Source organism: Leptothrix discophora (assembly GCF_030705305.1).
In the GTDB taxonomy this organism is placed as follows: domain Bacteria; phylum Pseudomonadota; class Gammaproteobacteria; order Burkholderiales; family Burkholderiaceae_C; genus Sphaerotilus; species Sphaerotilus discophorus.
Genome location: NZ_JAUZEE010000017.1, coordinates 1 through 54,896 on the forward strand (window position 1 = coordinate 1; position 54,896 = coordinate 54,896).

Here is a 54,896-nt window from a genome sequence, read left to right on the forward strand (position 1 = left end):
CTCAAGACCTCTTCGGGTGAACACCCGCAACAACCTATTGAACCTTCACACCTAGACCGTGAACTCGGCGAGCAGGGGCGCACCCATGAGCGCGTGCCGATCGCGGTCAACGCCGACAGCCTGGCCACCTGGGTGCTGCCGGCGCTGCAGCCGCTGGTCGACGAGGGCGTGTCGCTGGAACTCGTCGTCGACGACCAGGACTTCACCCATGAATGGCTGCGGCAAGGCCAGGTGCTGGGCTGCGTGACGACGCTGGACGAGGCCCTGCGCGCCTGCCGCGTCAGCCCGCTGTGCGTGATGCACTACGTCGCCGTCGCCAGCCCGGCCTTCCTGGCCCGCCACCTGAGCGGCGGGTTGCACCGAGGCAATTTCGCCCAGGTGCCCTTCGTGGTCTTCAACCGCAAGGACGACGTGCAGGCGCAGTGGGTCGCCAAGGCCTTCGGCCTGCGCCAGCCCCGGCTGATCCAGCGCCATGTGCCGTCGGCCGAGGCCTATGTGCGCGCGGTCGCCTCGGGCTGGGGCGTCGGTGTGGCGGCCTGGCCGCTGGTGCGCGAGGCCGTCGAACAGGGCGCACTGCGGCTGCTGCATCCGCAGGTCAGCATCGAGATCGCGCTGCACTGGCACCAGTGGAAGCTGCTGGGCGATGACGGTGGCACCGCCGGATCGGCCCGCCCTTCCCTGCTGGACCGCATCGGCGCGGCGCTCGCGCAGGGCGCGCCGCGTGACGGAAGACCGCCGGCCGAGGCCGTGCAGGCCGGCAGAGCCTGAGCTTGACCCGCGTCGGCGCCGGCAGGCCGTCCAGCCCCTAGCATCGTCGGCTGCATGCATGCCTCCCGCCGTTCGACCTTGCAACGCCTGTCCGCGCTGGCCCTGATGCTGGCCGCCGGACGGCTGCGTTCGAGCGAGGCGGCCGCGCCGCGCCTGCCGCACTGGCGGCCACGCTTCGAGCACGACCCGTTCACGCTGGGCATTGCCAGCGGCCAGCCGCGGCCGGACTCGGTCGTGCTCTGGACCCGGCTTGCGCCACAGCCGCATGCGCCGGGCGGCGGACTGCCGCCGCTGCCGATCCGCTTGCGCTGGGAGGTCGCCGACGACGATCGCTTCGCCCGCGTCGTCCGCCGTGGCGAGGTGATCGCCAAGCCTGAGCTCGGCCACAGCGTGCGGGTGCGGGTGCAGGGTCTCGCGCCGGGCCGCATCTACCACTACCGATTCCTGCTGGATGCGGTCGCCAGCCCCGTCGGACGCACCCGCACCGCGCCGGCACCGGATGCCCGGCCCGACCGGCTGACAATCGCGCTGGCGTCGTGCCAGCACTACGAGCAGGGCCGCTACGTCGCCCACCGCGAGATCGCCGCCAGCGACGTCGACCTGGTGCTGTTTGTCGGCGACTACATCTACGACTCCAGCAACCCGGCCTTCCTGCTGCGTCCGCACGAGGGCCCGCCGCCGCAGACGCTGGACGAGTACCGCGCGCGCCACGCCACCTACAAGCTCGATGCCGACCTGCAGGCCGCCCATGCCGCGCACCCCTGGCTGCTGTGCTGGGATGACCACGAGGTCCGCAACGACTACGCCGGCGAGCGCGGCAGCGACCCCGACGAGGCCGGTCGCTTCCTGGCGATCCGGCAGGCGGCCTACCAGGCCTATTTCGAGCACCTGCCGCTGGCGCTGGACCAGCTGCCTGGCGCGGCTGGCATGCGCATGCACGACCACTGGACCTGGGGCCAGCTGGCCGAGCTGTGGACGCTGGACGGCCGCCAGCACCGCAGCGAGCAGGTCGGCGTCGACCCCGATGCCGTCGGCGGACGGCTGATCAGCGAACAGCAGGTGGCCCGCGCCGACCCGCGCCGCACCCTGCTGGGCGTCGCCCAGGAACGCTGGCTGCACGACGGCCTGGCGGCCAGCCAGCGCCGCTGGAAGCTGATCGGCCAGGGCACGCAGATGAGCCCGTCCGGCATCGAGTTGATGGGCCGGCGGCTGGTCTCCAGCGATGGCTGGGACGGCTATCCCGCCGCGCGCGAGCGGCTGCTCGGGCACATCGCCGAACGGCGTCTCGAGGACGTCGTCATGCTGGGCGGCGACGTGCACCGCCACGTCGCCGCGAACCTGCGCCTGCGCCCCAACGACCCGCGTTCACCGCCCGTCGCCAGCGAGTTCGTCACGACCTCGATCACCAGTCGCGGCCTGGCCACGCCACTCAACGACCTGATTCGTGAAAGCAACACTGACATCCTGCACGCGCGCAGCGACAGCCGGGGTTATGCGCGCATCGAGGTCGGTAACCGCTGGCTACACTTCGTTGCAAGAGAGACGGCATTCCCCGCACGCGATCAGGCGACACTGAAGACTCAGGTCCGGTTCACAATTGAAACGGGCCGGGCGGGACCCCAGAAGGACAGCTCGGAAGAGCCCACTTCTCCGGCCTGAAGCGTGCGCCGTGCCGTCCTCCAGCCAGCCCGGTCGCGCAAGACAACGACCGAGATCGTGTTCCGTGAGGCTCGACGCACAGGGCCAGGGAGATCGTCATGAGCGCATGGATGGCCTGGACCCGTTGGTTCAAGCGCAAGGGCAGCGTCACGACCGCCAGCGGTCGCAAGCGTCGCGTGCCCGATTTCGCCGACTACGGCACCGCCTTCGGGCTCGACATGAGCCTGACGCCGGAGGTGCCGCCGGTGGCGCGCAGCGCGGCGGTCGAGGGGGTCAAGCCACCCGTCGTGACGCCGGTGACGATGCCGGCTCGCTGAGTCGGCCCGTCCCCGGAACAAACAAGGCCCGCGATCAGCGGGCCTTGTCGCATCGGGAGATGCAATCGATTCAGCGAAAGATCAGCGAACGATCAGAAGAGGCACCTTGCAGCCGGCCAGGACGCGCGTCGTCACCGAGCCCATCACCAGCCCGGCCAGTTCGGAATGGCCGTGCGAACCCATCATCACCAGGTCGAACTTGCCTTCCTCGGCGGTGCTGGAAATGACGTCGGCGACATGGCCGGTCTTGCTCAGGAACGTCGCCTGGATGCGCTGACCGTCCAGGAAGGTGCGCAGCGGCTTGAAGACCTTCTCGCCCTCGTCGGCGTAGTAGGCATGCAGCAACTCGCGGTCCAGCACGGCGGCGGCGCGCGGCGGGATGGTCGGAACCACCGTCAGGACGGTGAAATCGTGGCTGGCACCCAGCCATTCCTCGTGGGCGGTCCAGTACGCCACCATGCGCCGGGTGAACTCGCTGCCATCGACGGCGACCAGAATCTTCATGAACGTGCTCCTAGGCTGGGAATGTGTGCCAGTTTGGCACCCAGGGTTGTCGATCGCATGATGATCGTCAAGATCAGGTGCTGCTTCGGATCCGTGGAACCCACACTGGCGCACACGATCAGGCACCGTCCTTGCCGTGACATTGCTTGAACTTGCGACCGCTCCCACAGGGGCAGGGGTCGTTGCGGCCGACCTTGGGCTGGTCGCGCCGGACCGTCTCGACCTTCACGCGGGCGGCACGCGCCAGGTCGGCCAGCTCGACGACGTTGCCGACGAGGTCGTCGATCGCCGCGTCCAGCGAGGTCAGCGGATGCTCCTGGTCCAGCGCCTGCGACTCGGCGCGTTCATCCTCGCTCTGCTCGGGCAGGTGCCGCCACAGGCAGGCCAGCAGGTCGGGCAGTTCGGGCGCGTCGAGCGACTCGAGGTCCTGGAAATGCTCCAGCGCATGCTCGAAGCCGATCACCCAGGGTGCGAGCGCGGCGGTCATCGCCTCCTTGCCCTTGAGCGGCTGGCCGTCGTCATCCAGCGGCTGCATGACCAGCGGATCGAACCAGCCGTCGATCAGGCCCTGGGCCAGCGCGGCATGGCGGCGCATCACCAGCGCCAGCAGGCGCTCGTGCTTGGCGCTGTGCCAGCCGGGTGTGTCGGGCGTCAGCACGGTGCCGGCGGGCGCATCGGCCGCAGCGGCTTCGGCCGCGCCGAGCAAGTTCCAGTCGAAGGCCGGCGGCTGCCACTGCGCCGGGTCGATCACGCGGGGCTGGGCCAGCACGCCACACAGGTAGCCATCGAGCATGACCACGTCCAGCGCCTCGAGGGGCTCGGGAATCGCGGCCAGCAGGTCATCGAGTTCGCCGATCTCGGCGTCGGTCAGGTCGGCAATCGCGGCCATGTGGTGCTCTCCAGCTCTCCAGAAAACGGGCATTGTGCCGGCGCTACGATCGCGCCCCATGGGACACCGACTCACACAGATCAGCACCCGCACCGGCGACGATGGCAGCACCGGTCTGGGCGACGGCCAACGCGTGCCGAAGAACCACCTGCGCATCGCCGCGATGGGCGATGTCGACGAGCTGAACTCGCAGCTCGGCGTGCTGCTGGCCGAACCCTTGCCGGCCGACGTGCGCGAGCTGCTGGTGGTGATCCAGCATGAACTCTTCAACCTTGGCGGCGAGCTGTCGATCCCCGGCTACACGCTGCTGAAGGTCGAGGCCGTCCTCCGGCTGGACGAGGCCCTGGCGCTCTACAACGGCCAGTTGCCGCGGCTGCAGGAGTTCATCCTGCCGGCCGGCACCCGCAGCGCGGCGCTGGCCCACGTCGCCCGCACGATCGCGCGCCGGGCCGAACGTGCGGTCGTCGCGCTGGCCAGCGTCGAGGCCGTCAACGAGGCGCCGCGGCACTACCTCAACCGGCTCTCGGACCTGCTGTTCGTGCTGGCCCGCGTGCTCAACCGCGCCAACCTGGATGGGCTGGGCGGCGACGACGTCTACTGGCGCAGCGAACGCATCGCGCGCGCCGATGCCGAGTCTCAGTAACTGACCTTGCCGGCCGCGACGTCCACCCGGACGCTCTCCCGGCCGGACGCGGCCACCGCCGCGCGGGCGTACTGGGCCGCCCAGGCCGAGTCGGCGAACTGCGCCGGCCCACCGGTGGCGGCCAGCGCCAGCAGCTTGTCGGCCACCAGCACCTTGCCCGAGGCCCGCAGGGGCTCGCAATCCAGCGCGATGAACTGCTCGTCGAGCCAGCGGCGCGCATCCAGCGCGTCGAGGCCGGCTTCGGCCTGCAGGCTCAGTTGCTCGCGCTCCGACCAGCTGACGGTGACATGGGGCATGGCGGTGACTCCGTGATCTTGTGGGGGGTGGCGTCGATGCTAGCGGGGCCGCATCGACGCCTCCAAGCGGAAGATCAAGCGGCGCTCAGCCGCGCTGCGCCTTCACCGCGTCGGCCAGCGTCGCCAGCACGGCGGCAGAGTCGTCCCAGCCGATGCAGGCGTCGGTGATGCTCTGGCCGTAGGCGAGCGCGGCCGGGTTGTCCTGGCCCGGATTGAACTTCTGCGCACCGCCGACGAGGTGGCTCTCGACCATCACGCCGAAGATCGAGCGGCTGCCACCGGCCATCTGCGCGGCGATGTCGCGGGCCACGTCGATCTGGCGCTGGTGCTGCTTGCTGCTGTTGGCATGGCTGCAGTCGACCATCAGGCGCTGTTCGAGCTTGGATGCCGCCAGGTCGGCGCAGGCGGTGGCCACGCTGGCCGCGTCGTAGTTCGGCGCCTTGCCACCGCGCAGGATGACGTGGCAGTCGGCGTTGCCGCGGGTCTCGACGATCGAGACCTGGCCGTTCTTGTGCACCGACAAGAAATGGTGCGGACGGGCCGCCGCCTGGATCGCATCGGTGGCGATCTTGATGTTGCCGTCGGTGCCGTTCTTGAAGCCGATCGGCGCCGACAGGCCCGAGGCCAGCTCGCGGTGGACCTGGCTCTCGGTCGTGCGCGCGCCGATCGCGCCCCAGCTGATCAGGTCGCCGATGTACTGCGGGCTGATGGTGTCGAGGAACTCGCTGCCGGCCGGCATGCCCATCCGGTTGATGTCCACCAGCAGCTGGCGCGCGATGCGCAGGCCCTCGTCGATGCGGAAGCTGCCATCCAGGTAAGGGTCGTTGATCAGGCCCTTCCAGCCGACCGTCGTGCGCGGCTTCTCGAAGTACACGCGCATGACGATCTCGAGCGTGTCGGCATATTGCTCGCGCAGCGGCAGCAGGCGACGGGCGTATTCCAGCGCGGCGGCCGGGTCATGGATCGAGCAGGGGCCGATGACCACGAGCAGGCGGTCGTCGCGGCCATGCAGGATGTCGCGGATCTTCTGGCGCGTGCCCGAGATCAGCGATTCCACGGCCGTGCCGCGGATCGGGAAGAAGCGGATCAGGTGCTCGGGCGGCGGCAGCGGGGTCACGTCAACAATCCTTTCGTCATCGGTCTGCGAGGTCTTGTCGATCGGGGCCTGCCAGCGGTTGGCGGCTGGTTCGTGCGGAGCGGTCATGGTCTGGGTCCTGTGATGACGGGTGAACGTGGAGAGATCGGGAAGGGCAAAAAAAAACCGCCGGGGCATCCGGCGGTCTTTGATCGGTCTGTCGCTGCGGTTTGCGTGCGTTCAGGCCTCTCCTCCGCCGGTGCGGTGCGAGAACCAAAAGTACGCAAAGAAGAACGGGTACCGAGACATGCGAAAGACTTTAGCACGCAGATCCTGACGACCTGCCTACGTGATCACCCGAAGGTGGCGTGAAAGCCGCAAGGCGGCGGAACCCCGACATGCCCGCGAAGGCCGATGAACACGGGCGTAACGGGCCCTGCCTGGCTTGCCGGGCGGGACTCAGCCCGTGCCGCCGACGGTGATGCCGTCGATGCGCAGCGTCGGCTGGCCGACGCCCACCGGCACGCTCTGGCCTTCCTTGCCGCAGGTGCCCACGCCGGGGTCGAGGGCGAGGTCGTTGCCGATCATCGAGACGCGGTTCATCGCGTCCGGACCATTGCCGATCAGCGTCGCGCCCTTGACCGGGTAGAGCAGCTTGCCCTTCTCGACCCACCAGGCCTCGCTGGCCGAGAACACGAACTTGCCGCTGGTGATGTCGACCTGGCCACCGCCGAAGTTGCTGGCGTAGAGGCCGCGGTCGATGCTGGCGATGATCTCCTCGGGCGTCTTGTCGCCCGGCAGCATGTAGGTATTGGTCATGCGCGGCATCGGCACGTGGGCATAGCTCTCGCGCCGGCCGTTGCCGGTCGGGGCGACCTTCATCAGGCGCGCGTTGGTGGCGTCCTGGATGTAGCCCTTGAGGATGCCGTCCTCGATCAGCACGTTGCGCTGCGAGGCATGGCCCTCGTCGTCGATGTTGAGCGAGCCGCGACGGTCGGCGAGCGTGCCGTCGTCGAGCACGGTCACGCCCTTGGCGGCGACACGCTGGCCGATGCGGCCCGAGAACGTGCTCGAACCCTTGCGGTTGAAGTCGCCTTCCAGCCCGTGGCCGACCGCCTCGTGCAGCAGGATGCCGGGCCAGCCCGAACCGAGCACGACCGTCATCTCGCCGGCCGGCGCGGCCTGGCTGTCGAGGTTGGTCAGCGCGGCGTGAACGGCCTGGTCGACGTAGCGCGAGATCACATCGTCCTGGAAGTGGCCCATGCCGTAGCGCCCGCCGCCGCCGGCCGAGCCGATCTCGCGGCGGCCGTTCTGCTCGGCGATCACGGTGACCGACAGGCGCACCAGCGGGCGCACGTCGGCAGCCAGCGTGCCGTCGGCACGGGCGACCAGCACGACGTCGTACTCGCCGGCCAGTCCGGCCATGACCTGCACCACGCGCGGGTCCTTCGCGCGGGCCAGGCGTTCGACCCGTTCGAGCAGCGCGACCTTCGCGGCGCTGTCAAGCGTGGCGATCGGGTCCATGCCCGGATAGAGGCTGCGGCTGGCCGCGACCTGCTGCGGCGTGTCGACCTTGATGCGCCGGCTCTGGCCGGCCGCCGCGATGCTGCGCACCGTGCGCGCCGCGTCGAGCAGGGCGGCCTCGGAGATGTCGTCCGAATACGCGAAGGCGGTCTTCTCGCCGGCCACCGCGCGCACGCCCACGCCCTGGTCGATGCTGAAGCTGCCGCTCTTGACGATGCCTTCCTCAAGGCTCCAGCCCTCGCTGCGGGTGTACTGGAAGTAGAGGTCGGCATCGTCGACCTTGTGCGCCGCGATCGTGTTGAGCGCCTGCCGCAGGCTCGCGTCGCTCAGGCCATAGGGCTCGAGCAGCAGTTGACGGGCGATGACGAGGCGTTCGAGGGTGGGTTCGCGGGAGATCATGGGTCGATTCTAGGCAGCGAGGGCGTTTCGACTGCGCAAAGAAAAACCCCACGGCGGGGCCGTGGGGTTCGCGGGTCTGAATGCTGGTGTGGGATCAGCTTTCGCGGCTGATGCGAATCAGCTTGATCGTCACGCCGTCTGGTTGAAGGACACCTTTAGCCTCGACACGGGCACCGGCCCACTCGGTCAGGGTCAGCGCCAGCGTAGCCGCGCCGCGCCGAATCGAGACTGCAGAAGGATCCGAGATGTCGAAGGCTTTGCCGCCCACAGTCAGCGTGTTGCCACTGACCGTGAACGTGCCGGTGATCTCGATCTCAAGCTCGTTCTCATCTTCGAGGGAAATCTTCGTGGCCACCAAGACCCCATCCGTCCCGATGCGGCCTTCGACCTCGACGGTCTGGTTGCCGATCTGACCAGCGATCACGTCAAGGACGGCTTGGCTCACATTGGCCTTGATGATCTTGACCGAGGTCGTGCCAACCTTGAAGGTCACTTCGGTCGGGGTGGCGACCAGGTTGGTCACGATGCCCTTGACCTCACCTTCACGTCCCGCGTATTTAGTCATGTCGCGCTCCGCCGAGCGGATGCGGTCGGCGACGTATTGAGCCCCCGGGAGCGTCGGCGTGGCTTGAGAGTTGATCCGCACCCGGACCCGCGTGTTGAGCACGGTGCCACGGACATCAGAACCGGATCCAACTTCCAGATTGATGCCCCCGACCGTTGCGGAACCCGCCGTCGTGTTCGTCGGCGCCACATAGGCGGTCAGGTTGCCGGCGAACCGGAACTGCCCCGTGTACGAAGCGACGTTCCGAGCCTTCACTTCGATCAAAGTGGCGCTCAACTTATTGGTTGCGCTGTTGTACCGACCGTGCACCTCAACGACCTGCCCGGCGGCGAGCGCTGCCTTGGTCGTGATCGAGTCACCGCCAATGAAGAGCGTTGCGGGGGTCACCAGCACGTCTTGTCCGAGGATCGAGAAACTGCCGGTGGCCGGATTGCCGACGATCGGACCCTTGTACTCGGTCCCCCAGGAGATGGAGGAGGCATTGGCACGGCAGACCGAGGTACCGGTAGCGGTGGAGCAGGAGATGTCTCCCGACTCGATCTCCACTTCCATGCCCAGCTTGATGCCACGGTTCACATCGCTGCGGTCACCCTGGACATCGTCGTCACCCGAGACGCTGGTCGTCGAGTCCAGATCGTAGTGAACACCATTCACGATGATCGAGCCAAAACCACTCACGGTGCCCGACGCGGTTGCACCCGTCCCGCCCGCCCCCACGCCGCCACCGCCGCATGCGGCGATCACCGCAGCAGACAGCCCGGCGAGGGTCAGTTGCAGGATGCGACGCGACGGGGCGACGCTGGCGCGGGTGTTCGGTGAGGACATGGTCAGACTCCTGGGTGGATGCGGTGCGGGTCTTGGCACCCTTCGGCGCCTTCGATGTGGGAAATCATCCCATCTTTTCAATCGAGCTGCAAGCCACCTCTTGTAAGTCAAACTATTCAAGCTGAACGCCTGCCTGGCGCAACAAACGTGACATCTGCCCTGCCCGACCGGCTCATCGCCCACCTCGACATGGACGCGTTCTATGCCTCCGTGGAACTGGCGCGCCGTCCGGGCTTGCGCGGCCAGGCGGTCGTCGTCGGTGGCCGTCGATCGGCGCCGGCCGATGCGCCCGAGGGCGCGCCGCTGACCGGCTACGTCGGCCGCGGCGTCGTCACCACCGCGACCTACGAGGCGCGGGCCTTCGGGGTGCATTCCGGCATGGGGCTGATGAAGGCCGCCGTGCTCGCGCCCCACGCCGTCCTCCTGCCGGCCGACTTCGACGAGTACCGGCGCGTCTCGCGGCTGTTCAAGGCGGCGGTGGCCGAGCTGGCGCCGGCCATCGAGGACCGCGGCATCGACGAGATCTACATCGACCTCAGCGACGTGCCCGGCGCACGCGATCCCGTCGGCCACGATCCGCTGGGAGGTTTGCGCTCACTCGCGCAGGAACTCAAGAACAACGTGCATGCGGCGACCGGGCTGAGCTGCTCGATCGGCGTGTCGCCGAACAAGCTGCTGTCCAAGATCGCCAGCGACCTGGACAAGCCGGACGGCCTGACCGTGGTGATGCCAGAGGACATCCCGACGCGCATCTGGCCGCTGCCGGTCGGGCGCATCCACGGCGTCGGGCCCAAGGCGAGCGCGCGCCTGGTCGAGCTGGGCGTGCGCACCATCGGCGACCTGGCGCGCCAGCCACTGGACTGGCTGGTCGAGCAGTTCGGCGCCCACCACGGCCTGTGGCTGCAGGAGGCGGCGCATGGCCGCGACGACCGGCCGGTGGTGCGCGAGAGCGAGCCGGTCTCGATGAGCCGCGAGACCACCTTCGAGCACGACCTGCACCCGCGCAACGACCGCGCCCGGCTGGGTGAGATCTTCACGACGCTGTGCCAGCGGGTCGGCGACGACCTGGCGCGCAAGGGCTACGTCGGCCGCACGGTGGGCATCAAGCTGCGCTTTGACGATTTCCGCACCGTCACGCGCGACCTGACGATTCCCGCGCCGACCGACGACGGCGCGGAGATCCGCGCGGCGGCGGGGCAGTGCCTCAAGCGCATCACGCTGTCGCGCCGCATCCGGCTGTTGGGCGTGCGGGTGGGCAACCTGAGCCGCCCGGGCGCGGCGGTGGCCGAACCGGCGTTGACGCCGCGCGACGCGGGACGCGGCAAGGTCGCCGCCAGCGCACGGCCAACCGGGTCACCGCCCCGTCCAGGCAACACGACCGGCGCGCCCCGCCGCGCGGCCATCAGCGACCTTCAGACCTTGTCGCTGTTCGACGACGAGGGCCTCACGCCGGGGCCTGCAGGCACCTGATCGTCCGTGTGGAGGTCGGTCAGCGGCGCCGTCGGCAGCCGCCACATCCAGATCAGGACGAGCGAACAGCACAGCGCGGGCAGCCAGGGCACCACCGGCAGGCGGCTCCAGGCCCAGGCGCTGCCGGCGGCCATCATCACGGCGGCGAGTTGCTTGGCGCGCAAGGGGATGGCGCGGTCACGGCGCCAGTTGCGCACCATCGGCCCGAAACGCGGATGGGCCAGCAGCCAGGTTTCCCAGCGTTCGCTGCCGCGCGACCAGCAGGCGGCGGCCAGCAACACGAAGGGCGTCGTCGGCAGCAGCGGCACGACGATCCCCACGATGCCAACGACCAGGCTGAGCGCACCGGCCAGCATCCAGAGTTGTCGCTTCATGGCGGACGTGGGAAACGCGAAGTAGTGGGGGATCGACGCAGCAGTGGTGCCGGCTGTCCGAATCGAACGGACGACCTTCCGCTTACAAGGCGGGTGCTCTACCAGCTGAGCTAAGCCGGCTGCGTCGTGCAGACGAGGAACGAAGCAGAAACGAGGCGCGATTGTAGGTCGCGCCTCATGGGGTCCGGACCGTCGGTCGGTCCGGGAACTGGCTCTACTTGACCCGCTTGAGCGAGGGTCGCGGGCCACCGCCTGGACCCGGCGGCGGTTCGTCGTCACGGCCTCGGTCGCCGTCGGCCGGCGCATCGGCCGGACCGGACTCGGCGGCCGGCGCGCTGGCCAGCCGCAGGCCGAAGGGCGATGCGACCGCGCCGGCAACATCCTGCGCCTGGGCGCCGTCGGCCGGACCGCCGACCTGGTCACCGCCGACCACCGGGGTGGCTTCGGTGGGCACCGGGAAGGCCATGCCCTGGCCGTTCTCGCGGGCGTAGATCGCGATGACATGGTCGATGGGCACGATGATGTCGCGGGCGACACCACCGAAACGCGCCTTGAACTCGACGTACTCGTTGCCGAGGCTCAGGCCGTTGGTCGCGTCGATGCCCACGTTCAGAACGATCTCGTGGTTCTTCACGTACTCCATCGGAACCTGCACGCTGGCATCGACGTACACGGCGATGTAGGGCGTGTAGCCGTTGTCGGTGCACCAGTCGTGCAGCGCACGGATCAGGTAGGGCCGGGTCGAGGAAGCCTGGGCGTCAGGCGCGGTCGGGATGGGCATCGTCGCGGCGCCTGCTTACTTGCGCATCACCTTCTCGGACGGCGTCAGTGCCTCGATGTAGGCCGGGCGCGAGAAGATGCGCTCGGCGTACTTCAGCAGCGGTGCCGCGTTCTTCGACAGGTCGATGCCGTAGTAGTCGAGGCGCCACAGCAGCGGCGCGATCGCCACGTCCAGCATCGAGAAGTCGTCGCCGAGCATGAACTTGTTCTTGAGGAAGATCGGGGCGAGCTGGGTCAGGCGGTCACGGATCTGCGACCGGGCCTTCTCGAGCTGCTTGTCGTTGCCCTTGGGCACGCCGCGGCCTTCCAGCACGTTCACATGGGCGAACAGTTCCTTCTCGAAGTTGAAGAGGAACAGGCGCACGCGGGCCCGCGCGACCGGGTCACCCGGCATCAGCTGCGGATGCGGGAACCGCTCGTCGATGTACTCGTTGATGATGTGCGATTCGTACAGGATCAGTTCGCGCTCGACCAGGATCGGAACCTCGTTGTACGGGTTCATCAGCGCGATGTCCTCGGGCTTGGCGAACAGGTCGACATCGCGGATCTCGAAGTCCATGCCCTTCTCGAACAGGACGAAGCGGCAGCGGTGCGAATAGGGGCAGGTGGTGCCGGAGTAGAGGACCATCATGGCTGGAGTCGCTCCCAAGAGGACGCACAAAAGAGGCGGGACACAAAAACAAAATCGCGCAGCAACGGTTGCCCGCCACTGCGCGCCGACGCCGAGGGCCTCTGGAGGGCCCCTGGCGCTCAGGCCATCACTTCACGTCTTTCCAGAACGCCGCGTTCAGGCGCCAGGCGATGAGCGTGAAGATCGTCAGGAACAGCAGGACCCAGACACCCAGCTTCACGCGGGTCGTCTGGGCCGGCTCGCCCATCCATTGCAGGTAGGCGACCAGGTCGGCCACCGTGCTGTCGTATTCGCCGTTGCTCAGCTTGCCAGGCGAGACCTGCTCGAAGCCCTTGAAGACGTGGACCTTCTTGGCATGGTCGTGCGGGTCGGTCTGCTCTTCGTAGACCGCGCGGCGCACGCCCTGCAGTTCCCACAGCACGTGGGGCATGCCCACGCTCGGGAAGGCCAGGTTGTTCCAGCCCGTCGCCTTGGTGTCGTCGGCGTAGTAGGTCCGCAGGTAGGTGTACAGGTAGTCGGCACCCGAGCCGCCAGCACCTGCGCGCGAACGCGCGATGACCGTCAGGTCAGGCGGGGTGGCGCCGAACCACTCCTTGGCCTGGCGCGGATCCAGGTTGACCTTCATGACGTCACCCACCTTCTCGGTGGCAAACATCAGGTTGGTCTTGATCTGCTCTTCGGTCAGGCCGATGTCGCGCATGCGGTTGTAGCGCATGTAGGCAGCGGAGTGACAGTTCAGGCAGTAGTTGACGAACACCTTCGCGCCGCGCTGGAGGGCGGCGGTGTCGTGCAGTTTTTCAACGGGGAACTTGTCCCACTCCATCCCGCCGGTGTTGGCGTGGGCAGCCGGCGCCAGCAGGGCGGCGCAGGCGACCAGGGATGCGAGCAAGGCGGCAATACGCTTGATCATGATCGTGATGGCTCCGTGTGCCGACTCAGTGGGCTTCGAACGTGACGCGGTCCGGGACCGGCTTGAACTCGCCGATCTGGCTCCACCACGGCATCAGCAGGAAGAAGCCGAAATAGAACAGCGTGCCGACCTGGGCGACCAGGGTGCCGATGTCCGAAGGCGGCTGGATACCGAGGTAGCCCAGCACCAGGAAGAACACCACGAACACGCCGTACAGATAGCTGTGCCAGCTCGGGCGGTAGCGGATGGACTTCACCGGGCTGTGGTCCAGCCAGGGCAGGAAGAACAGGATGACCACGGCACCGCCCATCACCACCACGCCCCAGAACTTCGCGTCGAAGGTCTTGAGCAGCACGATGGCGACCAGGCCGCCGATCAGCACCAGGCCCTTGGCCTTGCCCGACAGGCCGCCCTTGAGCACCGTCAGCACGGCGCCCAGCGCGACGATCACGCTCAGCACGTTGACCATCACGTCGGTGGTCGCACGCAGCATCGAGTAGAACGGCGTGAAGTACCAGACCGGCGCGATGTGCGCAGGCGTCTTCAGCGGGTCGGCCGGGATGAAGTTGTTGTACTCCAGGAAGTAGCCGCCCAGCTCGGGGCCGAAGAACACGATGGCGGTGAAGATCATCAGGAAGCCGCCCACACCCATGATGTCGTGCACCGAGTAGTAGGGGTGGAAGGGGATGCCGTCCAGCGGGATGCCGCGCTCGTCCTTCTTGGCCTTGATCTCGACGCCGTCGGGGTTGTTCGAACCCACTTCGTGCAGCGCGATGATGTGCGCCACCACCAGGCCCAGCAGCACCAGCGGGACCGCGATCACGTGGAAGCTGAAGAAGCGGTTGAGCGTCGCGTCGCTGACCACGTAGTCGCCGCGGATCAGCAGCGCCAAGTCCTGGCCAACGAAGGGCACGGCGGCGAACAGGTTCACGATCACCTGCGCGCCCCAGTAGGACATCTGGCCCCAGGGCAGCAGATAGCCCATGAAGGCTTCGGCCATCAGGCACAGGAAGATCGCGCAACCGAAGATCCAGACCAGCTCGCGCGGCTTGCGGTAGCTGCCGTAGATCAGGCCGCGGTACATGTGCAGGTAGACCACGACGAAGAACGCCGAGGCGCCGGTCGAGTGCATGTAGCGCACCAGCCAGCCCCAGGGGACGTCGCGCATGATGTATTCGACCGAGGCGAATGCCAGCGCCGCGTCGGGCTTGTAGTGCATCACCAGGAAGATGCCGGTGACGATCTGGATGACCAGGACCAGCAGCGCGAGCGAGCCGAAGAAGTACCAGAAGTTGAAGTTCTTCGGTGCGTAGTACTCCGACAGGTGTTCCTTGTAGAGCTTGGACGCCGGGAAGCGGTTGTCCACCCAGGTCAGGAGCTTGGTCGCCGCCGAAGCGTCGGCAGGAGCCTCTTTGAATTCAGCCATGATGTCCTCGATTCCTCGTCAGGCCTTCTTGTCTTCGCCAATCAGCAGCTTGGTCTCGGACAGGTACATGTGCGGCGGCACCTCGAGGTTGTCCGGCGCGGGCTTGTTCTTGAACACGCGGCCGGCCAGGTCGAAGGTCGAACCGTGGCAGGGGCACAGGAAGCCGCCGTTCCAGTCGTCGGGCAACGAGGGCTGGGGACCGGCCTGGAACTTGTCGCTGGGCGAGCAACCCAGGTGCGAGCAGATGCCGACGACCACGAGGTACTCGGGCTTGATCGAACGGGCTGCGTTCTTGGCGTACTCGGGGGTGGGGTAGGCCTTGCGATCCGAGTTCGGATCGGCGAGCTGGACATCCAGCTTGGGCAGTGCGGCCAGTTGCTCGGGCGTGCGGCGCACGATCCAGACCGGCTTGCCGCGCCATTCGACCGTGAGCTTCTCACCGGGCTGCAGGGCACCGATCTCGACCTCGACGGCAGCGCCGGCCGCCTTGGCGCGCTCGGACGGAGCAAATGTGCTGACGAAGGGCACCGCAACGGCCGCGCCGCCGATCGCACCTGCGCAGCTCGACGCAATCAGCCATGTCCGCTTGGCCTGGTCGACTTGCTGGTCACTCATGTGAGTCCTCGTGGAAAAGTAAACCGGTCTGTTATGGGAGCAACCCGCGATTCTAGTCCACGCCCTGCGGGATTCCCTGACAGGGGCTGCCCCGCCGCTGTGCCGGCGCGCCGGGCGGCTGTCAAAAAACGACAGCCCGACACCCTCAGGCCGGCCCGGTTGACAGCCCGAGCACCCCGGGAATACTGCACGGCTCGCTGGTACCCAAGCGGTATCGATTCCGACCTGAACAAACAAGGAGCGCCCCATGAGCGTGATGAGCGAATTCAAGGACTTTGCCGTCAAGGGCAACGTGGTCGACCTGGCGGTCGGCGTGATCATCGGCGGCGCGTTCGGCAAGATCGTCGACTCGCTGGTCGGCGACGTCATCATGCCCATCGTCGGCAAGATCTTTGGCGGGCTGGACTTCAGCAACCACTTCATCCCGCTGGCCGGCCAGACCGCCACGACGCTGGTCGAGGCCAAGAAGGCCGGCGCGGTGCTCGCCTACGGCAGCTTCATCACGGTGGCGCTGAACTTCGTGATCCTCGCCTTCATCATCTTCATGATGATCAAGCAGATCAACCGCCTGAAGGCCGAGCCCGCAGCGGCGCCCGCCGCCCCGGCCGAGCCGCCGCCGCCCGCCGAGGACATCGTGCTGCTGCGCGAGATCCGCGACGCCCTGAAGCGCTGAACGGGATGCCCGTGGCCAGCGCGCCACGGGGCAGCAACCCGATACACACCTGACGCGCACGCACCACACCGCGGCGGGGGCCACTCCTAAGATGCATCGCACCCTGTCGGCGCTGCAACAACGCCGGCTCCCGGCCAGCCGACACATCCACGGGCCAGGGGCCGCAAGGACCTCGATTGGCCCCGACCCTGCCCTCCGGCCTGCGTGCCGCACTGCCCTTCGATCCGGCGCTGGTCTGCATCGCCGGGCAGTGGCGTCGGCCGCAAGGTCTGCACACGCTGCCCCTGATCGATCCGTCGACCGGCGTCGAACTGGGCCGCGTCGCCCGTGCAGGCGCACCGGAGATCGATGCAGCGGTGCAAGCCGCCCGCTGCGCCCTGCGCCCCGATGAACCCGGCAGCTGGGCCCAGGCCAGCCCGCACGAGCGCGGCCTGTGCCTGCAGCGCATCGCCGCGCTGGTGCGCGAGCGGGTCGACGAGCTGGCCCGGCTCGAAGCGCTCGACGCCGGCCTGCCGCTGTCGCGTGGCCGGGCCGACGCGATGGCGCTGGCCCGTCGCCTCGAAGGCTGGGCCGCGACGGTCGGCCTGACCGGCAGCAGCGCCCATCCCGCCATGCCAGGCCAGACGCTGCTGAGCTGGCGCGAGCCGCTGGGCGTCATCGGCCTGATGCTGCCGACGCAGGGCAGCCTGACGCTGCTGGGCGACTGCGTCGGCGCGGCGCTGGCCGCCGGCAATGCCTGCATCGTCAAGCCGGCCGAGACGGTGGTGCTGAGCGTGCTCGCCTTTGCCCACATCTGTCATGAGGCCGGTCTGCCCGCCGGCACGCTCAACGTCGTGCCCGGCCTCAGCCAGGAAGCGGGTGCCGCACTGGTCGAGCACCCAGGCGTCGCCCAGGTCACGGTCGCCGGATCGGCTCAGACCGCGGCGGCCGTGCGCGCGCTGGCCGGTCGGCATGGCAAGGACATCACCGTGCTGCAGGTCGGCAGCCTGCCGCAGCTGGTGTTCGAGGACGCCGACCTGGACCGCGCCGTGCCCGAGCTGGTCGCCGCTGGCGTACACCGTTCCGGCCAGAGCCTGATGCGACCCACCTGCATCCTGGCGCGGCGCGAGATCCACGCCGAGCTGCTCGAACGCATGGCCCTGCGATACCGCCAGCTGCGTGTGGGCACCGCCTTGGCGGACCGCGACCTCGGCCCGATGGCCTCGCCGCACCGCCGCGACCAGGTCGAGAGCCAGATCGCCTTCGCGGCCGAAAGCGGCCTGCGTCTGGTCGCGCAAGGCGAGATCGACGCCGAGGCCGCCGCGCTGGGCGGGCACTGGGTCCGGCCGACCTTGCTGACGCCCTGGACCACCGCCTGGACGCGCCGCATCGCCATCGACCCGGCCGGACCGGTGCAGGTCGTTCTGGCTTTCGACGACGAGGACGAGGCGGTCGAGCTGACCCACGCCTGCGAGCAGCTGCGCGGTGTCGGCCTGTGGACCCGCGACGGCGCCCGCCAGTGGCGACTCGCCCACGGCCTGCGCTGCGACCGCATCAGCGTCAACGGCGCCGACGACCCGGCCGCCACGTCGACCGCGGCGGGCCTCGCCCCGTCGCACGCCGCCTGGGGCATGGACCTGCGCGAGCGCTACACCCGCGTCAAGTCCCTGCGCATCAGCCACGACTGATGTGAGCCCCCGGCCACGCGGGTACGCGCGGCCACCCCCCACGGGGGTCCGGGCCGGCTTGGGGCGGCCCGGCGCTCGGCCCGGGGGAATCGAGCCCCCGGCCACGCGGGTACGCGCGGCACCTCGTGCGGGCGTCCGGTCGGTGCTTTCGGGCTTTGCTTACCTGAGCACCGCCGCCATCGCACGCGCGGTGGCTTCGACGTTGCCGGTGTTGAGGCCGGCCACGCACATGCGGCCGGAGCGCACGAGGTAGACGCCGTGGACCTCGCGCAGGGTGTCGACCTGGGCGGGGCTCAGGCCGGTGTAGCTGAACATGCCGCGCTGGCTCAGGAAATAGCCGAAGTCGCGGCCGGGCAGCATGTCGCTGAGGACCGCATGCAGGCGCTGGCGCATGGCCTGGATGCGCTGGCGCATCTCGCCCAGCTCGTCGGACCACTGCTGGTGCAGCGCCGGCGTGCCAAGCACGCGGGCGACGATGCGCGCGCCGTGGGTCGGCGGGCTGGAGTAGTTCTTGCGCACCGCCATCTGCAGCTGGCCCTGCACCAGCTGGGCCTCCGCCACCGTCGGGCAGACCACGCTCAGCCCGCCGACGCGCTCGCCGTAGAGCGAGAAGCTCTTCGAGAAGCTGTTGGCGACGAAGAAGGCCAGGCCCGCATCGGCCAGCGCGCGGATCGCGCCAGCGTCCTCGGCGATGCCATCGCCGAAGCCCTGGTAGGCGATGTCGACATAGGGCAGCAGTTCGCGCTCGACCAGCACGGGGATCAGCTCGCGCCACTGCGACGCGCTCAGGTCGACGCCGGTCGGGTTGTGGCAGCAGGCGTGCAGCAGCACGATGCTGTGGCGTGGCAGGCTGCGCAGGGTCTCGAGCATGGCCTCGAAGCGCAGGCCGCCGGTGGCCGCGTCGTAGTACGGGTAGGTGTGGACCTGGAAACCGGCGCCCTCGAACATCGCACGGTGGTTGTCCCAGGTCGGGTCGCTGACCCAGACGGCCGAGCCGGGGAAGTACTTCTTGAGGAAGTCGCCGCCGACCTTCAGGCCACCCGAGCCGCCCAGGGTCTGCAGCGTCACGATGCGGCCTTCGCGCAGCGCCGGGTGGTCGGCGCCGAACAGCAGGCGCTGGACCTGCTCGCGGTAGTCGGGCGCACCGAGCATCGGCAGATACGAGCGCGGCCCGATGGCCTGCGCGAGCTGGGTCTCGGCCTCGCGCACCGCGCCCATCACCGGCAGGCGGCCGGCGTCGTCGAAATAGATGCCGATGGACAGGTTGATCTTGTCGGCTCGCGGGTCCTTCTGGAAGTTCTCGTTGAGCGTCAGGATGGGATCGCCCGCGTAGGCGTCGACGTGTTCGAACATGGGTGGGCTCCGTGGTCCAGGCCGGGCCGCAGCGGACATGCGCGCGGCGCGGGCCGGTCGTTGAATGCGTGAAGGGGCGGATTATCGGATCGCTGCGAGGCTCGCCCGAACCCGCAAATTCGACCGACAGCTCGTCATGGACCCCGCCAGATCCCCTCGAACGTGGGGGTCGCCGACGCCTTCGTCGACGATGACCTTGACCCTGCCTGCCTCGCGTCAAAAGATGACGGGCCGTTTCCACCTGTAACGGCAGCAACCTGGACCTCGCATGATCCCCACCCACCGGGTGGCCTTCGTGGGCTTCACGCCCTTCGAGCGCTCGACGCTGGAAAGCTACTTCCGCCTCGCCGCCGCGCGCGACAGCCACGCCTACGAGCTCTGCCCTGACCTGCACGACAGCGACCTGGTCGTCGCCGATGCCGAACAGCCCGAGGCGGTGCTGGCCGTCGGCCGTGCCGGGCGCATGCGCGACGCGGTGCTGATCGGCGGCCCGAGCGCGCCGGCAAGCGTCGGCGCCCACCTGGCGCGGCCGATCGACGCGCTGCAGATCAAGCGCGCGCTCGACGCGATGGCGCTGCGCCGGCCTCCGCGGCCGAGCGGACGGGCGCGCCAGCAGGCCGCCGACAGCACGCAGCGGGTCGGCGACTTCCGCACCAGCCATGGTTTCAGCAACTCGGTGATGGTCGAGGGCGAACTGCGCCTTGACGAGGTGCTGGTCGTCAGCGCCAGCCCGGCCGAACGCAGCGTGCTGCACGACCTGTTGAGCCGCTGCGGCTACGGCGTGACGCTGGCCCGCAGCACCGAGCACGCGATCCGGCTGTGCGACGAACAGAGCTACGGCTTCGTCTTCCTCGGCCTGGGCCAGGACGGCATCGACAGCTACCAGGCCTGTCGGCGCATCCGCCGCCATCCGACTGCCGCCGGCATCGCGCCGGTGGTCGTTGCGCTGGCCCATCGCAGCGGCGCGGTCGACCGCATCCGGGCAACCTTCGCGGGCTGCGACGCCTACCTGACGACGCCGCTGGACGAGGGCGAGCTGGTGCGCATCCTGGCCCAGCACGACCGGACCTTCGAGCGGGTGTTCGAGCCGACCGCGCCGATCCAGCCGTGACGGTCCGGCCGGCAGCCTCGTCCTGACCGGTTCAGCGTCCCTGCCAGGCTGCCAGCAGCGTCGCGCCGAGGATCAGCGCGCCGCCGATCAGCAACATCGGCCCGAGCACCTCGCCGGCCCACCAGACTGCCGACAGCGAGGCGAACACCACCTCGCAGGGCATCACCACCGAGGTGACGTTGGCCGGCAGCCGCGCCGCGCCGTATTGCAGCGACAGGTTGGACAGCAGGAAGGCCAGCGCCAGCCCCATCGCCGGCAGCAGCCAGCTGGCCTGGACCGGCGGCGGTGGCTGCATGCCCAGCCCATCCAGCCCACCCAGGCCCAGCGAACCGGCCGACACGACCAGCAGCGAGACCAGCGCACCACCGCCGAACATCGCCAGCGCGCGGCCTTCCTCGGGCAGATCGGCCGAGCGCCTGAGCATCACGTTGTTGAGCGAGAAGAAGAAGCCCGCCGCCAGCGCCAGCGCATCGGCCAGCCGTGGCATCGACGCGGGCCGGGCGGCCTGGCCGTCGTGGCCGGCGCTGATCACCAGCGCGGCACCGGCCAGCGCCATCGCCACGCGCAGCCAGACCCGCGCGTCGGCATGCTCGCCCAGCAGCCAGCGCGCCAGCGCGACGGTCCACAGCGGGGTCAGGTAGAACAGCAGCACGACGCGGCTGACGTCACCAATCGTCACGCCCCAGTTGAAGCCGAGGTTGGTGCAGCCCGACGCCAGCGCGATCAGCCACAGGTTGCGCTGGCGCAGCAGCTGGCCCCAGGCGCGCGGACGGACCACGGTGACGACGACCATGGCGCTGCCGTAGATCAGGACCGTGCTCCACAGCGAATGCAGGCCGGCGTCCTGCAACTGCCGGAACGGCCACCAGGACAGGCCCCAGGTCAGGGCGTTGAACATCAGGGCCAGGACGGCCAGTCCGCTGACGCGGCTCGCGGCGCTCATCGCGGGAAGGGGCCGCCGGCTTCAGTGGCCGTCGCTGCGCGCCATCGACAGCAGGCGGGCCAGCTCGTCGGGGTGCTCGCGCAGGTTGCGCTGGTGCCAGCGGCCGATCAGCCACATGGTGCCGGCCACCAGCAGGCCGAAGATCGTGATCGCGCCGAAGGCGCTCATGCCACCGCGCGTCATCCCGGTGTAGAACGCCCCGAGCGCCAGGATGCAGGCCTGCTCGTTGAAGTTCTGGACCGCGATCGAGCGGCCGGCGCCCATCAGGTTGTGGCCGCGGTGCTGCAGCAGCGCGTTCATTGGCACGACCAGGAAACCGCCCAGCCCGCCCAGCAGGATCAGGAAGGGCGCGGCCACCCAGACGTTGTCGATCACGTTCATGCCGACCACCAGCAGGCCCATCGCGATGCCCAGCGCGATCACCCGCGTGGCCTGGTCCAGCGTCATCGCCATCGACGCGACCACCGCGCCGACCGCCGTCCCCACCGCCACCACGCCGACCAGCGACGAGGCCTGCGTGGTCGAGTAGCCCAGCGCCGCCGCCGCCCAGGCCAGCACGATGTAGCGCAGGTTGCCCGAGACACCCCAGAACAGCGTGGTCGTGGCCAGCGAGATCTGGCCGAGCTTGTCGTTCCAGAGCTTGGCGTTGCAGTCGGAGAAGTCGCGCACCAGCGCCATCGGCTGGGCCGGGAAGGGCTGCAGGGTGGCGTCGGTGCGGGGGATGTAGAGGTTGAACAGCGCGGCGATGACGTAGAGCGAGACCAGCGAGGCGATCGCCGATTCGGCCGGCGAGTCGATGCCGGTCTCGACGAAGGGCATGTCGATCGAGGTCAGCCACGGCGCGATGTGCGGGCCGACCAGCTGGCCGCCGAGCAGCACGCCCAGGATGATCGAGCCGATCGTCAGGCCCTCGATCCAGCCGTTGGCCTTGACCAGCTGCGACGGCGGCAGCAGCTCGGTGAGGATGCCGTACTTGGCCGGCGAGTAGGCCGCCGCGCCGAGCCCCACCACCGCATAGGCGAGCAGCGGGTGGGTGCCGAACAGCATCAGCAGGCAGCCGACCACCTTGATGCTGTTGGACACGAACATGACCTTGCCCTTGGGCACCGCATCCGCGAAGGCGCCAACGAAGGGCGCAAGCACGACGTAGAAGAGCGCGAACATCGGGACCAGCGCGGCCCGTTGCCATTCCCCGGCACCGGAGGTGCGCAGCAGCTCGACGGCGGCGACGAACAGGGCGTTGTCTGCCAGCGAGCTGAAGAACTGCGCTGACATGATGGTGTAGAAACCTTTTTTCATCCGGCGCGGGTGGGTGAGCGATCCCGATCGGACGGCGGCTGTTGCCAGGACGGGCAGCAGTGCCGGGATGCACCGAGGGTCGCGTTTCGACGCGGCGGGGTTATAGCACGGCACCTGTCGCGCTCCACCCGTGCAGACACCCGGTGCGGGGGGGCGGCGAGCGGTCCTGCACGACCCCGGCGAACGGCTCTTGCAGCTGGGGTCGCCGAGGGGTCGACTGGCAGAATCCCGCGCATGCCGCGTCCCATCGAAGCCCTGATCCATCCCGACGCCATCGCGCACAACCTCGGCATTGCCCGCCAGCGGGCCGGCGACGCGCGGCTCTGGGGCGTCATCAAGGCCAATGCCTATGGCCACGGCATCGAGCGGGTCTGGCCGGCGCTGGCGGTGGCCGACGGCCTGGCGATGCTGGACCTGGACGAGGCCCAGCGCGTGCGCGACCTCGGCTGGCGCGGACCGATCCTGCTGCTCGAAGGCTGCTTCGAGGCCCGCGACCTGGAGCTGTGTTCGCGGCTCAACCTCTGGCACGTCATCCACCACGACCAGCAGATCGCCTGGCTGGCCGCGCACAAGACGCACCAGCCGCACCGCGTCTTCCTCAAGATGAACAGCGGCATGAACCGGCTGGGCTACACGCCGCAGGCCTGGCGCGGCGCCTGGGTGCGCTTGAACGCGCTGCCGCAGGTCGACGAGATCTCGCTGATCACGCACTTCTCGGACGCCGACGGGCCCAAGGGCATCGATGCGGCGGTCGAGGCCTTCGTCGCCGCCACGCACGACCTGCCCGGCGAACGCAGCCTGGGCAACAGCGCGGCCATCCTGCGCCATGCACACCGCCCGGAGGTCCGCGCCGACTGGGTCCGCAGCGGCATCCTGAGCTACGGCAGCGCGCCCGACTTCCCCGAACACGGCATCGACCACTGGCGGCTGGTCCCGGCCATGACGCTGCGCAGCCGCGTGATCGGCCTGCAGGACCTGCAGCCGGGCGACACGGTGGGCTACGGCAGCACCTACCGGGCCGATCGGGCCCAGCGCATCGGCATCGTCGCCGGCGGCTATGCCGACGGCTACCCGCGCCACGCACCGACCGGCACGCCGGTGCTGGTCGACGGCGTGCGCTGCACGACGGTCGGGCGGGTCTCGATGGACATGCTGGCGGTCGACCTGACGCCGGTGCCGCAGGCCGGCCTGGGCGCCGAGGTGACGCTCTGGGGCCACGGCCCGCACGGCACGCGACTGCCGATCGACGAGGTCGCCCAGGCCGCCGGCACGATCGGCTACGAGCTGATGTGCGCGCTCGCCCTGCGCGTGCCGACGCATGTCGCGCCGCTGCCCGAGGGCGCCTTGCCATGAAGGCGACCCGCATCTCGCCGCACGAGGTGCACTTCAGCGCGATCCGGGCCCAGGGCGCCGGTGGGCAGAACGTCAACAAGGTCTCCAACGCGGTCCACCTGCGCTTCGACATCGCGGCCTCCAGCCTGCCCGACGAGGTCAAGGCGCGCATGGCCGCCCTGCCCGACCACCGCATCACGCGCGAGGGCGTGGTCGTCATCAAGGCCCAGGAGTCGCGCAGCCTGGAGGCCAACCGGGCCGATGCGCTGGCGCGGCTCGACGAGCTGCTGCAGCGTGCGCTGTTCGTGCCCAAGGACCGCAAGGCCACCAAGCCGACCTTCGGCTCGAAACAGCGGCGGCTGGAGGGCAAGTCGGCCCGCTCGGGCATCAAGGCGATGCGCGGCCGCGTGACCGACTGACGCGCGCCACCAGCGCCGACAATCGCGCCCCATGGCCCGCGACAAGACCCTCTACACCTGCCGCGAATGCGGCGGCACCAGCCCGAAATGGCTGGGCCAGTGCCCGCATTGCCGGGCCTGGAACACGCTCGACGAAGGCCCGGCCGAAGCCGCCGCCGGCAGCGGCCGGAACCGCTACCAGGCGCTCGCGCGCAGCCTGCCGGTCGCGACGCTGGCCGACATCGAGGCCGCCGAGGTCGCCCGCACCCCCACCGGCCAGGAAGAGCTGGACCGCGTGCTCGGTGGCGGCATCGTCGCCGGCGGCGTGGTGCTGATCGGCGGCGATCCGGGCATCGGCAAGAGCACGCTGCTGCTGCAGGCGGCCGAGGCGCTGTCGCGCCAGATGAAGGTGCTGTACGTGACCGGCGAGGAGTCCGGCGCCCAGGTCGCGCTGCGCGCTGGCCGGCTCGGGCTGGAAGGCCGCCACCTGCGCGTGCTGGCCGAGATCGGGCTGGAGAAGATCCTCGCGACGCTGGAGGCCGAGCAACCCGCCTTCTGCGTCATCGATTCGATCCAGACGCTGTACTCGGACCAGCTCACCTCCGCGCCCGGTTCGGTCGCCCAGGTGCGCGAATGCGCGGCCCACCTGACCCGCGCGGCCAAGGCCAGCGGCTGCACCACCGTGCTGGTCGGCCACGTCACCAAGGAAGGCGCGCTGGCCGGCCCGCGCGTGCTGGAGCACATCGTCGACACCGTCCTCTACTTCGAGGGCGACACGCACAGCAGCTTCCGGCTGGTGCGGGCGATCAAGAACCGCTTCGGCGCGGTCAACGAGATCGGCGTCTTCGCGATGACCGAACGCGGCCTGAAGGGCGTCGCCAACCCGAGCGCGATCTTCCTGTCGACCCACGGCGAGCCGGTGCCCGGCGCCTGCGTGCTGGTGACCCTCGAAGGCACGCGGCCGATGCTGGTCGAGATCCAGGCCCTGGTCGACGCCGGCGGGCCCAGCCCGCGCCGGCTCAGCGTCGGCCTGGACCGTGACCGCCTGGCCATGCTGCTGGCCGTGCTGCACCGCCATGCCGGCGTGGCATGTGCCGATCAGGACGTGTTCGTCAACGCCGTCGGCGGCGTGCGCATCAGCGAGCCGGCGGCCGACCTGGCCGTGCTGCTGGCGATCCAGAGCTCGCTGCGCGGCCGGGCCCTGCCGCGCGGCTTCATCGCCTTCGGCGAGGTCGGCCTGGCCGGCGAGGTGCGGCCTGCACCGCGCGGCCAGGAACGGCTGAAGGAAGCGGCCAAGCTCGGTTTCTCGGTCGCCGTCGTGCCCAAGGCCAATGCGCCGAAGAAGCCGATCGAGGGCCTGACGGTGCACCCGGTCGAGCGCATCGAGCAGGCCATCGAGCGGGTGCGCAACCTGGACTGAAGGACCGCGCCCGGTCACTGCCCCGTTGCCCAGTTGCCCCGTTGCCCCAACTGCCCCAACCGCCCCGACGCCCCGCCCACCCACCGCCCGACGTCCAACCCGAAGGAAGCCCGCGCACCATGAAGTTCCCGAAGTCCCCCATGCCCGTCAACGCCCTGCTGGCCGGCGCCGCCGTCGTCGTCGGCATCTGGGTCTACGGTTGGCAGGGCCTGGTCCTGGCGCTCACGCTGATCGCCTTCTGGGCCGTGCTGCAGTTCAACCGCGCCACCCGCGTGCTGCGCCATGCCGGCGAGCGGCCCAAGGGCGTGGTCGACAGCGTCGTGATGACGCAGGCCAGGCTGTCGCCCGGTCTGAGCCGCCTGGAGGTGCTGCAGATCACCGGCAGCCTCGGCGAGCCCTACAACAACCACGACGAATGGCGCTGGCGCGATGCCGGCGGCAACGAGCTGGTGCTGACCTTCCGCCGCGACGTGCTGGTGCGCTGGGCGGTGGCCCGCGCGCCAGAACCGGCCGAGGACGAGACGGCCGGCGAGACCGCGACGCCGCGCGTCCACGACGCGCCGCCGCCGGCCTGAACGCTCAGGCGCCGACCCAGCCCATGCGGGCGCACAGCACGCGGGCGGTGTCGAATTCCTCGGCCAGCCGGGTGGCGTACTGGGCGCACTGCGCGGCGTCGAAGGCCTCGCCGCCCTGCTCGATCTCGCGGGCGGTCTGGGCCAGCTCGCGCAGGCCCAGGTTGGCCGCCGCGCCCTTGAGCTTGTGGCCGGCCGCCTTCAGGCGTGAACCGTCGGCCGCCTGCAGCACCTCCAGCAGCTCGGCCAGCGTGCTCGACTCGTCGGCCAGGAAGCCGCCCAGCAGCGCGCCGTAGCCACCGATGGACACGGCCACGCAGACCTCGCCGATGGCCTCCAGGTCGAGCACGCGGGCGGCGTCGCCACGACGGAAACGACGACGTGGTGGTGGCGGAGGTGGCGGAGGTGGCGGAGGTGGCGGAGGTGCGGCGGCGGCCCGGACCGGTGCCTCGACCAGCGTCGACAACGGTGTCGGCACGGCCGTCACCAGCGGCGTCCGGGCCGGCATCGGCTGCGACACGGGCGCTGGCGCGACCACCTCGGCACGGCGCGGCTCGATGCGGCCACGTGAGCCGAAATGGCGCTTGAACAGCAGCTCGATCTCCTCGACCTGCACCGGCTTGGCGAGGAAGTCGTCCATGCCGGCGTCGAAGACACGCTGGCGCGATTCGGTGAAGGCATCGGCCGTCAACGCGACGATGCGGGTGCGCGCCACCGGACCGTCGAGCGCGCGGATCGCGCGGGTCGCGGCGATGCCGTCCATCACCGGCATGTGCACGTCCATCAGCACCAGGTCGAAGCTGTGGCTGCGGACCTTGTCGAGCGCCTGCTGGCCGTCCTCGGCGAAGGTGACGTGGTGGCCCAGCTGGCTCAGCAGCGCATGGATGAACTTGCGGTTGACCGGGTGGTCGTCGGTCACCAGCACTTCGAGCGGCTGCAGGTCGTGCTCGCCGGGCTCATCGAGCGCGGCAGCGACCGAGTCGCGCCAGCCCGAGTCCGGCATCGCGGCATCGGCGACCGCGCGCGGCTCGTCGACCACCCGCAGCGGCAGGACCAGCGTGAAGGCGCTGCCCTCGCCGGGTCGGCTCTCGACCTGGATGTCGCCGCCCATCATGCGCGACAGCGAACGCGAGATCTCCAGCCCCAGGCCGGTGCCGCCGTAGCGGCGGTTGATGGTCTCGTCGCCCTGGCTGAAGCGCTGGAACAGCCGCGTCAGCGTGGCCGCATCCATGCCGATGCCGGTGTCGCTGACGCGCAGCCGCAGCAGCGGCTCGGCCCGGCCCTGGCGCAGGTCGGCGTCCAGGCAGTCGACCACCAGGCTGACCTCGCCCCGCTCGGTGAACTTCAGCGCGTTGCCGACCAGGTTGAACAGGATCTGCTTGAGGCGCTTGGCGTCGGTGTCGATCCAGACCGGCACGTTCTCGGCCAGCGTGACGTGCCAGTGCAGGCCCTTGGCCTGGGCCTGCGGACTCATCACCGAACGCACGTCGCCCAGCACGCGGTGCAGCGAGGTCGGCGCGGTGCTGATCTCGAGCCGGCCGGACTCCAGCTTGGAGATGTCCAGCACGTCGTTGAGGATGCCCAGCAGGTGCTCGCCGGACTCGCGCGCGGTGAGCAGGTAGTCGGCTTGCGTGGCGTCCAGCCGCGAACGCTGCAGCAGCGACAGCATGCCCAGCAGGCCGTTGAACGGCGTGCGCAGCTCATGGCTCATGTTGGCCAGGAAGGCGCTCTTGGCGCGGCTGGCCTGCTCGGCCTCCAGCCGGGCCTCCTGCAGGCTCTCGGCGAGCGCCTCGAGGTGGCTGCGACGCTGTTGCAGCGCCCGCACCTGGCGCACCACGACGATGGCGAACAGCAGCGTCAGCAGCGACTGGAAGACCGTCAGGCCGATGGCGATGCGGTTCTGCTGCCGCACCGCGTCGTTGCGGGCCGCGACCTGTTCGGCGATGCCGCGGTTGGCCTGCAGCGACAGCTCGTGGATGGGGCCGGCGATGGGCTCCATGCGGGCTTCAAGCTGGCGCCAGAAGGCCGGCTCCATGCTGGGCCGGACATCCGGGCCGATCTGGCCGTCGGCCTGGGCCACGAAGGCGTGGATCTGGTCGAGCACCTGCTGTTGCAGGGGCAGGTGCTTGAGCAGGTCCTCGGTGCGGTCCAGCTCGATCAGGCTGAGGCGGCTGACGAACAGTTCATAGCGGGTCTGGACCGCCTCGACCTTCTCGGGCGAGGGATCGAAGCTGAGTTCGCGCGCCTGGCTGCGCAGCTTCTCGAACTCGGACTCGACCTGGTAGAAGCTCCAGACCAGGTTGTCGCCCTGGTATTGCACCGTGCCGTTGAGCAGCGCCAGCGACTGCGACTGCACCCAGGCGACCCCGGCGAAGACCGCCAGCAGCACGCCGGCCAGCACGGTCAGCCAGCGGCCGAGCCCGTCCGCGCGGGACCGCGCGGCGACCGTCCCGGAAGCGTCGAGGCCGTCGGGGCTCAAGGGCATGGGAGGCACGTCCGGGCGACTTATTCGATCTCGAGGCTCTTGAGCTGCCAGGCCGAGCGGTTGTAGTAACGCTCCGAGCGCAGCACCTCGTCGGTGTCGTAGGGATAGACGATGAACAGCGGGCCCTTGTCGCGCACCGGCATCGGCTTGTCATCCATCAGGCGGGCCAGCACGACCGGGAACCTGGCGCTGTCGTCGACCGGCAGCTCGGCCTTGTAGTCGTTGAGCGCGACGGCCTTGATCAGCTTGCCCTGCACGCCGGCAGCGGCCAGCACGTCACGCAGCAGCGGGCCGGTGAACTTTCGCGGCTCCTTGTACCAGGGCGTCATGGTCGTGAAGCTGTGCTGCGGCAGGGCAGCCAGCATGTCCATGTCGAACTCGACCTTGCCGGGTGCGTTGGACTGGGAGATCTTGCCGGACACGGTCAGCACGACCTTGCCCTTGGGCTTGTCGAGCGCATGGGCGGCGGGGGCGGTGGCCAGCACGGTGGTGCAGGCGGCCACGCAGGCAAGCAATTGGCGACGGGAAATCAGCATGGGACACACCTCCGGAGACGACGGTGATGGCGACAGGAACGGCCATCGGTGGGATCCGACGCCGGACGGGCCGCGCGTCGATCGGACGCGCTGTTTGCCGGTTTCGGCATCCGCCGGATTTTCTTGAGGTGCGCGCGGCCTGCACAGGCCGCGCCGGGTCACCGGACCGCGCAGGTCCGGCAACCGGTCACGGTCGGATCAGCCGAAGTGGCAGATGTAGTGGTACGGCTCGCCTTCGACGACGATCTCGAAGGACGAGTTGCCGGGCACGTCGAAGGACTGGCCCGGGCCGTAGGTCTGCCACTGGTCGGAGCCGGCCAGCTTGATGCGGCAGGAACCGGCGACGGTCTCCATCACCTCCGGCGCGCCGGTGTTGAAGGTCAGCGCGGCCGGCAGGATCACGCCGACGCTCTTCTTCGTGCCGTCGGCCAGGGTGATGCCGTGCGAGACGCACTTGCCGTCGAAGTAGACGTTGGCCTGGGTGCCGACGCTGGCGACGGCGAGTTGCAGCTTGCTCATGTCGAGTCTTCCTGGAGGTGGTGGATCAGGCGCCAGCCTTCTTGGCCGGGGCGCGCTTGCGGGCCGGCGTCTCGGCGGGCTTGGCCGACTTGACCTCCGCCTTGGCCGCTGCCTTGACCGCAGGCTTGGCAGCCTTGGCCGCCGACTTGGCTGCCGTCTTGCGGGCCGCCTTGGCGTTGGCCGCGATGCGCATGCGCAGCGCGTTGAGCTTGATGAAGCCGCCGGCATCGGCCTGGTTGTAGGCGCCGCCGTCGTCGTCGAAGGTCGAGATCTTCATGTCGAACAGGCTGTCGGTCGCCGATTCGCGGCCGACGCACATGATCGTGCCCTTGTAGAGCTTGAGCTTGACGCTGCCGTTGACGGTCTGCTGCGACGCGTCGATCAGGACCTGCAGCAGCTCGCGCTCGGGCGCGAACCAGTAGCCGTTGTAGACCATGCGCGCATAGCGCGGCATCAGGTCGTCCTTGAGCGCGAGGACCTCGCGGTCCAGCGTGATCGACTCGATCGCGCGGTGGCCGGCCAGCATGATGGTGCCGCCAGGGGTCTCGTAGCAGCCGCGGCTCTTCATGCCGACGTAGCGGTTCTCGACCTTGTCGAGGCGGCCGATGCCGTGCTTGCCGCCGATCTTGTTGAGCGTCTCCAGCACGGTGGCCGGGCTCATCGCGACGCCGTCGATGGCGACGATGTCGCCCTTGACGTAGCTCAGCTCGACGACCTGCGGCTTGGACGGCGCCTTCTCGGGGCTGACCGTCAGGCGCCACATGTTGTCCTCGGGCGCGAAGTTCGGGTCCTCGAGGATGCCGCCTTCATAGCTGATGTGCAGCAGGTTGGCGTCCATCGAGTAGGGCGCGCCGCCCTTGCGCTTCTTGAAGTCGACCGGGATCTTGTGCTTGTCGGCGTAGGCCAGCAGCTTCTCGCGCGACAGCAGGTCCCACTCCCGCCACGGGGCGATGACCTTGACGTTGGGCATCAGCGCGTAGGCGCCGAGCTCGAAGCGGACCTGGTCGTTGCCCTTGCCGGTGGCGCCGTGGCTGATGGCGTCGGCGCGGGTCTTGCGGGCGATGTCGATCAGGCGCTTGGCGATCAGCGGACGCGCGATCGAGGTGCCGAGCAGGTACTCGCCCTCGTACAGCGCGTTGGCGCGGAACATCGGGAAGACGAAGTCGCGGACGAATTCCTCACGCAGGTCGTCGATGAAGATGTTCTCGGGCTTGATGCCCATCTTCAGCGCCTTGGCGCGCGCCGGCTCGACCTCCTCGCCCTGCCCGATGTCGGCGGTGAAGGTCACCACCTCGCATTGATACTGGTCTTGCAGCCACTTCAGGATGACCGAGGTGTCGAGACCACCGGAGTAGGCGAGGACAACGCGCTTGATGTCTTTGGACATGGTGTGGTGAGGGGTCGTTGAAAGAGCAAACCGCCATTTTATTGGCATGCGCCGGCCCGGCGGCCACCGTCCAGGCGCCTCCTACAATCCGGCGCTCGCGGCCAGCCGGCCGTCGCCTCACCCAACCAGCCCTGCGGAGTGCCTTCGTGACCAGCCCGACCCCCACCACCGACCCGTCCGTGATCGAGCGTGAGCTGGCCGACATCTTCGTTTCTGCCCTGAACCTGGAAGTCGCCGCCGCCGACATCGACCCGACCGCGCCGCTGTACGGCGACGGCCTGGGGCTGGACTCGATCGACATCCTCGAGGTCGCGCTGGCGGTCTCGCAGCGCTACGGCTTCCAGCTGCGCTCGGACGACGAGAACAACCAGCGCATCTTCCAGTCGCTGCGCAGCCTGGCCGAGCACGTCGCCCGCCACCGCACCCAATAAGCCGCGAGCCGACTGCCGATGACGCGCTGGCGGATCGCCGCGGTCGCCACCGCCCTCGCGGGCTACGCGCTGCTCTCGCATGCCCTGATGGCCTGGTGGCCCGAACAGCCCTGGTCCATCGCGGTGCTGTTCGGCCCGCTGCTGGGTGGCCTGCTGGTCGCCGGACTCGCCAGGCGTCACCGGCCCTCGCTGGTCGGCGCGGCTGGCCTCGGCGGGGTGCTGTGGCTGGTGCAGCAGCACGACGGCGGCAGCCGCGTCGAGATGCTCTACGTGCTGCAGCATGCCGCGATGCACGCGGTCATGGCCTACGGCTTCGGCATCACGCTGCGCGAGGGCTCGACGCCGCTGATCACGCAGATGGCCGTGCGGCTGCAGCGCAGCCTGCCCGACGCGCAACGCGTCTACACCCGCCGGCTGACCGCCATCTGGTGCGGCTACTTCATCGGGATGATCGGCGTGTCGCTGCTGATCTACCGGCTGACGCCCTGGTCGTGGTGGAGCTTCTACTGCAACGTGCTGACGCCGCTGGCCGCGATCGGCCTGTTCGTCGGCGAGTACCTGCTGCGCTACCGCCTGCATCCCGAGTTCGAGCGCGTCACGCTGGCCAGCGCCTGGCAGGCCTGGCGGTCGGTCGACGCCGCCCGCTGACGGCTGCCGTGTACCGCCCGCCCCGGCCCCTGTTCTCCTGGCTTCCATGATCCCGACGCTGCCCGATTCCGGCCTCGGCCGGACCCACCGCCTGGGCGTCATCGGCCTGTGGCTGCTGGCGCTGGCGCTGTGCGCGGCGGTGATCGCCCGCACGCCCTTCGTGGCCGACCTGTCGGCCTTCCTGCCGGCCAGCGCCGACGCCCGCCAGCGCGTGCTGATCGACCAGGTGCGCAGCGGCGCGCCGGCCCGCACGCTGATGCTGGGCATCACCGGCGGCGACGCGGCGCAGCGGGCCGCCGCCTCCAGGACGCTGGCCGCCGCGCTGCGCGACAGCGGCCTGTTCGAGCAGGTCAGCAACGGCGAGAACGATGCCTGGGCCGAGGTCGGCCGCTGGGTGTTCGAGCGCCGCTACACGCTCAGCCCGGCCGTCACGCCCGAACGCTTCCAGCCCGACGGCCTGCGCGAGGCCATCGACGAGACCCTGTCGCTGCTGGGCACGCCGGCCGGCGCACTGATCAAGCCCATCCTGGAGACCGACCCGACCGGCGAGACCCGCCGCATCGCCGAGGCCCTGATCCCGGCCGGCGCACCGCGCACGCAGGACGGCGTCTGGGTCGGCCGCAGCGAGCCGCGCGCCGTGCTGATGGCCAGCACCCGCGCGCCGGGTGCGGACCTCGACGCGATGCAGCGGGCGATCGACCGCGTGCGCGCCGACTTCGGCCCGCTGGCCGCGCAGGGCCTGGGCCTGCAGCTGACCGGCGCGCCGGTCTTTGCGGTCGACAGCCGCGCCGGCATCGAACGCGAGGTCCACCTCCTGGCCGCCGCCGGCACCGTGCTGATGAGCCTGTTGCTGCTGGTCGCCTTCGCCTCGATCGCCGCGCTGGCCACCGCGCTGCTGCCGGTGGCCACCGGCATCGCCGCCGGCATCGCCGCGGTCGGGCTGGTGTTCGGCAACGTGCATGGCGTGACGCTGGGTTTCGGCTCGACGCTGATCGGCGAGGCGGTCGACTACGCCATCTATTACCTGATCCAGGCCCGCCGCCACGGCGGCGCCGGCGACGGCTGGCGCCATTGGCTGCGCGAGAACTGGCCGACCGTGCGCCTGGGCCTGCTGACCTCGGTGTGCGGCTTCGCGGCGTTGCTGTTCTCGGGCTTCCCCGGCCTGCAGCAGCTGGGCGTGTTCTCGATCGCGGGCCTGCTGGCGGCCGTCGCCACCACGCGCTGGCTGATGCCGGTGCTGATGCCCGACGGCGCGCGCGGCATGGGCCTGCGCCGCCAGCTCGGCCGGGCCGCGCGCGAGCTGTTCGCCTGGCTGCCGCGCACCCGCATGCTGTGGCTCGCGCTGGGCATCTTCGCGGTCGTGGCCATGGTGGCGCGCGGCGCGATCTGGGGCACCGAGCTGGCCTCGCTGAGCCCGATCGACCCGGCCCAGCTGGCCCTCGATGCCAGCCTGCGCGCCGACCTGGGTGCGGACGACAGCGGCTCGCTGATCGCCGTGCGGGGCGACGACGCGCAGGCCGTGCTGCGGCGCGCCGAGGCGGTCGGTGCGCGGCTGGATGCGCTGGTCGACCAGGGCGTGCTGGGCGGCTACAGCAGCGTCGCCCGCTTCCTGCCCAGCCTGGAGACCCAGGCGCGCCGCCGCGCCGCACTGCCCGCACCCGGGGCCCTGCAGGCGGCGCTGGCCGAGGCCACCGCCGACGGCCCGCTGCCGGCGCGTCGCCTGCAACCCTTCCTGGCCGCCGTCGAGCAGGCCCGCCAGCCTGCCGACGACACGCCCGAGCAGGCCGCGACGGGTGCGCTCGCGCCGCTCGTCAACGCGCTGCTGCTCAAAGGCGAGGACGGCCGCTGGACCGCGCTGCTGCCGCTGACGCCGGCCGATGCGGCCCGCGGCATCGACGCGCCCCAGGTGCGCGCGGCGCTGGCCGGCGTCGACGAGGTGGTGATGCTCGACATCGGCATCGAGCTGCGCCGCATGTACCAGCGCTACCTGGGCGAGGCACAGGCGCAGGCGCTGGTTGGCGCGGTCGTCGTGCTGGGGCTGATCGGCCTGTCGCTGCGCGCGCCGCGCCGCATCGTCGCGGTCTGCCAGCCGCTGCTGCTGGCCGTGCTGCTGACGATGGGCGGCTGCGCCGCACTGGGCGTTCCGCTGGGCATCCTGCACCTGATCGGGCTGCTGCTGGTGGTCGCGGTGGGCTCCAACTACGCGCTGTTCTTCGACCTGCTGCGCGACCAGCCCCAGCCGGACGACGACACGCTCGCCTCGCTGGCGCTGGCCAACCTGACGCTGGTGCTGTCCTTCGCGCTGCTGGCCTGCTCGGCCATCCCGGCGCTGTCGGCGATGGGCCGGGTGGTCGCGCCCGGCGCGCTGCTGGCGCTGCTGCTGTCGGCCGCGTTTGCACCGAAACGACCGGCCACACCGACCCGCTGAGACCGAGAGGCAACCCATGCCCGCCCCGATCCCACCCATCGCCGTGCGCGCCTGGACCGTCAGCAGCGCCGCTGGCCTGGGCCGCGCGGCGCTGGCCAGCGGCCTGGCCGGTCGCGCCTCGGCGCTGCGCCCGCTCGACGCCACGCGCTGGCCGGCCTGGCCGCTGGCCACCTGGGTCGGCGCCGTCGATGCACTCGATGCGCCCGATCCGGCCTGGCCGCCCTTCCCCGCCGCGCTGGCCGACCGCGACCTGGCATCCGCCCGGGCGCTGCGGCTGGCCTGGCTGGGCCTGCAGGCCGACGGCTTCCGGGCCGCGACGCAGGCCGCCGTGCAGCGCTGGGGCGCGGCGCGGGTCGGGCTGCTGCTGGGCACCTCGGCCTCGACCATTGGCGTCAGCGAACAGGCCTGGCGGGACTGGCCGGCCGGCGCGCCGGTGCCCGAGGTGCTGCGCCACCCGACGCTCAACACACCGCATGCGGTCACCGGCTTCGTCGCCGAGGCGCTGGGCCTGCGCGGGCCGGCCTTGACGGTGTCGACCGCCTGCTCGTCCAGCGCCAAGGTCTTCGCCAGCGCCGAACGCTGGCTGCGGCTGGGCTGGGTCGACGCGGTGGTGGTCGGCGGTGTCGACGCGCTGTGCGCCAGCGTGCTGTTCGGCTTCCGCGCGCTGGGGCTGGTCTCGGCCTCGCCCTGCCGGCCGTTCGACGCGGCACGCGACGGCATCAGCATCGGCGAGGCGGCCGGCTACGCGCTGCTGGAACGACGGACCGCCGGCGACGACCCGGCCACACCCTGCCTGGTCGGCCACGGCGAATCGAACGACGCCCACCACATGTCCAGCCCGCACCCGCAGGGCCTGGGCGCCGAACGGGCGCTGGACGACGCGCTGGCGCGGGCCGGGGTGGACGCCGGGGCGGTCGACCTGGTCTGCCTGCACGGCACCGCCAGCGCCCGCAACGACGAGGTCGAGGCCGCGCTGGTCGCGCGCCGCTACCGCGCCGACGTGCATGCCAGCGCCGCCAAGGGCCTGACGGGTCACACCATGGGCGCGGCCGGCATCGTGCAGGCGGTCGCCTGCCTGGAGGCGCTCGGCGGCGCCGGCCTGCCGGGCAGCGTCGGCTGCGTCGACGTCGACCCGGCCCTGCCGGCGCCGTTCGGCCAGCAGCTGCGCCTGGTGGCCGATCCCGCCGGCCGCGCAGACCTGGCGGCCAGCCATTCCTTCGGCTTCGGCGGCAACAACTGCGTGCTGCTGTTCGGCCGCGCCGGGGCCGTCGCATGAGCGCGCTCACGCTCTACATCGACGGCATCGCCTGCTGGAGCCCCGCCTGGCCGGACTGGGCCACGGCCGCCGCCGCGCTGCGCGACGAGGTGGCAGGCGCTGCGGTCGCACCGCAGAAGCGCCCGGCCGCCACGATGCTGGCGGCCAACGAGCGCCGCCGCGCGCCCGACTCGGTGCTGCTGGCGCTGGAGGTGGCGCAGGCGGCCGTCGCCGCCGCCGGCCTGGCCGACGATCCACCGGCCAGCGTCTTCGCGTCCACCCATGGCGACCTGGCCATCGTCGACGCGCTGTGCAGCACGCTGGCGGCCGATCCGCTGCTGCTGTCGCCGACGCGCTTCCACCACTCGGTCCACAACGCCGCCTCGGGCTACTGGGCCATCGCCAGCGGCTGCGGCCGCGGCAGCAGCGCCGTCGCGCAACAGGGCTGCACCTTCGCGGCCGGCCTGCTCGAAGCCGCCGGCCTGTGCGCGGCCGACGACGCGCCGGTGCTGCTGGTCGGGCTGGACACCGCCGCCGCCGGCCGGCTGGCCGAGGTCCATGCCGACCACGGCCTGCTGGCCTTCGCGCTGGTGCTGAGCCCGCATCGCACGGCGCGCTCGACGCGGGCGCTGCGGCTCGCGCCCGGCCCGGTCGCGGCAAGGACCGCGCTGCACAGCGCCGCCGCCCGCGCGCTGGCCGGGCACGCCATGGCCGATGCGCTGCCGCTGGCCGAAGCCCTGGCGTCGCTCGACACCTCGGGAACCGGACCGTTGTCGCTGGATCTGCCCCTGGACCGCTCGACCGGCGGCACGGGCCTGGCGATCGGGCTCGAACGTCTGGACACCGATCCGGCCGGCGCCGGTCAAGACGGCCGCAACAGGCCTGAGGCATGATGGCCCGGCCATCCCGCACGTCCCCGAGGATCGACCCCGCATGAGCACGCTCGAAGCACGCACGAACGCCGCCAGCCCCCCCGAAACCGGCACGGCCGCCCGCACGCACGACATCGTCATCATGGGCGGCGGCCTGGCCGGCCTGACGCTGGCGCTGCAGCTGCGGCAGCGCGACCCGGCACTCGACATCCTGGTGCTGGAGCGCCGCACGCACCCGGTGCCGCTGGCCTGCCACAAGGTCGGCGAATCGTCGGTCGAGATCGGCGCCCACTACTTCGAGCATGTGCTCGGGCTGGGCGAGCACCTGCGCGGCGCGCAGCTGCGCAAGTTCGGCTTCCGCTTCTTCTTCTCCGAGGGCCGGCGCGACATCGACCAGGTCACCGAGCTGGGCGCCAGCCGGCCACTGCCGGTGCCGAGCTACCAGATCGACCGCGGCAGCTTCGAGAACTTCCTCGGCGAGGAATGCCAGCGTCGCGGCATCCGCTTCGTCGACAGCGCGCTGATCCGCCAGGTCACCCTGAGCGAGGACGACGGCCCGCACCGCGTCAGCTGGCAACGCGCCGGCGAGCCGCAGCAGCCGGTCGAGGCGCGCTGGGTGATCGACGCCTGCGGCCGCGCCGGACTGATCAAGCGCCAGCTCGGCCTGGCGCGCGAGAACGCCCACCCGGCCCACGCGATCTGGTTCCGGGTCAAGGGCAGGATCGAGATCGACCGCTGGAGCGACAACCCCGACTGGCAGGCCCGCTGCGTCACGCCGACGCGCTGGCTGTCGACCAACCACCTGGTCGGGCGCGGCTACTGGGTCTGGCTGATCCCGCTGTCCTCGGGGTCGCATTCGGTGGGCATCGTGGCCGATCCACGCATCCACCCGATCGACACCATGGACACCTTCGACAAGGCCATGGACTGGTTCGGGCGCTACCAGCCGGCGCTGTTCGACGCGCTCGATCCGCGCCGCGACGACCTGCAGGACTTCGCCTTCTTCCGCCGCTTCTCCTACGACTGCAGCCAGGTCTTCTCGGCCCGGCGCTGGGCGCTGGCCGGCGAGGCCGGGCGCTTCCTCGACCCCTTCTACTCGCCCGGCAGCGACTTCATCGGCATCGGCAACACCTTCATCACCGAACTGGTCCTGCGCGACCGGGCCGGCCAGCGGCTGGAGGCCCACACCCAGGTCTACGAGCAGATCTTCCGGTCCTTCTACGACAGCACGCTGGCGCTCTACGTCGACCAGTACGACCTGTTCGGCGACCCGGAGGTGCTGCCGGCCAAGGTGGTGTGGGACTACACCTACTACTGGAGCATCCTGGCCCAGCTGTTCTGCCACCAGCGCCTGACCGACCTGGGCATTCTGTCGCAGCTGCGTGACGAGCTGAGCCTGTGCCAGCAGCTCAACGTCGAGGTCCAGTCGCTGCTGCGCGAGTGGGGTCACCACAGCCAGCGCCGCAACCGGCCGGTGATGCTGGACCAGGCCTCGATCCCTTGGTTCGTCGCGCTCAACGCGAGCCTGCAGGAGCCGGTCGACGCGGCCGGCTTCAAGGCCCGCATCCAGGAGGGCTCGCGCCGGCTGCGCGCGCTGGCCGCCGAGTTGCGCGGACGGGCCCGCGCCGACCACCCGGCGCTGGACTGTCCGGCGCTGGACGCGCTGCTGCCCGACGGCAGCGTGAGCGCCTACGAGGCCATGCTCTTCGACGCGCCCGATGCCCGTCGCGTCGATCACGCCGCGGCACCGGCCTGAACGCCCGACCGCTGCCGATGCGCGCCGCCTCCGATCCCACCGCCCTGACCCCCAACGCAGTTCCTGCCGGCGACGGCTTCTACCCGGCGCTGTGGCGCTGCTGGCGTCGCCACCTGTGGGTCAAGGTGTTCGGCATCTCGGGCTTCATGTGGCTGTTCTTCATCGGCTACTTCCACCTGCTGCGCCATCCGGCCTACCCTGTGACGGTGATGCCGCTGACCTGGCTGGACCAGGCGATCCCGCTGCAGCCGGGCTGGCTGGCGGCCTACGTGTCGCTGTGGGTCTACGTCGGCATCGCGCCCGGCCTGTTCCTGACGCTGCGCCGGCTGGTGTCCTACGGGCTCTGGGTCGGCGCGATGTGCCTGACCGGCCTGGCCTGCTTCTACTTCTGGCCCAACGCGGTGCCGCCGCACGGCATCGACGTGTCCGGCCATGCCGGCTTCGCGCTGCTGCAGGGCGTGGACGCGGCCGGCAATGCCTGCCCGTCGCTGCATGTCGCCTCGGCGGCCTGGTCGGCGCTGTGGCTGCGTCGCCAGCTGACCGTGCTGGGCTCGCCGCGCCGCTGGCATGTCGTCAACATCGTCTGGTTCCTGGCGATCACCTATTCGACGCTGGCGACCAAGCAGCACGTCGCGCTCGATGCGCTCGCCGGCATGCTGCTGGGCGGCCTGTTCGCGCTGGCCGCGCTGCGCTGGGGGCCCCGTGCCGAAGGCGGTCCGCAAGGGGCCCGCTGATATCATTGCCCGCTCGCGGAAGAGACCGGAACCGGTGCAAGGGAGGCCCTGCACCAGTCAGCAATCCCCCCCCGGAATCCGACCCTTCGATGCATGCGATGGGGCAGCCGCCAGACCACGGAAACCAACACATGAGTTCGCTCCCTGAGCTTCAGGCCCTGATCCAGGAAAAGTACGGCCTCGATCCGTCCCAGCTCGACCCCCATGCCTCGATGGCACAGAGCGGCATCGATTCGCTGGCGCTGGTCGAGTTCCTCTTCGCGGTCGAGGACCACTACGGCATCAAGCTCCCGGAAGAGGAATCGACCGTCGACACGCTGGCCGCGCTGGCCGGTGTGGTCGACAAGGTCCGCGCTTCGCAGGCCGCCTGAGCGGCAGCGCGTGAGCACCGGCATCCTCGTCACCGGCCTGGGCGTCGTCGCCCCGCACGGGCATGACGCTGCCTCGGTCTTCGAGGCGGTCGCCCGTGGCGAGTCGGCGGTCCGCGAACTGCCGATGGACCTGGCCCGGCCGGTTGCCGCCGCCACCGTCGACATCGACCTGACGCGCTGGTTCAACAAGCTCCAGTCCGCTGGCGTCGACCGCGTCAGCCAGCTGGCCGTCGCCGCCGCCGACCTGGCGGTGCAGGACGCCGGCGGCATCGGCCACGCCGCGCCCGAACGCATCGGCATCTACGTCGGTTGTGGCATGGGCGGCGCGGCCGCGCTGGACACCGCCTACCGCTCGACCAGCGGGCGGGTCTCGCCGCTGACCATTCCCGCCTTCATGCCCAACGCGCCGGCCGCCCATGTGGCGATGCGCCTGGGCGTGCGCGGCCCGGTGCTGACCTACGCGGTGGCCTGCGCCTCGTCGTCGGTCGCCATCGCCGAGGCGGCCAAGGCGGTGCGCTGCGGCGAGGTCGACCTGGCCATCGCCGGCGGCACCGAATCGCTGATCGTGCCCGGCGTGGTGCTGACCTGGCAGGCGATGCAGACGCTCGCCACCTTCACCGCCGGTGGCGACGCCGCCATGCGCTGCTGCCGGCCCTTCGCGTCCGACCGCAGCGGCTTCGTGCTCGGCGAGGGCGCGGCCTTCCTGGTGCTCGAAAGCGCCGGGCGCGCCGCCGCCCGGCAGGCTCCGAAGCGCCATGCCGAACTGGCTGGCTGGGGCCTGAGCTGCGACGCCACGCACCTGACCAAGCCCGACGCGCAGGGTCAGCAACGCGCGCTGCGGGCCGCCCTGCAACTCTCCGGCCTGCAGCCGGCCGACATCGGCTATGTCAACGCCCACGGCACGGCCACCAAGGCCGGCGACGCGGTCGAGTGCGAGGCCATCCGCGCGGTCTGGGGCGAGGCCCTGCCCGGCCTGCGTGTCAGCTCGACCAAGGCACTGCACGGCCACCTGCTGGGCGCGGCCGGCGCACTCGAAGCCGTCATCACGATCCAGTCGCTGGTCCGCCAGCAGCTGCCGCCGCAAGCCCACTGCGACACGCAGGACCCCCTCTGCGACGTGCCGCTGGCGCGCGCCGGCGAGCCCCTGGCACGACCGCTGGAGGCGGCGCTGAGCAGTTCCTTCGCCTTCGGCGGCACCAACTCGTCGCTGGTCTTCAAGCGGGCCTGAGCAGGACCGGCGAGGTGCGCCGGACCTCGGCCACGCTCAGCTGCAACACCCGCGCATCGGCACTGGCCCGGTGCCGCTGGCTGGCCAGCTCGCGCCGGACCCGGTCGCGCACCGCATCGAAACGTTCAAGCTGCTCCTGCGGCAGCAGCTCGCGCAGGTCGCGCAGCCGAAAGGCCGGCACCGCGTCGGCGGCGTCGTAGAGCCGTGCCAGCCAGACGTAGTCATGCGCCCAGGCATCGCAATAGACCTGCTGCCCGGCCAGCGCCGCATTGAGCAGCCGCGCCACCATCGCCGGCGGCCGGCCGTGCGTGACCAGGCGTTCGCGGGCGATGCCGTGGACCCGCTCGGCACCGGCGTCCCAGCCGGTCCAGTCGGGATCGGGGTGGACCAGCATGCAGCCGGTCTCGCCGGCCGGGCCGACGTAGCCGACCTCGATCGGGTAGCTGCCCTTGCCGAAACCCGATGCCTCGACGTCCAGCACCCAGGGCAGGCCGGTCGGATCGGGTGTCGGGACAGCGGCCATGTCTGCTCGGGGTCGGGGTGTCAGGACGGGGTGTCAGGAAGGGCTCTCAGGACGGGCTGTCCGGCCCAGGCTCGCCCGATGCGGCGCTCGGCACGCGCACCACCGTGACGGTGCATTCGGCCTGCGCGACGACCTCGGACGACACGCTGCCCAGGTAGCGCCGCAGCGCCGAGTTGCCGCGCGCGCCCATCACGATGTGGTCGACCTGGGTGCGGCGGGCGAACTCGATGATGGCGGTGGCCGCATCCGGCGCCTCCAGCACGTGGAAGGTCAGCCGGTTGTCGGCCAGGCCGAGCGCCTGCGACAGCGGCCGGGCCCAGTGCTTGAGGCCGACCAGCTGCTTGACGTGCAGGCTGTTGCCCTGCTTGTCGATCAGCTCGTCCATGCCGATGCGGTTGGTCTTCATGACGCTCACGCAAGCAAGACGTGCGCCCTGCTCGGTGATGACGATGCGGCGCACGGTCTCGCGCAGCAGGTCGAGCAGGTCGTCGGTCGCGCCGCTGACGTCGACCGCCGCCAGCACGATGGGCGCGCGCTTGAGCTGCTCGGACACGCTGGGCCGCTCGACCGGCTCGGCGCCGAGCGCCTTGAACCAGCGGCTCAGGCGCTGCAGCTGGCCGCCGGTGTCGCGCTGGCGGGCCCGTTCGGTCAGCGGCACCTCCATCGGGTTGGCCAGGTCCTGGGCCAGGTGGGCGGCGCTCGGGTGGCGCTTGTCGGCCTGGACCTCCAGGCAGCGCAGGATGATCTCCTGCAGCCAGGGCGGGCAGTCCGGCCGCAGCGTGATCGGTGGCACCGGACGGACATAGAGCCGCTCGCGCAGCCCGCGCACGCTGTTGGGCGCACCGAAGGGGCGCGCGCCGGTCACCAGGTGGTAGAGCATCACGCCGAGCGCGAACAGGTCCGATCGGGGCTCGCTGCGCACGAACTGGACCTGCTCGGGCGACATGTACGGCCCGGTGCCCATGGGCAGGTTGAACTCCTCGTCCAGCAGGTCGGGCAGGTGGTCGTGGCGGCTCAGGCCGAAGTCGACCAGCACCGCCTCGCCGCTCGGTCGGAACAGGATGTTGCTGGGCTTGATGTCGAGGTGGATGACGTGCTGGCGGTGCAGGTCGTGCAGCGCGGTGGCCACGCGGATGCCGATGCCGACGACCTCGTCGATCGGCAGCGGCGCCCGGTCCAGGCGCGGCCGCAGCGACTCGCCGGCGATCTGCTCCATCACGATGTAGGGCCGGGTGATGAAGTCGCCGCGGGCGACGAAGCGTGGCACATGAACGCCGCGCAGCGTCGGCAGGATCATCTGCTCGACCTCGAAGCCGACGATGGTGGCCGGGTCCTCGCCGCCCTTGATGCGCGGCACCTTCATCAGCAGCGCGCTGCCGTGTTCCGGATGGCTGACGCGCCACAGGTTGGCCATGCCACCCTGGTGCAGGCGCTCCAGCAGCTCGAAGCCGTCGATCACGTCGCCGGCGTTGAGCGGCGATTGGCTGGCGGTGTCGTCGATCAAGTTCCAGTCCTCCCTCGGGTATCCGGTCCGGCGCCGTGGTCCGACGCTCGGCTGGCCTGCATCGATCTCGCGGACGACCCTCAGGTGCCGTCGACCAGCCGCGTGGCCAGCGTGCGCGGCAGGCCGGCGGCGACGATCTTGGCGCCGGTGGTCTCGTGGTCGTAGGGCACGCGGTGGAAGGTCAGCGTGTGGCGGGCGCTGTCGAACATGGCCCAGCAGGCCGCCGGGTTGCCGTCGCGCGGCTGGCCAGTCGAGCCGGGGATCGCCAGCCACTGGCGGTGGCCGGGCACCGGCACCGCGACACCGGGCACCGGCTTGAAGTCGGCGATCTTGCCGGTGCTGGACATGTGATAGAGCGTCGGGTGATGCACATGCCCGCAGAAGGTGTGGCGGCAGTCGGTGGCGTGCATGCTGCGCACGGCCTCGGTGCGGCCGAGGATGTACTCCCAGCCGGTCGGCGCGTGGGCATTGGCATGCACGAACAGGCAGCCGCTGTCCTCGACCTTGTAGGGCAGGCTGGCGAGGAACTCGATCTGGGCAGGGCTGAGCTGCTCGCGGGTCCAGAGGATGGCGCGGCGCGCGTCCTCGACCAGGTTGGGGCTGGGGCCCAGCACGATGGCGTCGTCGTGGTTGCCACGCACGGCGATGGCGCCCTGCGCGACCAGGTCCTGCACGCGTTCGACCACCCAGCCCGGATCGGCGCCGTAGCCGACGAAATCGCCGAGCAGCGCGATGCGTTCGGCGCCGTGCAGGTGGGCCTGCTCCAGCACGGCCTCGAAGGCTTCGCGGTTGGCGTGGATGTCGGTGATGAGGGCGAGCTTCATGGTGGTGTCGGGGGCGGTGCGGCGGGGTCGCCGGCAGGCTGCAAGGATAGCCGCGAGGGTCCGCGCGACCGGCTGGCGCAACCCGTGCAGGTTGCGGGACGGCGCTGACGCCGGACTGTCCACCGCCGCACCGGCAGGCAGGTTCCGCGCCGACCTTGAGCCGCGTCAGTGCAGCGGCGGAAGCCAGGCGGCAGCCCCGTAAAATTCAGGGTTCCTGCCGATGGCGCCGCAGCCATGCGGGCCTCGTCGACCCGCCCCGCCATGCCGCATCCGACGCCGACCTTTCCGCCGTACCCGCTGCCCGCCGCCGTCCTCCAGCCAGCCCGCCTGGCCTGGCCTGACGCGACGGCGCCGGTCGGGGACGACCCGCACCGGCTGGACCTGCAGGTGCACCGGCCCGGCCCGCGCCCGTGTCCGTGCCCGAGCGAGCCGGCCGCCGCTGCGCCGCAGCTGCTCGGACCGCTGCCGGCGATGGCCGAGCTCTGGCGCGCCCCGCGTCCCGTGCGGCGCGGCATCGACGGCCCGCTGCGCTGGGCCTGCGACGGCGACTGGCTGCATGCCCGCGTCCACATCGACGAGGCCGGCGAGCCCGACGGCCTGATCGGCGCCTCACGCCGGGCCTACGCCACGCTGTTCGCGCTGATGGCCCACCACGGGCTGACACAGCCGGCACGCTTCTGGAACTACCTGGCGGAGATCAACGCCGAGACCGACAGCCCGCAAGGCCGGCTGGAGCGCTACCGGCAGTTCAACATCGGCCGCCAGCAGGCCTTCGCCACCGCCGGGCAGGCCGCCTGCGACGGCGCACCGGCGGCCTGCGCGCTCGGCACCGAGGCCGGCGCACTGAGCGTCGCGCTGCTGGCCGGACGCATCGCGCCGCGCCCGATCGAGAACCCGCGCCAGGTCAGCGCCTACCGCTACCCGAGCGACTACGGCCCCGTCAGCCCGACCTTCTCGCGCGCCGCCGAGCTGCGCCTGTCGCCCGGGCACAGCCTGCTGTTCGTCTCGGGCACCGCCAGCATCGTCGGCCATGCCAGCATGCACCTGGGCGACGTGGCCGAGCAGACCCGCGAGGCGCTGCGCAACATCGACGTGCTGCTGGCCCAGGTCGAGACCGGTCCGGTGGCGCGGCCGCAGTCCGAAAGCGGCCTGGCCGTGCTGCGTGCCACGCTGGACCTGACCGTCTACCTGCGCACCGCAAGCGACCTGTCACCGGTGCGGTCGATCATCGCGGGCTGGCTGCGGCAAGGTGCCGGCACGCCCGGCCAGCGCGCGGCCGCACAGGCGGCACTCGATCGTTGCCTCTGGCTGCGCGCGGACGTCTGCCGCGCCGAGCTGCTGGTCGAGATCGAGGCGCAGGCCGCGTTCGGTCCGGCCGTCATCCCTGCCACCCCCGAACCCGACCATCCCCACGGAGCCTCCGCATGACCCATCGCCCGCGCGGCATCCCGGCCGCCCGCCTCGCGGCGGCGCTCGCCCTGTCCAGCCTGGCACTGGCCGGCCTGCGTACGGCCCAGGCCGCCGAAGCCATCGAAGCCGCTGCCACGACGCCGGTCGATCCGGCCATCGTCATCACGCCCGATGCGCCGGCCCGACCGGTCGTCAAGTCGCTGCCGCTGTGGGAGCTGGGCGCGGGCCTGAGCCTGCTGCGCCTGCCCGACTACCGCGGCGCCGAGACCTACCGCGGCTACGCCTTGCCGGTGCCCTTCCTGGTCTACCGCGGCAACTTCCTGCGGGCCGACCGCGAGGGCGCGCGCGCCGTGCTGCTGGACACCTCGGTGGCCGAGCTGGAGGTCAGCGTCAACGCCAGCCCACCGGTCTACACCGACACGACCGGCGCACGCGCGGGCATGCGGCGCGTGCCGGCCACCTTCGAGATCGGCCCCAAGCTGCGCAGCACGCTGCTGCGCACGCCCGGCCTGCGCCTGAACCTGGAGGTGCCGGTGCGCGCGATGTTGACGATCGAGTCCTCGCCGCGCCGCGTCGGCACCGTCTTCACGCCCAACCTGGACCTGTCGATCAGCACCGGCACACCGTGGCGGCTGGGCTTCCAGGGCGGACCGTTCTGGGCCTCGCGCGGCGTCCACCAGCGCATCTACGGCGTGAGCACCGGCGAGGCGACCGCGACCCGGCCGGCCTACGAGGCGCGTGGAGGCTACGGCGGCTGGCAGGCGCTGGTCGGCACCTCGCGGCGCTACGAGAGCCACTGGGTCGGTGCCTTCCTGCGCTACGACCACGTCGGCGGCGCCGTCTTTGGCGACAGCCCGCTGGTGCGCTCGCGCAGCAACCTCAGCGGCGGCGTGGCGATGTCCTGGATCTTCGCGACCTCGTCCGAGCAGGTCCGGCGACCGGACTGACGCCTTGGCCCACGCCCCGTCGACCTCGCCCAGCCCGGCCGCCCCCGAGCCGCGCGGCCTGCTGCGGCTGCTGCTGGTCACGTGGCTGTGGGTGCTGGTGGCCTGGCTGGGCCTGCTGTCGCTGAGCTGGACCCTGCTGGCGATGCTGCTGCACCCCGTGCTGCCAGCCGCCTTCGGCCAGCGCCTGGGCCGCGCGGTGATCTCCTGGGGCTACCGCTTCTACTGGGTCTGCGGCCGGGCCAGCGGGCTGATGCGCATCGACGCGAGCGCGCTCGACGTGCTGGCCGACCAGCCCGGCGGCCTGATCGTCGCGGCCAATCACCCGTGCATGGCCGACGCCATGCTGATCGTCGCGCGGCTGCCGCGCAGCGTCTGCATCATGAAGGCCGGCCTGCAGCGCAACATCTTCCTCGGCGCCGGCGCCCGGCTGGCGCGCTACATCGCCAACGACGTGCCACACCTGCTGGTGCGCAGCGCCGTCGATGAACTCCAGGCCGGTGCGCAGCTGGTGCTGTTCCCCGAAGGCACGCGCACCGAAGGCGGCCGGCTGCAGCCGCTGCGCGGGGGCATCGCGCTGATCGCGCAGCGGGCCCGGGTGCCGGTGCAGGTCGTCATCATCGAGACCGACTCGCCCTTCCTCGCCAAGGGCTGGCCGATCTGGCGCCTGCCGCCGGTGCCGATGCACTACCGGCTGCGGCTGGGCCAGCGCTTCGAGCCGCCGCCAGCCGACGATCCACACGCGCCGGCCGAGCTGATGCAGGCCCTCAAGACCCACCTCGAACACGAGCTCAGCCGATGAGCCACCCGATGCCTTCGACCCCGCCGCAGACCATGAGCCCGACGTTGCCGCCGACCTCCCCTCCGACCTCGCCTCATCCGACCCACGCGCTGCTCATCCCCAGCTACAACACCGGCCCCAAGGTCTACGAGACCGTGCGCGCCGCCCGCGCGCAGTGGGCGCCCGTCTGGGTCGTCGTCGACGGCAGCACGGACGGCACGGCCGAGGGCCTGCAGGCCCTGGCCGCCGAGGATGCGCTGCTCAAGGTGCTGGTGCTGCCGCACAACCAGGGCAAGGGCGCGGCGGTGCTGCACGGCCTGCAGGCGGCCCGCGCGGCCGGTCACACCCATGTGCTGGCGATGGATTCCGACGGCCAGCATCCGGCCGAGCTGATCCGGGCCTTCATGCAGGCCTCGATCGAGAAGCCCGACGCGATGGTGCTGGGCGAGCCGGTGTTCGACGCCTCCGCGCCGCTGCTGCGGGTGCGCGGGCGGCGCATCTCCAATGGCTGGACCAACCTCGAGACGCTGGGCGCGGGCATCCACGATTCGCTCTACGGCTTCCGCGTCTACCCGATCGAGCCGCTGATCGCGGTGATGCGCAGCCAGCCGTGGATGCGCCGCTTCGACTTCGACACCGAGGCCGTCGTGCGGCTGGCCTGGCGCGGCGTCGCGCCGATCAACCGCAAGGCGCCGGTGAAGTACCTCAGCGCCGAGGAAGGCGGCGTCTCGCACTTCCACTACGTGCGCGACAACGTCCTGCTGACGTGGATGCACACGCGGCTGATGGTCGAGTTCGGCCTGCGACTGCCGCTGCTGCTGCTCAGGCGCCTGTTGAGGCAGCCGCCGTTCCAGTACCTCGGCCGGAACTCGGACTGAGCGGCGCGGCCGCACCCTCGCGGCCGGCCAGCACCGCATCGCCCTGCAGAGCCGGCAACCAGCGCCGCAGCATCGGCGTCGTCACCAGGGTCGAGAAGACCGCCATGAGGACCAGCATCGTGAAGACCTCGCGGCCGATCACGCCGAGGTCGTAGCCGACGTTGATGATGATGAGTTCCATCAGCGCGCGCGTGTTCATCAGGATGCCGACCAGCCGCGCCGCCGGCGACGACAGCCCGGCGAAGCGCGCCGCCAGCGAGCAGGCGCCGTACTTGCCCAACGTGGCCAGGAAGATCAGCAGCGCGCACCAGCCCCAGGCGCTGGCGCCCGACAGCGAGCCGATGTCGGTGCGCAGCCCCGTGTAGGTGAAGAAGATCGGCAGGAAGAAAACCTGCACGAAGCCGCCGACGCGGGCCTGCCAGGCCTCGGCGAAGGCATGCTGGCGGTGCAGCAGGACGCCGGCCATGAAGCCGCCGAAGATCGCGAAGATGCCGAGCTGGTAGGTGCACATGCCCATCGCGAAGATCAGCGCGATGACCACGCCCATCGACGTCGGGCCGACCTCGCCGCCATCGGCCTTCAGGCGCCAGGCGATGAAGCGTTCCAGCGGCGGGCGCAGCAGGAACCAGCTGACCAGGCCGAAGGCCAGCACGCCGCCGACCTCGCGGGCGAAGGCGCCGGCCGAGAAGGCCGCCGTGCTCAGCGCCGTCACCAGCGCCAGCAGCAGCCAGCCGACCACGTCGTTGATCGCCGCCGCGCTGATCGTGATGACGCCCAGCGGCGTGCGCGTCAGGCCGAACTCCATCAGGATGCGGCCGAGGATGGGCAGCGCGGTGATCGAGAAGGCGGTGCCGATGAACAGCGCGAAGGCAAAGCGCGGCGCACCGGTCTGCAGGCTTTCGGGCATCGCCCAGCCCAGGCCCAGGCCCAGGCCGAAGGGCGCGACCAGCCCCGCCAGCGCGACCCACCAGACCGCGCGCCGGTTGCGGCGCTCGGACAGGTGGCCGAAGTCGAAGGCCAGGCCGATCTGGAACATCAGCAGCAGCAGGCCGACCTGCGACAGGATGGTCAGCGTCTGCGGCCCGACCGAGCGGAAGACCGCCTGGAACAGCTCCGGTGCCAGCGCACCGAACAGCGACGGCCCGAGCAGCAGGCCGGTGACGATCTCGCCGACCGCCGTCGACTGGCCCAGCCGCTGAGCCACCGCCCCACCCAGCCGGCCGGCCAGCACGATGATGACCAGCTGCAGCAGGACCGCGAACAGCAGCGCCTCGCTGGCATGCACGCCCGCCGCAGCGGCGGCCTGAGAGGCCGCCTGTGCCGCCGTGTGTGCCGCCGCCTGAGCCGCCGCCTGCACGTCCGGGCTCACGCCATGCCCCCGTTGATCGAGACGACCTGGCCGGAGATGTAGCCGGCCTCCTCGCCGCACAGGAAGCCGACCAGCGCGGCGACCTCGTCGGGCCGTCCGGCGCGCTTGACCGGCACGAGGCTGGCGATGAGCTTGTCGTCGAACACCGCGTCGGCCATGGCCGAGGCGATGATGCCCGGCGCCACCGCGTTGACGGTCACGCCGCGGCTGGCCAGCTCCATCGACAGCGCCTTGGTCGCGCTGTGCAGCGCGCCCTTGGCCGCCGCGTAGTTGACCTGGCCGCGGTTGCCGGTGATGCCGGCGACCGAGCCGATGTTGACGATGCGGCCCCAGCGGGTGCGCAGCATCGGCAAGGTCAGCGGCTGCGTCACGTTGAAGAAGCCGTTGACCGAGACGTCGAGCACGCGGTCCCATTGGTCCGGGCGCAGGCCGGGGAAGACGGCGTCGTCGTGGATGCCGGCGTTGTTGACCAGGATCTGCACCGGACCGTCCTTGAGCAGCGCCTCGATCGCGGCGGCGCTGGCGGCCCGGTCGGTCACGTCGAAGGCGACCGGCTCGGCGCTCAGGCCCTCGGCCCGCAGCGCGTCGGCCAGCGCCTGGGCGGCCGACAGGCGGCTGTTGGCATGCACGATGACGTGGTGGCCGGCCTGCGCCAGCCGGCGCGCGATGGCGCTGCCCAGGTCGCCGCTGGCACCGGTCACGAGGGCGCGGCGCGGGGACTTCTTGTCGGGGTCGATCATGTCGATTCCAGGAGGGTTTCAGGTCGGTGCGGGTGGCACGGTTGGTGCGATGGGCGTGTTGAGCACCACCGCCGCGCGGCCGCTGGCCAGCATCTCGTCGCCGTGGCGGACGCTGAACTGGTAGAGGATCTGCTGCGCATCGCCGGCCTGGCGGACCACCTCGATGCGCAGCGGGCCGGCCAGGTCATCGAGCCGCCAGCGGCTGAAGTCGACGCCCCGGGCGCTGGCGAGGAAGCCCGGCCTGGGTGGCTCAGGGACTGAGCCACCCAGTGCAGCCTGTGCCCGTTCACCGAGCAGCGCGCCATGCAGCGCCATGGCCTGGGCCGCGTATTCGATCGCCGCGCCGCTGCGCAGCCCGCCGGCGCTGCGCAGCGGGTTCGTGGCCGAGCGGTGGCTGTCGGCCTCGCAGACGATGCGCGTGTCGTCCCAGGCCAGCAGGCGGTCGAGCAGGCACATGCTGCCGGCATGCGGGATGCGCGTGGCGATGCCGTCGCGGCCCATCAGGGGGTCGGCCTTCTGCGGCGCGGCGTCCGTCATGTGCCGACCCGGATGCGCAGCGCCGGTCCGGCCGGCCAGGACAGGCAGACCTCGGCCGGCTGGCCGCGCGAGATCGCCTCCAGCAGCGGCAGCGCGCGGGCCGCCGGCACCTGGGTGCGCAGGCCTTCGAGGCCGACGTCGTGGCAAGGCATCTCGGCCACCGAGCCGGCCGGCAGCAGTTCCACGGCCAGCCGGGCCAGGTCGTCGTCGGCCGGTTCGGGCGACAGGATCAGGGCGACGCCGACCACGTCGGCCATCGGCCGCGCCGCCTGCAAGGGCTCCGGGTAGGGGCTGTCGCTGGCCACCAGCAGGATGGGCTGGCGGCGCGCGCGCACCAGGCCGATCGCCTCGACCAGGCCGGCGACGAAGCTGCCGTCGTGCGCGCACAGGCTGGTCGAGGCCTCGCGGCCGGCGACCGCGATGTGCCAGTAGCCGGCCGGCGCGTTGTGGACCGAGTTGGTGAAGCGCGTCGGCGAGACCAGCCGCTGCGGCTGGGCCAGCGCCTCGCACAGCGCGTGGCAGTTCGCGCCGTCGCCGTTGGACGAGGTGTAGACCGAGGCCAGCGTGGCCGGGTCGACCGCGCCGGCCTGCACGACCTGCTCGGCCACGACCAGCGCGACCTTGACGGCCGCGCCGGCCCGGCGGCGCTCCGCCGGCGGCAGGCGCTGCGGCGCGCCCAGCACGGTCGGCGCATGGACCCAGGGCTGTGCGCCGGTCAGCACCGGCTGCGCGGCGGTCCAGTCGGCCAGGCCGGGACCGACCAGCGCGACGGCCCGCACGGACAAGGAAAGTGCCGCGCTCATGCCGCACCTCCGAAGACGAGGCTGGCGTTCGAGCCGCCGAAGCCGAAGGAATTGCTCAGCACGCGGCGCACCGGCGCGTGGCGGTTCTCGCCCAGGTAGGCGATGTGCAGGTCCGGATCGGGCACCTCGCGGTGCAGGCCGCCGGGCATCAGGCCCTCGCGGATCGCCAGCAGGCTGAGGCTGGCCTCCACGCCACCGGCGGCGCCCAGGGTGTGGCCGGTCGCGCCCTTGGTCGAACTGGCCGGGACGCGGTCGCCGAAGACGGCCCGCACGGCGCGGTCCTCGGCCGCATCGTTGCCCGGCGTGGCGGTGCCGTGCAGGTTGATGTAGTCGATGTCGTCGGCGCCCAGGCCCGCATCGGCCAGCGCCATGCGCATGGCCGCGACGGCGCCCAGGCCCTCGGGATGGGGCGAGCTCATGTGGTGACCGTCGCTGGACTCGCCACAGCCGAGCAGCCAGCCTGCCGGCACGCCGCCGGGCGCGCCGGCCGCGTCGCGCTGGACCAGGCCGTAGGCGGCCGCCTCGCCCAGCGACAGGCCGCTGCGGCGGGCGTCCCAGGGCCGGCAGATGTCGGGCGAGAACAGCTCCAGCGCGTTGAAGCCATAGAGCGTCGTCAGGCACAGGCTGTCGACGCCGCCGACCACGGCCGCGTCGATCCAGCCGGCCTCGATCAGGCGTTGTGCCGAGGCGTAGACCTTGGCGCTGGACGAGCAGGCGGTCGACACCACCCAGGTCGGCCCGGCCAGGTCGAGCGCGGCGGCGACGAAGCGGCCGAGCGCGCCGTTGTTGTGGGTCTCGCCGTAGTGGAAGTCGGCCGGCAGTTCGCCGGTGCCGGGTCCGGCTGGGCCGTCTTCGCGGCGCCGGTAGGCCAGTTCGGTCTCGTAGATGCCGGAGGTGCTGGTGCCCAGCAGCACGGCGACGCGGTGCGCACCCCAGCGCGCACGGGCCTGCGCGACGGCGTCGAGGAAGCCGTCCTGTTGCAGCGCCAGCCAGGCCAGCCGGTGGTTGCGGCAGTTCCAGTCGGCCAGGCCCTCGGGCAGGCGGACCCCGTCCAGGCCGCGCACCTGGCCGATCCAGCCGGCCAGCGTCACGTCCGGGAAATCGCAGGGTCGCAGGCCGCAGCGGCGCTCGTGCAACGCGACGACGTGTTCGTCCAGGCCCAGGCCGAGGGCGGTGCTCAAGGTGTGGTGGGTGATCGGCAGGGGCGTCATGTCGACGGGTCCTCGGCGGGCTTGCGCGCCACCAGCAGCACGTTGGCAAAGGGCGTGCCCTGGCTCATCGGCCGGGCCTCGGCGACGAAGCCGAGGCGCGCCAGCAGGTGCAGCCAGTCGCGCAGCGGCCGGCCCCAGGTCGGCGGCACGCGGTGGCCACGGGTCCAGGTGACGAGCCGGTCGACCCACTGGCTGGCGACGAAGCCGGAACGGCGGTCGGCGTCGCCGATGCGCAGCAGCAGCACGCCGCCCGGCGTCAGCGCCTGGTGCACGCGGGCCAGCACGGCGTCCTGCGCGGCGATGTCGACGTAGTGCAGCACGTCGAGGATCACGACGGTGTCGCAGGCCGGGAAGGCGAGCTCGCGCATGTCGCCGCACAGCACCTGGACATCGTGGCGGCCGGTCAGCGCGGCCTGGGCCCGGGCGACGTCGCGCGGCATCAGTTCGACGCCGGTGTAGTGCGCCAGCCCCGGTGCGGCGGCCCATTCGGCCGGCCACTGGCCGGCGCGGGCGGCTTGCTGGGCGGCGGGCACGAGGTGGGCCAGCAGGGCCTGGCCGCAGCCGATGTCGAGGATGCGCGCAGCGCTGCGGATCAGGCCGCTTTCGAGCAGGTGGCGGAACACCGGGTCACGCCCGAGCTTGCCGCGCGCGAAATGCCAGGCGAAGCGGCCGGCGCTTCGGTAGGGCGCGGTGGCCTGGTCGAGCAGGCGACGCCAGGCCAGGTCCGGGCGGACGGGCGGTGGCGGATCGGTCGCCCGGCGGGAAGGCGAATGGGGCTGGGTCTGCGTCTGGGTCGTCATCGGATCGGCTCGGTCGATTCGGGCGTGGCGGTGGGATCGGCAGGGACGGGCTGGCGCAGGGGCGTGTCGCGCCAGGCCTGCGGCAGCGTCACCGCCGTCAGGCCCTGGGCGCGCAGCCGCGCCAGCAGCAGGGGCAGCACGGCCAGCACGACCGGCGTGCCGTCGGTCGTCCGGGCCGCATGGCCGTCGTGCAGCAGCAGGATGTCGCCAGCCGCCAGGTCGCGGCACAGGCGCGCGAGCACGCGCTGCGGGTCGCGCTCGCGGGTGTCGTAGCCGCGCCGGGTCCAGCTGGCCAGCGTCAGGCCCAGGCGGTGCAGCACCGGGTCCAGGAAGGGGTTGCGCAGGCCAGCCGGCGCGCGGAAGAACTCGGGCGTGCGGCCGGCGACACGGCCCAGCACGGCCTGCGCGGCGCGCAGCTCGCGGGCATAGCCGCGCGGGCCCAGCAGCGAGAAGGTGTGGCGGTGGCGCAGGCTGTGGTTCTGCACGCTGTGGCCGCGCCGGACGATCTCTCGCACCAGTTCGGGATGGCGCTCGGCCCGCGCGGCGATGCAGAAGAAGGTGGCGCGGGCGCCGGCGGCGTCGAGCAGGTCCAGCACGGCCGGGGTCAGCTCGGGATCGGGGCCGTCGTCGATCGTCAGCGCGACCTCGCTGCGCGCCGCCGCCGCTGCGGGCAGGCGCAGCAGGTTGGGACCGAGCCAGGTGGCGCGCGGCCACAGGCCGGCAAACACGATCAGGGCGTGGTTGGCCATCCCCAGGGCCAGCGCCCAGGGCCACAGCGACGGCCGCAGCAGCAGCACCGGCACGGCCAGCACATGCAGCGCGACGCTGGCGCGCAGCAGCGGCGGCCAAGGCCAAGGCGAGACCGGCGCGGCCCGGGCCTGCGCGTGCAGGGTCGACGGCATCAGCGCGAGACCATTGCCGGCTCGATCTTCATGACCGAGCGGTCGCCATCGGCGAGTTCGAGCACGATCTCCTGGACCTCGGCCTGCCGGCCGCTGACGCGGATCGCGGCGATCGTGCCGCGCAGCTTGACGTCCAGTGGCTTGAGGTCCAGCGACCAGCGCTCGGCCGCGCCGCCAACCTGGGTGCTGAAGTACTTCTGCAGGGCCGCCTGGTTGCCGGTCAGCGTGCCACGCACGGCCTCGACCATGATCTGCGCCTCCGGCACGGCATCCAGCGCCAGCGTGCGGCTGCGGCTGCCCTGGCTCATGGTCAGCGTGTTGCCGTTGACCTGCAGCGCCTCGCGGCGCGGCTTGAGGGTGACGCGCTCGAAGCGGTCCGGCGCCGTGAAGCTGAGCCGGCCCGACGAGACCAGCGGCTGGTCCAGCTGGGCCACGGTGCGCTTCTCGGTGAAGCTGGCCTCGCCTTCCCTGACGCTGGCCAGCGTGCGCATCAGGTCCTCGAGGCCGAAGGCCCAGCCCGGCCCGGCCAGCGCCAGCAGCGATGCGCCCAGCCAGGCCCGCACGGCGTGGCGACGGTCAGGT

General features: G+C 71.1%; 56 protein-coding genes and 1 tRNA gene (2 of these 57 only partly in view). 25 read left to right on the forward strand and 32 right to left on the reverse strand.

The window, feature by feature from the left end; genetic code table 11:
* The 3 genes from Q8X39_RS19670 to Q8X39_RS19680 form a co-directional block, all read left to right on the forward strand.
* Nucleotides 1-768 (forward strand): ArgP/LysG family DNA-binding transcriptional regulator (locus Q8X39_RS19670; protein ID WP_305751401.1); only part of this gene is annotated, 768 nt, incomplete at its 5' end.
* A gap of 54 nt (nt 769-822) precedes the next feature.
* The gene (locus Q8X39_RS19675) at nt 823-2,427 is read left to right on the forward strand and encodes an alkaline phosphatase D family protein (RefSeq protein ID WP_305751402.1); all 1,605 of its coding nucleotides are present in this window, start codon (nt 823-825) and stop codon (nt 2,425-2,427) included.
* A gap of 98 nt (nt 2,428-2,525) precedes the next feature.
* Nucleotides 2,526-2,744 (forward strand): hypothetical protein, encoded by a 219-nt coding sequence (locus tag Q8X39_RS19680; RefSeq protein ID WP_305751403.1) that lies wholly within the window; start codon nt 2,526-2,528, stop codon nt 2,742-2,744.
* A gap of 81 nt (nt 2,745-2,825) precedes the next feature.
* Here Q8X39_RS19680 and Q8X39_RS19685 read toward each other — a convergent pair whose 3' ends face one another.
* Nucleotides 2,826-3,248 carry a universal stress protein gene (locus Q8X39_RS19685; RefSeq protein ID WP_305751404.1) on the reverse strand — a complete coding sequence of 141 codons (423 nt, stop codon included), beginning with the start codon at nt 3,246-3,248 and terminating at the stop codon, nt 2,826-2,828.
* A gap of 118 nt (nt 3,249-3,366) precedes the next feature.
* Nucleotides 3,367-4,137, reverse strand: coding sequence for a UPF0149 family protein (locus Q8X39_RS19690; protein WP_305751405.1), 771 nt, complete (start codon nt 4,135-4,137; stop codon nt 3,367-3,369).
* Between the two features lie 58 nt (nt 4,138-4,195).
* On the opposite strand from Q8X39_RS19690, the gene Q8X39_RS19695 reads away from it, so the two are divergent.
* Nucleotides 4,196-4,780 (forward strand): cob(I)yrinic acid a,c-diamide adenosyltransferase, encoded by a 585-nt coding sequence (locus tag Q8X39_RS19695; protein ID WP_305751406.1) that lies wholly within the window; start codon nt 4,196-4,198, stop codon nt 4,778-4,780.
* Here Q8X39_RS19695 and Q8X39_RS19700 read toward each other — a convergent pair.
* The 4 genes from Q8X39_RS19700 to Q8X39_RS19715 all read right to left on the reverse strand — a co-directional run bounded on the left by Q8X39_RS19700 (nt 4,774) and on the right by Q8X39_RS19715 (nt 9,464).
* Nucleotides 4,774-5,076 carry a hypothetical protein gene (locus tag Q8X39_RS19700; RefSeq protein ID WP_305751407.1) on the reverse strand — a complete coding sequence of 101 codons (303 nt, stop codon included), beginning with the start codon at nt 5,074-5,076 and terminating at the stop codon, nt 4,774-4,776. The genes Q8X39_RS19695 and Q8X39_RS19700 overlap by 7 nt on opposite strands.
* 85 nt (nt 5,077-5,161) lie before the next feature.
* On the reverse strand, nt 5,162-6,280 hold the full coding sequence (locus Q8X39_RS19705) for a 3-deoxy-7-phosphoheptulonate synthase (protein WP_305751408.1): 1,119 nt from the start codon (nt 6,278-6,280) through the stop codon (nt 5,162-5,164).
* A 330-nt stretch (nt 6,281-6,610) separates the two neighbouring features.
* Nucleotides 6,611-8,074 (reverse strand): metalloprotease TldD, encoded by a 1,464-nt coding sequence (gene tldD / locus Q8X39_RS19710; protein ID WP_305751409.1) that lies wholly within the window; start codon nt 8,072-8,074, stop codon nt 6,611-6,613.
* A gap of 94 nt (nt 8,075-8,168) precedes the next feature.
* Entirely contained in the window at nt 8,169-9,464 is a 1,296-nt protein-coding gene (locus tag Q8X39_RS19715; protein ID WP_305751410.1) for a DUF5666 domain-containing protein, read from the reverse strand.
* 147 nt (nt 9,465-9,611) lie between these two features.
* Between Q8X39_RS19715 and dinB the strand changes: the two genes are divergently transcribed.
* Nucleotides 9,612-10,934 (forward strand): DNA polymerase IV, encoded by a 1,323-nt coding sequence (gene dinB / locus Q8X39_RS19720; RefSeq protein ID WP_305751411.1) that lies wholly within the window; start codon nt 9,612-9,614, stop codon nt 10,932-10,934.
* Here dinB and Q8X39_RS19725 read toward each other — a convergent pair.
* The 7 genes from Q8X39_RS19725 to petA all read right to left on the reverse strand — a co-directional run bounded on the left by Q8X39_RS19725 (nt 10,877) and on the right by petA (nt 15,670).
* Nucleotides 10,877-11,308: a YbaN family protein gene (locus Q8X39_RS19725; protein ID WP_305751412.1), complete on the reverse strand. Its 432-nt coding sequence runs from the start codon at nt 11,306-11,308 to the stop codon at nt 10,877-10,879. The genes dinB and Q8X39_RS19725 overlap by 58 nt on opposite strands.
* A 44-nt stretch (nt 11,309-11,352) precedes the next feature.
* Nucleotides 11,353-11,428 (reverse strand) — tRNA-Thr (locus tag Q8X39_RS19730).
* 94 nt (nt 11,429-11,522) lie between these two features.
* Nucleotides 11,523-12,089: a ClpXP protease specificity-enhancing factor gene (locus Q8X39_RS19735; protein ID WP_305751413.1), complete on the reverse strand. Its 567-nt coding sequence runs from the start codon at nt 12,087-12,089 to the stop codon at nt 11,523-11,525.
* Between the two features lie 15 nt (nt 12,090-12,104).
* Nucleotides 12,105-12,719 carry a glutathione S-transferase N-terminal domain-containing protein gene (locus tag Q8X39_RS19740; protein WP_130482952.1) on the reverse strand — a complete coding sequence of 205 codons (615 nt, stop codon included), beginning with the start codon at nt 12,717-12,719 and terminating at the stop codon, nt 12,105-12,107.
* Between the two features lie 127 nt (nt 12,720-12,846).
* Nucleotides 12,847-13,629 carry a cytochrome c1 gene (locus tag Q8X39_RS19745; protein WP_305751414.1) on the reverse strand — a complete coding sequence of 261 codons (783 nt, stop codon included), beginning with the start codon at nt 13,627-13,629 and terminating at the stop codon, nt 12,847-12,849.
* A 25-nt stretch (nt 13,630-13,654) separates the two neighbouring features.
* A complete protein-coding gene (locus tag Q8X39_RS19750; protein ID WP_305751415.1) occupies nt 13,655-15,055 on the reverse strand; it encodes a cytochrome b in 1,401 nt (466 codons plus the stop codon).
* A gap of 18 nt (nt 15,056-15,073) precedes the next feature.
* The gene (petA, locus tag Q8X39_RS19755) at nt 15,074-15,670 is read right to left on the reverse strand and encodes a ubiquinol-cytochrome c reductase iron-sulfur subunit (RefSeq protein WP_305751416.1); all 597 of its coding nucleotides are present in this window, start codon (nt 15,668-15,670) and stop codon (nt 15,074-15,076) included.
* Nucleotides 15,671-15,917: 247 nt separating this feature from the next.
* Here petA and mscL point away from each other — a divergent pair, with 247 nt between their 5' ends.
* Together mscL and Q8X39_RS19765 are read left to right on the forward strand one after the other, a co-directional pair.
* A complete protein-coding gene (gene mscL / locus Q8X39_RS19760) occupies nt 15,918-16,343 on the forward strand; it encodes a large conductance mechanosensitive channel protein MscL (protein WP_305751417.1) in 426 nt (141 codons plus the stop codon).
* Between the two features lie 176 nt (nt 16,344-16,519).
* On the forward strand, nt 16,520-18,010 hold the full coding sequence (locus tag Q8X39_RS19765) for an aldehyde dehydrogenase family protein (protein WP_305751418.1): 1,491 nt from the start codon (nt 16,520-16,522) through the stop codon (nt 18,008-18,010).
* 159 nt (nt 18,011-18,169) lie between these two features.
* Here the strand turns inward: Q8X39_RS19765 and Q8X39_RS19770 are convergent, their stop codons facing one another.
* Nucleotides 18,170-19,363: an amino acid aminotransferase gene (locus Q8X39_RS19770; RefSeq protein ID WP_305751419.1), complete on the reverse strand. Its 1,194-nt coding sequence runs from the start codon at nt 19,361-19,363 to the stop codon at nt 18,170-18,172.
* Between the two features lie 268 nt (nt 19,364-19,631).
* Between Q8X39_RS19770 and Q8X39_RS19775 the strand changes: the two genes are divergently transcribed.
* The gene (locus tag Q8X39_RS19775) at nt 19,632-20,474 is read left to right on the forward strand and encodes a response regulator transcription factor (RefSeq protein WP_305751420.1); all 843 of its coding nucleotides are present in this window, start codon (nt 19,632-19,634) and stop codon (nt 20,472-20,474) included.
* Between the two features lie 31 nt (nt 20,475-20,505).
* On the opposite strand, the gene Q8X39_RS19780 is transcribed toward Q8X39_RS19775, so the two are convergent.
* Nucleotides 20,506-21,417, reverse strand: a complete 912-nt coding sequence (locus tag Q8X39_RS19780; protein WP_305751421.1) for a DMT family transporter — start codon at nt 21,415-21,417, stop codon at nt 20,506-20,508.
* Between the two features lie 21 nt (nt 21,418-21,438).
* Nucleotides 21,439-22,716: a lysophospholipid transporter LplT gene (gene lplT / locus Q8X39_RS19785; RefSeq protein ID WP_305751422.1), complete on the reverse strand. Its 1,278-nt coding sequence runs from the start codon at nt 22,714-22,716 to the stop codon at nt 21,439-21,441.
* 234 nt (nt 22,717-22,950) lie between these two features.
* On the opposite strand from lplT, the gene alr reads away from it, so the two are divergent.
* The 4 genes from alr to Q8X39_RS19805 all read left to right on the forward strand — a co-directional run bounded on the left by alr (nt 22,951) and on the right by Q8X39_RS19805 (nt 26,441).
* On the forward strand, nt 22,951-24,069 hold the full coding sequence (gene alr / locus Q8X39_RS19790; protein ID WP_305751423.1) for an alanine racemase: 1,119 nt from the start codon (nt 22,951-22,953) through the stop codon (nt 24,067-24,069).
* Complete coding sequence (gene arfB / locus Q8X39_RS19795) at nt 24,066-24,467, forward strand: alternative ribosome rescue aminoacyl-tRNA hydrolase ArfB (protein ID WP_305751424.1); 402 nt, start codon at nt 24,066-24,068, stop codon at nt 24,465-24,467. Before alr ends, arfB begins: the two co-directional genes overlap by 4 nt.
* Before the next feature lie 31 nt (nt 24,468-24,498).
* Nucleotides 24,499-25,866, forward strand: a complete 1,368-nt coding sequence (radA, locus tag Q8X39_RS19800) for a DNA repair protein RadA (protein WP_305751425.1) — start codon at nt 24,499-24,501, stop codon at nt 25,864-25,866.
* Nucleotides 25,867-26,006: 140 nt separating this feature from the next.
* Nucleotides 26,007-26,441 (forward strand): hypothetical protein, encoded by a 435-nt coding sequence (locus tag Q8X39_RS19805; RefSeq protein ID WP_305751426.1) that lies wholly within the window; start codon nt 26,007-26,009, stop codon nt 26,439-26,441.
* 4 nt (nt 26,442-26,445) lie between these two features.
* Here Q8X39_RS19805 and Q8X39_RS19810 read toward each other — a convergent pair whose 3' ends face one another.
* From Q8X39_RS19810 to Q8X39_RS19825, 4 genes are all read right to left on the reverse strand, one after another.
* Entirely contained in the window at nt 26,446-28,923 is a 2,478-nt protein-coding gene (locus Q8X39_RS19810) for an ATP-binding protein (RefSeq protein ID WP_305751427.1), read from the reverse strand.
* Between the two features lie 20 nt (nt 28,924-28,943).
* Nucleotides 28,944-29,459 carry a putative pterin-binding protein gene (locus Q8X39_RS19815; protein WP_369538130.1) on the reverse strand — a complete coding sequence of 172 codons (516 nt, stop codon included), beginning with the start codon at nt 29,457-29,459 and terminating at the stop codon, nt 28,944-28,946.
* 198 nt (nt 29,460-29,657) lie between these two features.
* Nucleotides 29,658-29,978 carry a pyrimidine/purine nucleoside phosphorylase gene (ppnP, locus tag Q8X39_RS19820; protein WP_305751428.1) on the reverse strand — a complete coding sequence of 107 codons (321 nt, stop codon included), beginning with the start codon at nt 29,976-29,978 and terminating at the stop codon, nt 29,658-29,660.
* Between the two features lie 25 nt (nt 29,979-30,003).
* Nucleotides 30,004-31,365: an argininosuccinate synthase gene (locus tag Q8X39_RS19825; RefSeq protein ID WP_305751429.1), complete on the reverse strand. Its 1,362-nt coding sequence runs from the start codon at nt 31,363-31,365 to the stop codon at nt 30,004-30,006.
* A gap of 146 nt (nt 31,366-31,511) precedes the next feature.
* On the opposite strand from Q8X39_RS19825, the gene Q8X39_RS19830 reads away from it, so the two are divergent.
* The 9 genes from Q8X39_RS19830 to Q8X39_RS19870 all read left to right on the forward strand — a co-directional run bounded on the left by Q8X39_RS19830 (nt 31,512) and on the right by Q8X39_RS19870 (nt 41,088).
* Complete coding sequence (locus Q8X39_RS19830; RefSeq protein WP_305751430.1) at nt 31,512-31,796, forward strand: phosphopantetheine-binding protein; 285 nt, start codon at nt 31,512-31,514, stop codon at nt 31,794-31,796.
* Nucleotides 31,797-31,814: 18 nt separating this feature from the next.
* Entirely contained in the window at nt 31,815-32,444 is a 630-nt protein-coding gene (locus tag Q8X39_RS19835; protein WP_305751431.1) for a COG4648 family protein, read from the forward strand.
* A gap of 46 nt (nt 32,445-32,490) precedes the next feature.
* Nucleotides 32,491-34,872, forward strand: coding sequence for an MMPL family transporter (locus Q8X39_RS19840; protein ID WP_305751432.1), 2,382 nt, complete (start codon nt 32,491-32,493; stop codon nt 34,870-34,872).
* A 16-nt stretch (nt 34,873-34,888) separates the two neighbouring features.
* The gene (locus Q8X39_RS19845; protein WP_305751433.1) at nt 34,889-36,148 is read left to right on the forward strand and encodes a beta-ketoacyl synthase N-terminal-like domain-containing protein; all 1,260 of its coding nucleotides are present in this window, start codon (nt 34,889-34,891) and stop codon (nt 36,146-36,148) included.
* The gene (locus Q8X39_RS19850) at nt 36,145-37,020 is read left to right on the forward strand and encodes a beta-ketoacyl synthase chain length factor (RefSeq protein ID WP_305751434.1); all 876 of its coding nucleotides are present in this window, start codon (nt 36,145-36,147) and stop codon (nt 37,018-37,020) included. The genes Q8X39_RS19845 and Q8X39_RS19850 overlap by 4 nt, the downstream gene beginning before the upstream one ends.
* A 40-nt stretch (nt 37,021-37,060) precedes the next feature.
* Nucleotides 37,061-38,755, forward strand: coding sequence for an NAD(P)/FAD-dependent oxidoreductase (locus Q8X39_RS19855; RefSeq protein ID WP_305751435.1), 1,695 nt, complete (start codon nt 37,061-37,063; stop codon nt 38,753-38,755).
* 17 nt (nt 38,756-38,772) lie between these two features.
* Entirely contained in the window at nt 38,773-39,489 is a 717-nt protein-coding gene (locus Q8X39_RS19860) for a phosphatase PAP2 family protein (protein ID WP_305751436.1), read from the forward strand.
* Between the two features lie 131 nt (nt 39,490-39,620).
* The gene (locus tag Q8X39_RS19865; RefSeq protein ID WP_305751437.1) at nt 39,621-39,860 is read left to right on the forward strand and encodes an acyl carrier protein; all 240 of its coding nucleotides are present in this window, start codon (nt 39,621-39,623) and stop codon (nt 39,858-39,860) included.
* Nucleotides 39,861-39,870: 10 nt separating this feature from the next.
* Nucleotides 39,871-41,088 (forward strand): beta-ketoacyl-[acyl-carrier-protein] synthase family protein, encoded by a 1,218-nt coding sequence (locus Q8X39_RS19870; protein ID WP_305751438.1) that lies wholly within the window; start codon nt 39,871-39,873, stop codon nt 41,086-41,088.
* Here Q8X39_RS19870 and Q8X39_RS19875 read toward each other — a convergent pair.
* The 3 genes from Q8X39_RS19875 to Q8X39_RS19885 form a co-directional block, all read right to left on the reverse strand.
* Entirely contained in the window at nt 41,075-41,611 is a 537-nt protein-coding gene (locus Q8X39_RS19875) for a 3'-5' exonuclease (protein ID WP_305751439.1), read from the reverse strand. The genes Q8X39_RS19870 and Q8X39_RS19875 overlap by 14 nt on opposite strands.
* A 46-nt stretch (nt 41,612-41,657) precedes the next feature.
* The gene (locus Q8X39_RS19880; protein ID WP_305751440.1) at nt 41,658-43,115 is read right to left on the reverse strand and encodes a serine/threonine protein kinase; all 1,458 of its coding nucleotides are present in this window, start codon (nt 43,113-43,115) and stop codon (nt 41,658-41,660) included.
* Between the two features lie 80 nt (nt 43,116-43,195).
* Nucleotides 43,196-43,939, reverse strand: a complete 744-nt coding sequence (locus Q8X39_RS19885; protein ID WP_305751441.1) for a metallophosphoesterase family protein — start codon at nt 43,937-43,939, stop codon at nt 43,196-43,198.
* 261 nt (nt 43,940-44,200) lie between these two features.
* On the opposite strand from Q8X39_RS19885, the gene Q8X39_RS19890 reads away from it, so the two are divergent.
* The 4 genes from Q8X39_RS19890 to Q8X39_RS19905 are packed head-to-tail and all read left to right on the forward strand — an operon-like array spanning nt 44,201 to nt 47,952.
* Nucleotides 44,201-45,367: a chorismate transformation FkbO/Hyg5 family protein gene (locus tag Q8X39_RS19890; RefSeq protein ID WP_305751442.1), complete on the forward strand. Its 1,167-nt coding sequence runs from the start codon at nt 44,201-44,203 to the stop codon at nt 45,365-45,367.
* Entirely contained in the window at nt 45,364-46,296 is a 933-nt protein-coding gene (locus Q8X39_RS19895; RefSeq protein WP_305751443.1) for a MipA/OmpV family protein, read from the forward strand. Before Q8X39_RS19890 ends, Q8X39_RS19895 begins: the two co-directional genes overlap by 4 nt.
* A 4-nt stretch (nt 46,297-46,300) precedes the next feature.
* Entirely contained in the window at nt 46,301-47,095 is a 795-nt protein-coding gene (locus tag Q8X39_RS19900; RefSeq protein ID WP_305751444.1) for a lysophospholipid acyltransferase family protein, read from the forward strand.
* A gap of 32 nt (nt 47,096-47,127) precedes the next feature.
* Nucleotides 47,128-47,952 (forward strand): glycosyltransferase family 2 protein, encoded by an 825-nt coding sequence (locus Q8X39_RS19905; RefSeq protein WP_305751460.1) that lies wholly within the window; start codon nt 47,128-47,130, stop codon nt 47,950-47,952.
* On the opposite strand, the gene Q8X39_RS19910 is transcribed toward Q8X39_RS19905, so the two are convergent.
* Nucleotides 47,897-49,321, reverse strand: a complete 1,425-nt coding sequence (locus Q8X39_RS19910; RefSeq protein WP_305751445.1) for a cation:proton antiporter — start codon at nt 49,319-49,321, stop codon at nt 47,897-47,899. The two genes, Q8X39_RS19905 and Q8X39_RS19910, sit on opposite strands and share 56 nt — an antisense overlap.
* A complete protein-coding gene (gene fabG / locus Q8X39_RS19915) occupies nt 49,318-50,061 on the reverse strand; it encodes a 3-oxoacyl-ACP reductase FabG (protein ID WP_305751446.1) in 744 nt (247 codons plus the stop codon). Before fabG ends, Q8X39_RS19910 begins: the two co-directional genes overlap by 4 nt.
* A gap of 18 nt (nt 50,062-50,079) precedes the next feature.
* On the reverse strand, nt 50,080-50,598 hold the full coding sequence (locus Q8X39_RS19920; protein ID WP_305751447.1) for a hotdog family protein: 519 nt from the start codon (nt 50,596-50,598) through the stop codon (nt 50,080-50,082).
* Nucleotides 50,595-51,401, reverse strand: coding sequence for a beta-ketoacyl synthase chain length factor (locus Q8X39_RS19925; protein WP_305751448.1), 807 nt, complete (start codon nt 51,399-51,401; stop codon nt 50,595-50,597). The genes Q8X39_RS19920 and Q8X39_RS19925 overlap by 4 nt, the downstream gene beginning before the upstream one ends.
* A complete protein-coding gene (locus tag Q8X39_RS19930; protein ID WP_305751449.1) occupies nt 51,398-52,612 on the reverse strand; it encodes a beta-ketoacyl-[acyl-carrier-protein] synthase family protein in 1,215 nt (404 codons plus the stop codon). Before Q8X39_RS19930 ends, Q8X39_RS19925 begins: the two co-directional genes overlap by 4 nt.
* The gene (locus tag Q8X39_RS19935) at nt 52,609-53,412 is read right to left on the reverse strand and encodes an SAM-dependent methyltransferase (protein WP_305751450.1); all 804 of its coding nucleotides are present in this window, start codon (nt 53,410-53,412) and stop codon (nt 52,609-52,611) included. The genes Q8X39_RS19930 and Q8X39_RS19935 overlap by 4 nt, the downstream gene beginning before the upstream one ends.
* On the reverse strand, nt 53,409-54,314 hold the full coding sequence (locus Q8X39_RS19940) for a polysaccharide deacetylase family protein (protein ID WP_305751451.1): 906 nt from the start codon (nt 54,312-54,314) through the stop codon (nt 53,409-53,411). The genes Q8X39_RS19935 and Q8X39_RS19940 overlap by 4 nt, the downstream gene beginning before the upstream one ends.
* Nucleotides 54,314-54,896 carry the 3' portion of an outer membrane lipoprotein carrier protein LolA gene (locus tag Q8X39_RS19945; protein WP_305751452.1) on the reverse strand. It continues 8 nt past the right edge of the window, so the window shows 583 of its 591 coding nt (coding positions 9-591); its start codon lies off the right edge, out of view — the gene reads right to left on this strand; the stop codon is at nt 54,314-54,316. Before Q8X39_RS19945 ends, Q8X39_RS19940 begins: the two co-directional genes overlap by 1 nt.
* On the reverse strand, nt 54,891-54,896 hold the final stretch of the coding sequence (locus tag Q8X39_RS19950; RefSeq protein ID WP_305751453.1) for an acyl-CoA synthetase. It continues 942 nt past the right edge of the window; only the last 6 of its 948 coding nucleotides appear in the window; the start codon falls outside the window, past its right edge; it ends in the stop codon at nt 54,891-54,893. Before Q8X39_RS19950 ends, Q8X39_RS19945 begins: the two co-directional genes overlap by 14 nt.

Coding starts and splice junctions, on each gene's coding strand:
- Q8X39_RS19825 (WP_305751429.1), bottom strand. CDS start 31,365: ATGTCCAAAGACATCAAGCGCGTTGTCCTCGCCTACTCCGGTGGTCTC.
- Q8X39_RS19930 (WP_305751449.1), bottom strand. CDS start 52,612: ATGACGCCCCTGCCGATCACCCACCACACCTTGAGCACCGCCCTCGGC.
- Q8X39_RS19925 (WP_305751448.1), bottom strand. CDS start 51,401: ATGAGCGCGGCACTTTCCTTGTCCGTGCGGGCCGTCGCGCTGGTCGGT.
- Q8X39_RS19745 (WP_305751414.1), bottom strand. CDS start 13,629: ATGATCAAGCGTATTGCCGCCTTGCTCGCATCCCTGGTCGCCTGCGCC.
- Q8X39_RS19905 (WP_305751460.1), top strand. CDS start 47,128: ATGAGCCCGACGTTGCCGCCGACCTCCCCTCCGACCTCGCCTCATCCG.
- Q8X39_RS19805 (WP_305751426.1), top strand. CDS start 26,007: ATGCCCGTCAACGCCCTGCTGGCCGGCGCCGCCGTCGTCGTCGGCATC.
- petA (WP_305751416.1), bottom strand. CDS start 15,670: ATGAGTGACCAGCAAGTCGACCAGGCCAAGCGGACATGGCTGATTGCG.
- Q8X39_RS19920 (WP_305751447.1), bottom strand. CDS start 50,598: ATGACGGACGCCGCGCCGCAGAAGGCCGACCCCCTGATGGGCCGCGAC.
- arfB (WP_305751424.1), top strand. CDS start 24,066: ATGAAGGCGACCCGCATCTCGCCGCACGAGGTGCACTTCAGCGCGATC.
- Q8X39_RS19715 (WP_305751410.1), bottom strand. CDS start 9,464: ATGTCCTCACCGAACACCCGCGCCAGCGTCGCCCCGTCGCGTCGCATC.
- radA (WP_305751425.1), top strand. CDS start 24,499: ATGGCCCGCGACAAGACCCTCTACACCTGCCGCGAATGCGGCGGCACC.
- Q8X39_RS19700 (WP_305751407.1), bottom strand. CDS start 5,076: ATGCCCCATGTCACCGTCAGCTGGTCGGAGCGCGAGCAACTGAGCCTG.
- Q8X39_RS19815 (WP_369538130.1), bottom strand. CDS start 29,459: ATGCTGATTTCCCGTCGCCAATTGCTTGCCTGCGTGGCCGCCTGCACC.
- tldD (WP_305751409.1), bottom strand. CDS start 8,074: ATGATCTCCCGCGAACCCACCCTCGAACGCCTCGTCATCGCCCGTCAA.
- Q8X39_RS19940 (WP_305751451.1), bottom strand. CDS start 54,314: ATGCCGTCGACCCTGCACGCGCAGGCCCGGGCCGCGCCGGTCTCGCCT.
- Q8X39_RS19860 (WP_305751436.1), top strand. CDS start 38,773: ATGCGCGCCGCCTCCGATCCCACCGCCCTGACCCCCAACGCAGTTCCT.
- Q8X39_RS19725 (WP_305751412.1), bottom strand. CDS start 11,308: ATGAAGCGACAACTCTGGATGCTGGCCGGTGCGCTCAGCCTGGTCGTT.
- Q8X39_RS19740 (WP_130482952.1), bottom strand. CDS start 12,719: ATGATGGTCCTCTACTCCGGCACCACCTGCCCCTATTCGCACCGCTGC.
- ppnP (WP_305751428.1), bottom strand. CDS start 29,978: ATGAGCAAGCTGCAACTCGCCGTCGCCAGCGTCGGCACCCAGGCCAAC.
- Q8X39_RS19775 (WP_305751420.1), top strand. CDS start 19,632: ATGATCCCCACCCACCGGGTGGCCTTCGTGGGCTTCACGCCCTTCGAG.
- lplT (WP_305751422.1), bottom strand. CDS start 22,716: ATGAAAAAAGGTTTCTACACCATCATGTCAGCGCAGTTCTTCAGCTCG.
- Q8X39_RS19705 (WP_305751408.1), bottom strand. CDS start 6,280: ATGACCGCTCCGCACGAACCAGCCGCCAACCGCTGGCAGGCCCCGATC.
- Q8X39_RS19855 (WP_305751435.1), top strand. CDS start 37,061: ATGAGCACGCTCGAAGCACGCACGAACGCCGCCAGCCCCCCCGAAACC.
- Q8X39_RS19675 (WP_305751402.1), top strand. CDS start 823: ATGCATGCCTCCCGCCGTTCGACCTTGCAACGCCTGTCCGCGCTGGCC.
- Q8X39_RS19895 (WP_305751443.1), top strand. CDS start 45,364: ATGACCCATCGCCCGCGCGGCATCCCGGCCGCCCGCCTCGCGGCGGCG.
- Q8X39_RS19780 (WP_305751421.1), bottom strand. CDS start 21,417: ATGAGCGCCGCGAGCCGCGTCAGCGGACTGGCCGTCCTGGCCCTGATG.
- Q8X39_RS19770 (WP_305751419.1), bottom strand. CDS start 19,363: ATGTTCGAACACGTCGACGCCTACGCGGGCGATCCCATCCTGACGCTC.
- Q8X39_RS19835 (WP_305751431.1), top strand. CDS start 31,815: ATGACGCGCTGGCGGATCGCCGCGGTCGCCACCGCCCTCGCGGGCTAC.
- Q8X39_RS19845 (WP_305751433.1), top strand. CDS start 34,889: ATGCCCGCCCCGATCCCACCCATCGCCGTGCGCGCCTGGACCGTCAGC.
- alr (WP_305751423.1), top strand. CDS start 22,951: ATGCCGCGTCCCATCGAAGCCCTGATCCATCCCGACGCCATCGCGCAC.
- Q8X39_RS19695 (WP_305751406.1), top strand. CDS start 4,196: ATGGGACACCGACTCACACAGATCAGCACCCGCACCGGCGACGATGGC.
- Q8X39_RS19875 (WP_305751439.1), bottom strand. CDS start 41,611: ATGGCCGCTGTCCCGACACCCGATCCGACCGGCCTGCCCTGGGTGCTG.
- Q8X39_RS19885 (WP_305751441.1), bottom strand. CDS start 43,939: ATGAAGCTCGCCCTCATCACCGACATCCACGCCAACCGCGAAGCCTTC.
- fabG (WP_305751446.1), bottom strand. CDS start 50,061: ATGATCGACCCCGACAAGAAGTCCCCGCGCCGCGCCCTCGTGACCGGT.
- Q8X39_RS19685 (WP_305751404.1), bottom strand. CDS start 3,248: ATGAAGATTCTGGTCGCCGTCGATGGCAGCGAGTTCACCCGGCGCATG.
- Q8X39_RS19735 (WP_305751413.1), bottom strand. CDS start 12,089: ATGCCCATCCCGACCGCGCCTGACGCCCAGGCTTCCTCGACCCGGCCC.
- Q8X39_RS19680 (WP_305751403.1), top strand. CDS start 2,526: ATGAGCGCATGGATGGCCTGGACCCGTTGGTTCAAGCGCAAGGGCAGC.
- Q8X39_RS19935 (WP_305751450.1), bottom strand. CDS start 53,412: ATGACGACCCAGACGCAGACCCAGCCCCATTCGCCTTCCCGCCGGGCG.
- Q8X39_RS19865 (WP_305751437.1), top strand. CDS start 39,621: ATGAGTTCGCTCCCTGAGCTTCAGGCCCTGATCCAGGAAAAGTACGGC.
- Q8X39_RS19810 (WP_305751427.1), bottom strand. CDS start 28,923: ATGCCCTTGAGCCCCGACGGCCTCGACGCTTCCGGGACGGTCGCCGCG.
- mscL (WP_305751417.1), top strand. CDS start 15,918: ATGAGCGTGATGAGCGAATTCAAGGACTTTGCCGTCAAGGGCAACGTG.
- Q8X39_RS19750 (WP_305751415.1), bottom strand. CDS start 15,055: ATGGCTGAATTCAAAGAGGCTCCTGCCGACGCTTCGGCGGCGACCAAG.
- Q8X39_RS19850 (WP_305751434.1), top strand. CDS start 36,145: ATGAGCGCGCTCACGCTCTACATCGACGGCATCGCCTGCTGGAGCCCC.
- Q8X39_RS19690 (WP_305751405.1), bottom strand. CDS start 4,137: ATGGCCGCGATTGCCGACCTGACCGACGCCGAGATCGGCGAACTCGAT.
- Q8X39_RS19840 (WP_305751432.1), top strand. CDS start 32,491: ATGATCCCGACGCTGCCCGATTCCGGCCTCGGCCGGACCCACCGCCTG.
- Q8X39_RS19890 (WP_305751442.1), top strand. CDS start 44,201: ATGCCGCATCCGACGCCGACCTTTCCGCCGTACCCGCTGCCCGCCGCC.